The sequence below is a fragment of the Nitrosospira sp. Nsp11 genome, from assembly GCF_900142705.1.
Classification (GTDB): domain Bacteria; phylum Pseudomonadota; class Gammaproteobacteria; order Burkholderiales; family Nitrosomonadaceae; genus Nitrosospira.
In genome coordinates this window covers 57,672-115,342 of record NZ_FRBV01000007.1, presented here as the reverse complement: position 1 = coordinate 115,342, position 57,671 = coordinate 57,672, and the positions used below count along the sequence as shown (strand labels likewise).

52 protein-coding genes (2 of these 52 cut by a window edge) are annotated in these 57,671 nt (G+C 54.5%); 19 read left to right on the top strand and 33 right to left on the bottom strand.

What is annotated here, in order from left to right; genetic code table 11:
- The 3 genes in view from BUA28_RS09880 to BUA28_RS09870 are tightly spaced (at most 59 nt apart) and all read left to right on the top strand, a layout consistent with a single transcriptional unit that may run on beyond the window.
- Positions 1–13, top strand: the final stretch of a protein-coding gene (locus tag BUA28_RS09880) for a DEAD/DEAH box helicase (protein WP_072767943.1). The gene continues 2,708 nt to the left of window position 1, outside the view; only the last 13 of its 2,721 coding nucleotides appear in the window; the start codon falls outside the window, past its left edge; the stop codon is at positions 11–13.
- 16 nt (positions 14–29) lie between these two features.
- The gene (locus tag BUA28_RS09875) at positions 30–3,227 is read left to right on the top strand and encodes a sacsin N-terminal ATP-binding-like domain-containing protein (protein WP_072767942.1); all 3,198 of its coding nucleotides are present in this window, start codon (positions 30–32) and stop codon (positions 3,225–3,227) included.
- Positions 3,228–3,286: 59 nt separating this feature from the next.
- Positions 3,287–3,904, top strand: coding sequence for a hypothetical protein (locus BUA28_RS09870; RefSeq protein WP_072767941.1), 618 nt, complete (start codon positions 3,287–3,289; stop codon positions 3,902–3,904).
- Between the two features lie 72 nt (positions 3,905–3,976).
- On the opposite strand, the gene BUA28_RS15555 is transcribed toward BUA28_RS09870, so the two are convergent.
- Positions 3,977–4,237, bottom strand: a complete 261-nt coding sequence (locus BUA28_RS15555) for a hypothetical protein (protein ID WP_143148492.1) — start codon at positions 4,235–4,237, stop codon at positions 3,977–3,979.
- A 176-nt stretch (positions 4,238–4,413) separates the two neighbouring features.
- On the opposite strand from BUA28_RS15555, the gene BUA28_RS09865 reads away from it, so the two are divergent.
- The 3 genes from BUA28_RS09865 (at position 4,414) to BUA28_RS09855 (ending at position 5,936) form a co-directional block, all read left to right on the top strand.
- Entirely contained in the window at positions 4,414–4,689 is a 276-nt protein-coding gene (locus tag BUA28_RS09865) for a type II toxin-antitoxin system RelE/ParE family toxin (RefSeq protein ID WP_072767940.1), read from the top strand.
- A gap of 27 nt (positions 4,690–4,716) precedes the next feature.
- Positions 4,717–5,019 carry a HigA family addiction module antitoxin gene (locus BUA28_RS09860; protein WP_072767939.1) on the top strand — a complete coding sequence of 101 codons (303 nt, stop codon included), beginning with the start codon at positions 4,717–4,719 and terminating at the stop codon, positions 5,017–5,019.
- Between the two features lie 401 nt (positions 5,020–5,420).
- Positions 5,421–5,936: an antirestriction protein ArdA gene (locus tag BUA28_RS09855; protein WP_072767938.1), complete on the top strand. Its 516-nt coding sequence runs from the start codon at positions 5,421–5,423 to the stop codon at positions 5,934–5,936.
- A gap of 12 nt (positions 5,937–5,948) precedes the next feature.
- Here BUA28_RS09855 and BUA28_RS09850 read toward each other — a convergent pair whose 3' ends face one another.
- Both BUA28_RS09850 and BUA28_RS09845 read right to left on the bottom strand, forming a co-directional pair.
- On the bottom strand, positions 5,949–7,247 hold the full coding sequence (locus BUA28_RS09850; RefSeq protein WP_072767937.1) for a relaxase/mobilization nuclease domain-containing protein: 1,299 nt from the start codon (positions 7,245–7,247) through the stop codon (positions 5,949–5,951).
- On the bottom strand, positions 7,244–7,687 hold the full coding sequence (locus BUA28_RS09845; protein WP_256598294.1) for a MobC family plasmid mobilization relaxosome protein: 444 nt from the start codon (positions 7,685–7,687) through the stop codon (positions 7,244–7,246). Before BUA28_RS09845 ends, BUA28_RS09850 begins: the two co-directional genes overlap by 4 nt.
- Positions 7,688–8,194: 507 nt before the next feature.
- Here BUA28_RS09845 and BUA28_RS09840 point away from each other — a divergent pair.
- Complete coding sequence (locus BUA28_RS09840) at positions 8,195–9,145, top strand: HNH endonuclease (RefSeq protein WP_072767936.1); 951 nt, start codon at positions 8,195–8,197, stop codon at positions 9,143–9,145.
- Between the two features lie 162 nt (positions 9,146–9,307).
- On the opposite strand, the gene BUA28_RS09835 is transcribed toward BUA28_RS09840, so the two are convergent.
- Entirely contained in the window at positions 9,308–10,357 is a 1,050-nt protein-coding gene (locus BUA28_RS09835; RefSeq protein WP_072767935.1) for a bile acid:sodium symporter family protein, read from the bottom strand.
- Between the two features lie 209 nt (positions 10,358–10,566).
- Between BUA28_RS09835 and BUA28_RS09830 the strand changes: the two genes are divergently transcribed.
- Positions 10,567–11,976: an SLC13 family permease gene (locus BUA28_RS09830; protein WP_256598293.1), complete on the top strand. Its 1,410-nt coding sequence runs from the start codon at positions 10,567–10,569 to the stop codon at positions 11,974–11,976.
- Positions 11,977–12,858: 882 nt separating this feature from the next.
- Here the strand turns inward: BUA28_RS09830 and BUA28_RS09825 are convergent.
- Positions 12,859–13,038, bottom strand: a complete 180-nt coding sequence (locus BUA28_RS09825; RefSeq protein ID WP_072767934.1) for a hypothetical protein — start codon at positions 13,036–13,038, stop codon at positions 12,859–12,861.
- Between the two features lie 153 nt (positions 13,039–13,191).
- On the opposite strand from BUA28_RS09825, the gene BUA28_RS09820 reads away from it, so the two are divergent.
- Together BUA28_RS09820 and BUA28_RS09815 are read left to right on the top strand one after the other, a co-directional pair.
- Positions 13,192–16,374, top strand: coding sequence for an efflux RND transporter permease subunit (locus BUA28_RS09820; RefSeq protein WP_072767933.1), 3,183 nt, complete (start codon positions 13,192–13,194; stop codon positions 16,372–16,374).
- Positions 16,313–17,629: an efflux RND transporter periplasmic adaptor subunit gene (locus BUA28_RS09815; protein WP_083569955.1), complete on the top strand. Its 1,317-nt coding sequence runs from the start codon at positions 16,313–16,315 to the stop codon at positions 17,627–17,629. The genes BUA28_RS09820 and BUA28_RS09815 overlap by 62 nt, the downstream gene beginning before the upstream one ends.
- Before the next feature lie 106 nt (positions 17,630–17,735).
- Here BUA28_RS09815 and BUA28_RS09810 read toward each other — a convergent pair whose 3' ends face one another.
- Positions 17,736–18,527 (bottom strand): dienelactone hydrolase family protein, encoded by a 792-nt coding sequence (locus tag BUA28_RS09810; protein WP_072767931.1) that lies wholly within the window; start codon positions 18,525–18,527, stop codon positions 17,736–17,738.
- Between the two features lie 103 nt (positions 18,528–18,630).
- Between BUA28_RS09810 and BUA28_RS09805 the strand changes: the two genes are divergently transcribed.
- Complete coding sequence (locus tag BUA28_RS09805) at positions 18,631–19,599, top strand: acetyltransferase (RefSeq protein WP_072767930.1); 969 nt, start codon at positions 18,631–18,633, stop codon at positions 19,597–19,599.
- Between the two features lie 53 nt (positions 19,600–19,652).
- Complete coding sequence (locus tag BUA28_RS09800) at positions 19,653–21,314, top strand: bifunctional aminoglycoside phosphotransferase/ATP-binding protein (protein ID WP_083569954.1); 1,662 nt, start codon at positions 19,653–19,655, stop codon at positions 21,312–21,314.
- On the opposite strand, the gene BUA28_RS09795 is transcribed toward BUA28_RS09800, so the two are convergent.
- The 4 genes from BUA28_RS09795 to BUA28_RS09780 form a co-directional block, all read right to left on the bottom strand.
- Positions 21,309–22,685 carry a nicotinate phosphoribosyltransferase gene (locus tag BUA28_RS09795; RefSeq protein WP_072767929.1) on the bottom strand — a complete coding sequence of 459 codons (1,377 nt, stop codon included), beginning with the start codon at positions 22,683–22,685 and terminating at the stop codon, positions 21,309–21,311. The two genes, BUA28_RS09800 and BUA28_RS09795, sit on opposite strands and share 6 nt — an antisense overlap.
- Positions 22,682–23,266 (bottom strand): isochorismatase family protein, encoded by a 585-nt coding sequence (locus BUA28_RS09790; RefSeq protein WP_072767928.1) that lies wholly within the window; start codon positions 23,264–23,266, stop codon positions 22,682–22,684. Before BUA28_RS09790 ends, BUA28_RS09795 begins: the two co-directional genes overlap by 4 nt.
- A gap of 137 nt (positions 23,267–23,403) precedes the next feature.
- Entirely contained in the window at positions 23,404–23,970 is a 567-nt protein-coding gene (hpf, locus tag BUA28_RS09785) for a ribosome hibernation-promoting factor, HPF/YfiA family (protein ID WP_072767927.1), read from the bottom strand.
- Positions 23,971–24,076: 106 nt separating this feature from the next.
- Complete coding sequence (locus BUA28_RS09780) at positions 24,077–24,523, bottom strand: universal stress protein (RefSeq protein WP_072767926.1); 447 nt, start codon at positions 24,521–24,523, stop codon at positions 24,077–24,079.
- Positions 24,524–25,248: 725 nt separating this feature from the next.
- On the opposite strand from BUA28_RS09780, the gene BUA28_RS09775 reads away from it, so the two are divergent.
- The gene (locus tag BUA28_RS09775) at positions 25,249–25,749 is read left to right on the top strand and encodes a hypothetical protein (RefSeq protein WP_072767925.1); all 501 of its coding nucleotides are present in this window, start codon (positions 25,249–25,251) and stop codon (positions 25,747–25,749) included.
- Between the two features lie 40 nt (positions 25,750–25,789).
- Here the strand turns inward: BUA28_RS09775 and BUA28_RS09770 are convergent, their stop codons facing one another.
- From BUA28_RS09770 to BUA28_RS09745, 5 genes are all read right to left on the bottom strand, one after another.
- Positions 25,790–26,344, bottom strand: a complete 555-nt coding sequence (locus BUA28_RS09770; protein ID WP_072767924.1) for a YMGG-like glycine zipper-containing protein — start codon at positions 26,342–26,344, stop codon at positions 25,790–25,792.
- Positions 26,345–26,748: 404 nt separating this feature from the next.
- The gene (locus tag BUA28_RS09760) at positions 26,749–27,339 is read right to left on the bottom strand and encodes a hypothetical protein (RefSeq protein WP_072767922.1); all 591 of its coding nucleotides are present in this window, start codon (positions 27,337–27,339) and stop codon (positions 26,749–26,751) included.
- A 247-nt stretch (positions 27,340–27,586) separates the two neighbouring features.
- Complete coding sequence (locus BUA28_RS09755; RefSeq protein WP_072767963.1) at positions 27,587–27,997, bottom strand: hypothetical protein; 411 nt, start codon at positions 27,995–27,997, stop codon at positions 27,587–27,589.
- A 325-nt stretch (positions 27,998–28,322) separates the two neighbouring features.
- A complete protein-coding gene (nrtS, locus tag BUA28_RS16430; protein ID WP_072767921.1) occupies positions 28,323–28,550 on the bottom strand; it encodes a nitrate/nitrite transporter NrtS in 228 nt (75 codons plus the stop codon).
- A 156-nt stretch (positions 28,551–28,706) separates the two neighbouring features.
- Positions 28,707–29,975 carry an ADP-ribosylglycohydrolase family protein gene (locus BUA28_RS09745; RefSeq protein WP_256598292.1) on the bottom strand — a complete coding sequence of 423 codons (1,269 nt, stop codon included), beginning with the start codon at positions 29,973–29,975 and terminating at the stop codon, positions 28,707–28,709.
- Positions 29,976–30,172: 197 nt separating this feature from the next.
- Between BUA28_RS09745 and BUA28_RS09740 the strand changes: the two genes are divergently transcribed.
- The 4 genes from BUA28_RS09740 to BUA28_RS09725 all read left to right on the top strand — a co-directional run bounded on the left by BUA28_RS09740 (position 30,173) and on the right by BUA28_RS09725 (position 36,001).
- Positions 30,173–31,465, top strand: coding sequence for an MFS transporter (locus BUA28_RS09740; RefSeq protein WP_072767920.1), 1,293 nt, complete (start codon positions 30,173–30,175; stop codon positions 31,463–31,465).
- A 113-nt stretch (positions 31,466–31,578) separates the two neighbouring features.
- A complete protein-coding gene (locus BUA28_RS09735) occupies positions 31,579–32,283 on the top strand; it encodes an ABC transporter ATP-binding protein (protein WP_072767919.1) in 705 nt (234 codons plus the stop codon).
- Positions 32,271–34,838 carry an FtsX-like permease family protein gene (locus BUA28_RS09730; RefSeq protein WP_072767918.1) on the top strand — a complete coding sequence of 856 codons (2,568 nt, stop codon included), beginning with the start codon at positions 32,271–32,273 and terminating at the stop codon, positions 34,836–34,838. Before BUA28_RS09735 ends, BUA28_RS09730 begins: the two co-directional genes overlap by 13 nt.
- 83 nt (positions 34,839–34,921) lie before the next feature.
- The gene (locus BUA28_RS09725; protein WP_072767961.1) at positions 34,922–36,001 is read left to right on the top strand and encodes a lipocalin-like domain-containing protein; all 1,080 of its coding nucleotides are present in this window, start codon (positions 34,922–34,924) and stop codon (positions 35,999–36,001) included.
- 6 nt (positions 36,002–36,007) lie between these two features.
- Here BUA28_RS09725 and BUA28_RS09720 read toward each other — a convergent pair whose 3' ends face one another.
- The 14 genes from BUA28_RS09720 to djlA form a co-directional block, all read right to left on the bottom strand.
- The gene (locus tag BUA28_RS09720; RefSeq protein ID WP_072767917.1) at positions 36,008–37,483 is read right to left on the bottom strand and encodes an NADH-quinone oxidoreductase subunit N; all 1,476 of its coding nucleotides are present in this window, start codon (positions 37,481–37,483) and stop codon (positions 36,008–36,010) included.
- Complete coding sequence (nuoM, locus tag BUA28_RS09715) at positions 37,480–38,982, bottom strand: NADH-quinone oxidoreductase subunit M (RefSeq protein WP_072767916.1); 1,503 nt, start codon at positions 38,980–38,982, stop codon at positions 37,480–37,482. Before nuoM ends, BUA28_RS09720 begins: the two co-directional genes overlap by 4 nt.
- Positions 38,979–40,952: an NADH-quinone oxidoreductase subunit L gene (gene nuoL / locus BUA28_RS09710; RefSeq protein WP_072767915.1), complete on the bottom strand. Its 1,974-nt coding sequence runs from the start codon at positions 40,950–40,952 to the stop codon at positions 38,979–38,981. Before nuoL ends, nuoM begins: the two co-directional genes overlap by 4 nt.
- 1 nt (position 40,953) lies before the next feature.
- Entirely contained in the window at positions 40,954–41,280 is a 327-nt protein-coding gene (gene nuoK, locus BUA28_RS09705; protein ID WP_072767914.1) for an NADH-quinone oxidoreductase subunit NuoK, read from the bottom strand.
- Positions 41,267–41,797, bottom strand: coding sequence for an NADH-quinone oxidoreductase subunit J (gene nuoJ, locus BUA28_RS09700; RefSeq protein WP_072767913.1), 531 nt, complete (start codon positions 41,795–41,797; stop codon positions 41,267–41,269). The genes nuoK and nuoJ overlap by 14 nt, the downstream gene beginning before the upstream one ends.
- Positions 41,798–41,830: 33 nt before the next feature.
- On the bottom strand, positions 41,831–42,346 hold the full coding sequence (nuoI, locus tag BUA28_RS09695) for an NADH-quinone oxidoreductase subunit NuoI (protein WP_072767912.1): 516 nt from the start codon (positions 42,344–42,346) through the stop codon (positions 41,831–41,833).
- Positions 42,347–42,384: 38 nt separating this feature from the next.
- Entirely contained in the window at positions 42,385–43,341 is a 957-nt protein-coding gene (nuoH, locus tag BUA28_RS09690; RefSeq protein WP_072767911.1) for an NADH-quinone oxidoreductase subunit NuoH, read from the bottom strand.
- Positions 43,338–46,115, bottom strand: coding sequence for an NADH-quinone oxidoreductase subunit NuoG (gene nuoG, locus BUA28_RS09685; RefSeq protein WP_256598289.1), 2,778 nt, complete (start codon positions 46,113–46,115; stop codon positions 43,338–43,340). Before nuoG ends, nuoH begins: the two co-directional genes overlap by 4 nt.
- On the bottom strand, positions 46,103–47,377 hold the full coding sequence (nuoF, locus tag BUA28_RS09680) for an NADH-quinone oxidoreductase subunit NuoF (RefSeq protein WP_072767910.1): 1,275 nt from the start codon (positions 47,375–47,377) through the stop codon (positions 46,103–46,105). Before nuoF ends, nuoG begins: the two co-directional genes overlap by 13 nt.
- Entirely contained in the window at positions 47,355–47,885 is a 531-nt protein-coding gene (nuoE, locus tag BUA28_RS09675; RefSeq protein WP_072767909.1) for an NADH-quinone oxidoreductase subunit NuoE, read from the bottom strand. Before nuoE ends, nuoF begins: the two co-directional genes overlap by 23 nt.
- Positions 47,886–47,892: 7 nt before the next feature.
- On the bottom strand, positions 47,893–49,671 hold the full coding sequence (gene nuoC / locus BUA28_RS09670; RefSeq protein ID WP_178297999.1) for an NADH-quinone oxidoreductase subunit C/D: 1,779 nt from the start codon (positions 49,669–49,671) through the stop codon (positions 47,893–47,895).
- Between the two features lie 3 nt (positions 49,672–49,674).
- Positions 49,675–50,271 carry a NuoB/complex I 20 kDa subunit family protein gene (locus BUA28_RS09665; RefSeq protein WP_090960479.1) on the bottom strand — a complete coding sequence of 199 codons (597 nt, stop codon included), beginning with the start codon at positions 50,269–50,271 and terminating at the stop codon, positions 49,675–49,677.
- A gap of 107 nt (positions 50,272–50,378) precedes the next feature.
- The gene (gene ndhC / locus BUA28_RS09660) at positions 50,379–50,804 is read right to left on the bottom strand and encodes an NADH-quinone oxidoreductase subunit A (RefSeq protein ID WP_256598288.1); all 426 of its coding nucleotides are present in this window, start codon (positions 50,802–50,804) and stop codon (positions 50,379–50,381) included.
- Between the two features lie 335 nt (positions 50,805–51,139).
- Positions 51,140–51,913 carry a co-chaperone DjlA gene (gene djlA / locus BUA28_RS09655; RefSeq protein WP_072767957.1) on the bottom strand — a complete coding sequence of 258 codons (774 nt, stop codon included), beginning with the start codon at positions 51,911–51,913 and terminating at the stop codon, positions 51,140–51,142.
- A 145-nt stretch (positions 51,914–52,058) separates the two neighbouring features.
- On the opposite strand from djlA, the gene BUA28_RS09650 reads away from it, so the two are divergent.
- Entirely contained in the window at positions 52,059–52,793 is a 735-nt protein-coding gene (locus tag BUA28_RS09650) for a glutathione S-transferase family protein (RefSeq protein WP_072767956.1), read from the top strand.
- Positions 52,794–53,169: 376 nt separating this feature from the next.
- Here BUA28_RS09650 and BUA28_RS09645 read toward each other — a convergent pair whose 3' ends face one another.
- Genes BUA28_RS09645 through BUA28_RS09635 form a run of 3 tightly spaced genes read right to left on the bottom strand, consistent with a single transcriptional unit; the run spans position 53,170 to position 54,925 of the window.
- Positions 53,170–53,808, bottom strand: a complete 639-nt coding sequence (locus tag BUA28_RS09645) for a DUF799 domain-containing protein (protein ID WP_072767907.1) — start codon at positions 53,806–53,808, stop codon at positions 53,170–53,172.
- Positions 53,805–54,239 (bottom strand): DUF4810 domain-containing protein, encoded by a 435-nt coding sequence (locus BUA28_RS09640; RefSeq protein ID WP_218587257.1) that lies wholly within the window; start codon positions 54,237–54,239, stop codon positions 53,805–53,807. The genes BUA28_RS09645 and BUA28_RS09640 overlap by 4 nt, the downstream gene beginning before the upstream one ends.
- Positions 54,240–54,244: 5 nt before the next feature.
- Positions 54,245–54,925, bottom strand: coding sequence for a CsgG/HfaB family protein (locus BUA28_RS09635; protein WP_072767906.1), 681 nt, complete (start codon positions 54,923–54,925; stop codon positions 54,245–54,247).
- Positions 54,926–55,200: 275 nt separating this feature from the next.
- On the opposite strand from BUA28_RS09635, the gene ettA reads away from it, so the two are divergent.
- Positions 55,201–56,865: an energy-dependent translational throttle protein EttA gene (ettA, locus tag BUA28_RS09630; protein WP_072767905.1), complete on the top strand. Its 1,665-nt coding sequence runs from the start codon at positions 55,201–55,203 to the stop codon at positions 56,863–56,865.
- 403 nt (positions 56,866–57,268) lie between these two features.
- On the opposite strand, the gene BUA28_RS09625 is transcribed toward ettA, so the two are convergent.
- A protein-coding gene (locus BUA28_RS09625) for a methyltransferase (protein ID WP_072767954.1) crosses the window boundary here: on the bottom strand, positions 57,269–57,671 show its 3' portion. It continues 635 nt past the right edge of the window; only the last 403 of its 1,038 coding nucleotides appear in the window; its start codon lies off the right edge, out of view; the stop codon is at positions 57,269–57,271.

The following is a 57,671-nucleotide window of genomic DNA, read 5'->3' as shown; positions in this document are numbered from 1 at the left end:
CGCAACATCGTAGTGCTAGGAACCTCCGCATGGAAAGCAGCACAGGCAAGGACGATGATTTTTTCAGGAAGCTGATCGAAAAGCGCCGCACGCTTATCGACGCTCTTGATGCGAACAAGGGTGAGGTTAATCTCGACATATTCGAAGACTTCTACCCGGACAAGGCTCATTTCGTTTACGAGCTATTGCAGAATGCAGAGGATGCTGGCGCAATTGAAGTCGCGTTTACGCTCAGCGCGGACCGTCTCATTTGCGAACATGATGGACAGCGCAAGTTCACCGAGGCCGACGTATCGGCGATTACGGGAATTCACAACAGCACGAAGAGCCAAGACAAGGACTCCGACAAGATTGGCAAGTTCGGCGTGGGATTCAAGTCCGTCTTTGTCTATACGCAGTCGCCAACCGTTCGTTCCGGTGACTTTTCCTTCCGCATCGTAAAGCTGATCCTCCCGGAAGAAATTATGCATGACACTTCCCTTGGCGAGCGAACACGTTTCGAGTTTCCGTTCGACAATCCGAAGAAGCTGCCAACGGAAGCTTTTGAGGAAATTGCAACAGGTTTCCGAGACCTTGACGAGACGACACTGCTTTTCCTTTCCAATCTTCAAGCAATCAGATGGACCATTGAAGCAGGTAGCGCAGGTGAAGTGCTCCGGCACGAGCACTCAGAGTTTCACTTTGAGGTTCTGAAGCAGGAAGGTCAGAAAACAACATCAAGCTCGCATTTCCTCAAGTTCGACATGCCTGTACCTGAGCTCGACAAGCAGCGTGTCGCAGTAGCTTTCCCGTTAGACTTTCTGGCCGGTGTACGGCAATTCGATGTGAAAAAATCCCTCGCCGAACAAATGAAGATCGTTCCTGCGACTCCGGGCCGTGTCGCCGTATTCTTCACGGCGGCTAAAGAATCGTCGGGTCTTTTCTTTCATCTGCACGGCCCCTTCGTGCCGGAGCTGAGCCGCGCTAGTCTCAAGGAGACGCCAGCAAACGACCCATTGTTTAATCAACTTGCTGTGCTCGCCGCACAATCGCTGCACAGGATTCGTGATATTGACCTTCTGACGCCTGATTTTCTGGCCGTTCTTCCAGTCCAGCAGGATCAAATTCCGCCGCGCTACCAAAGCATTCGTAGCGCCATCGTTGAAGAAATGAAATCCAGTACACTGACTCCAACGCATAGGCGAGGTCATGCAAAAGCTGATCGTCTCATCCAAGCAAAGGCTTCGCTTAAAGAGCTGTTGTCGGACGACGATATTGAGTACCTCGTCGATTACGATGACGAAGCGCCACTATGGGCAATCGGCGCGACACAGAAGAACAGTCGAATCGACAGTTTTCTCGATGGACTAGACCTCCGCGATTGGGCTATTGATGAGTTCATTGAAGTACTGAAACTCAATGCGTCTACAGTGCAGTGCTATGTGAATAGGCCGCCGTACATTGTTAAAGAGCCAGACCAGAAGTTTATCGAGTGGCTTGGGGGAAAGTCTGTTGAGTGGATGCAGCAACTCTACGCGCTACTACACGACGAACTTGTCGAATCCGGGTCTGCCTCGAAACTCAAGAATCTTAAGATCGTCCGCCTTCACGATGGTGCGCTTGGTGTTGCTAGCCAAGTCTATTTTCCAGCCGACACCAGCAGGGATCGTGGCCTGCCGACGGTGGATGTTGCGATCTACACCTCCGGCAAGAGCAAGATGCAGCAAGGCAAGGCGAAGAGATTTCTGCTGGAACTAGGCGTGCGAGAGGTCGGGGAAGCCGAAGAGGTAGAGATCATTCTGAACACCCGCTATACGAAAGAAGCGGCGGTCCCGGATGACAAGACCTACTTGGACGACTTGCAGCGTTTCGTGATTCTCACCGAAGAGCAGCCCGACAAGAAATCTTTATTCAAAGATTTCTACATATTTCAAAGACGGGATTCCGATTGGTGCACGCCCGAAAGCATCTATCTCGACGGTCCTTACAAGGAGACAGATCTTTCAGCCTATTTCGGCGCGTTGGGAGAGGATGCAAGTTGCGAGGCTCTGCATGAGCGATACAATGATTGCGGTATTACGCCGGAACGCTTGGGGAAATTTGCCGAAGCCGTTGGCGCGACTGCAAGGCTGCTGATTTTACGCACCAAGTGCAGTCAGAACCCGGAGTGGATTTATCTCAGGGCAGCACCGGGTGAAAGAGATACGTCGCCGATGAACAAGGACTACTACGTCCCACATCTTAGAAAGCTTCTTCAATCGCCAAACGTTGCTCTTTCTCGCCTTGTTTGGAGGACAGTGGTAGCGCTCCCAAAATTCTCTGAATATTATCAAGCTATGTTCAGGCACAACGTTTCGTCCGGTGCGCACTATGCCGATTCATGTCTTGTTCACGACTTGCGTAGTGAAAGCTGGGTTCCGCAAATCGATGGCTCATTCGTCGCACCACAAAATGCGCTGCGCGAGATGCTGCCGGATGGTTTCCCGTTCGACCTCGCATATGCGGGACTTAAAGCAATCAAGTTTGGCGACGCCGCGGTTCAGGCGTCAGCAGAGATTCGTGAGAAGGATGACGTTGCTAAGGCAGCAGGCTTTGCTGATAGTGAAGCACTCAACCGGGCACAGCGCTTTGCAGCGCTTCCAGCGGAAGAGCAGGAGCTAATCCTTCTGAAGCACATCAAAGCTGTGCAACTGACCGCAGTACCAGATCGTGACCCAGCCAATCCCGCCCGACGTGCGCAGAATATTACTAAACAAGCCATGGAAGCGCCTGACAAGGAAAGCGAAATTCGCAGCCGTTCAGTGTCGATTGGAAGAGAAGATGTAAAGGAGGAAGCGGCAGAATATTTGCGACGACACTACAGAAATCCGCAAGGCGAGATGACTTGCCAGATATGCAAGGGGCCGCTGCCATTTAAGCTCGACGACGGAAGTGACTTTTTCGAGCGCGTTGAATTCCTGCCAGAACTCCGCAAGCGGCACAGCCAGAACTATCTGGCGCTCTGCCCGAATCACGCCGCGATGTACCGCCATGCGAATGCCTCTAAGGAAGAAGTGCGCGAGCGGTTCCAAGAACTGACAGGCAATGAGATGGAAATCGTTCTTGGACAAAAAGAGCTGACGATCTACTTCAGCAAGATTCATGTGATCGACATGAAAGCTGTCTTGGTTGCGGAGGGCGGACAGAGAACATCAGGCTCAATTCGCGGGATGGAGTCGGGTGAGCATTTTGGGGAAGAAAGTGCATGATGCCAAGGCATGAATTCTGGAGGCAGTCTTAAGAATCGCTAGTAAAAAGGAAGGTAACCATGTCGGAAGAGTTCGATCTCTTGAAAATGGAAAGCTCAAAGATTCTGGCATTCACACCCGGAAATCATAGGGATGCATTCTTCATTCAGGAAATGCTTCGCTTTCACTCGATTGCAGGAACGATTGAGCACAGCTTTCAGAATGTTAAGACCAGTGTCGATGAACGGATACTGACCCACATTTTGATGCGGTCTTTGCTCGAAAATTTCTTTCGCATTCTCTATATTTTTGACTCGTCCACCTTGTCGCATACGAAATTTGATGTCTGTGTGAATGGATTCAAGATTGAGTACGCAAAGCTCCACAGAGACCCGATACTTCCGCACAAGAGTCAATTGGAGCCAGCAGACCCTTCTTGGCCCTCACTGGAAAAGCCAATGGACCTCAACAGCATGCTCGCCACCGTGATGAATAGTTACGGCGTGCGGTTGAACTATATTTATTTTGTGTATCGAGTTTCTAGTTTCGATACACATGGGAATAGTTTAGAAGCCTTCTTCGATGCCTCGTTCAGAAAGAAGCCCTGCAACTTTCCGGTTTTGGATATAGAGAAAGTTACCCAAATAATCGCCGATGAGTACCTGCGCATCTGGAACAACGGCAATCTTCCCCCATAACGTGCCGCGCACATCAGAGACATTTGCTGACATTGGCATCATTGACCCATAGCAATTCAGATTTCTGATTGGTCAGCGACTGCGATCAGGACCACGATCTCGGCGTGGCCGTTTTGGCGGCCTGCTTTGCTGGCCATCTTTCTGACGGAATTTCTCTTCCGTACTGGACTGCCCCCGCTCCTGCACCCGCATGTAGTCGGCAACGTAGTAGTGGAGATGTTCGACGTGTTTTAGCGTGTGCGGCTCTGACGCGCTTGGCGAGTGTGTAGTAGCTCTGACGTTCATCAATGTGGCTTCGATCAGCGAGTCTTTCTCGCGACGGTCGCGACGCATGCCGTCGAGAGTTCGCGTTCGTTCTCGTGCGCTTGTTTACCGTACCGGCCAGTTATCCACATGATCGAGCATGGGAAGCTGGGCGCGGAAGTTTAGCCATTATCCCTTTATTTTAGGTACTTTACCCAATAATATTGACGGTTGACGTAACACGTCAATATGTGATAAGGTTAAGAATGATAAAGAGTTTTAAATGCCGGAAAACAGAGCGCCTCTTTGAAGGCCAGCATGTTGCAGCGTTTTCCGGCTTTAAACGTCAAGCGGAGAAGCGCCTTAGATTACTTGATGCTGCCGATACGCTTGAAGCGCTGGCTGCTTTACCCAGTAATCGCTTTGAGCGCTTGTCCGGTGACAGGGCAGGACAATACAGCATTCGCGTTAATCAACAATGGCGTGTGTGCTTTACGTGGGATGAAGGTGCGAATGATGTGGAAATCGTGGATTATCACTAAGTTTTATAGAGAGAAAGGTAACAGCATATGACAAGAGAAGCTATTCACCCCGGCGAATTTCTTGCTGATGAATTGGAAGAAATTGCTATGACGCGAACAGAGCTTGCGCGGCAGATTGATGTGCCCGCAAACCGTATCTCGCAGCTTATTCGTGGCAAACGTGACTTGACAGCGGATACAGCTCTACGGTTGGGACGGTTCTTCGGCACCGGCCCGGAGCTATGGTTGAACCTGCAAAAAACCTATGAGCTTGATAAGGCGAGAACAGAACTGGGTATAAAAATTCAGAAAATCAATCCGTGGAAACCCCACGAAGAAATACGTATTTGATACCCCGGTGCTGTTCTTAAGTGGAACAGTTCTCTTTTGTGATTTTTATATATTAAAAGGGGAAAGCCTTCCCCCTGCTGCAACCGCAGCGTAGCTGCGTTTTCCGACACCCCCATCTACGGGGATACCCGTAACGCCCCTCATATCGTGAACCGGTTTCCGGTTCACCCTTATTTTTACTTCCCCCGCTGGGAGTAAATTAATTTAACACAGAACCTGCTTCCACCAAGTCATCCCCCAATCTTCCGCACGCCGTTTTACGGCGTTTGTGCAGACCGGGTGGTTCCCCCTGACTTGGCTCCATCAGAACCTGTGTTTTCGCTCGTGTCACTCGCTTTTCTCTGGGGTTTTCCAACCCCAGCGGGGGTTGTTTTTTAACCTTTGATAAAGCGAGAAAAGCCATGAGTAGTGAAATCAGAATTTACGTAGCCGATTTAGCTGCCTATAACGCCGGATATTTACATGGTGTGTGGATTGATGCCTGCGATGATGTCAGTGATATCTGGAAGCAGATCAAAACTATGCTCACTGCAAGTCCCGTTGAAGATTCAGAGGAGCACGCGATCCATGATTATGAAGGGTTTGGCGGTTATGCGCTAAGCGAGTATGCAGGCATTGAAACCGTCCATGAGATTGCTTGCTTCATTGCCGAATATCCGGATTTTGGAGGTGAACTTCTGAGCAATTTTGGCGGTGAGTTGGAGGAAGCCAAAACAGCCGCTGAGGATAATTATTGCGGCTGCTACCAATCGCTTGCAGATTATGCGCAGGAACTGACAGAGGAAACGACGCAGATTCCTGAAAACCTGACTTACTACATCGACTATGAACGCATGGGCCGGGATATGGAGATGAGCGGCGATATTTTCACAATCGAAACCGGCTTTAAAACGGTGCATGTATTCTGGAGCCGTTAATGCTTCCCATCGCTAGCGCGTCCATTCCGGGCCGCGCTGGCGAGGCTGCGGGCGGTCCCGATTTTGTTCGTGGCGTTGTGTCTCAAGCTGTTCAAGGCGCTGTTCGCGCATCGCTTGATATTGCGATCTATCGTGTTCCAGTTCATCCAGCCGATAAGATTTAAGCGCGTCTAGCCGCTCGATGCGTGCTTGCAGGGCACGGCGGGTTTCTAGCTGCGCAAAAATCAGCGCATCGCGTTCCTGTTGCTGGCGCATTTGGATCTGCCATGCCTCTTGTTCATTACGTTCTTCGATTTGCTTGCGTCTTCCCGTGAGACGGTCAAACAGGCCGCGCATGCCTTTATTGAAGTTGCTCCGCCATTCCCGTTGTTTGGTCTGCCAGAAGGATTGCTGGGTTTCGATTAATTTTTGCCGTTCAGCCTGATACTGGCGGACTAATGTTTGCCGTTTTTCTTCCAGCTCAGCCCGGCGGGTTGTAAACACCGTCATTTGCTCATGAGAGAGCGTTTCCAGCCGAGCCGTCATATCTTTGGCAATCTGGCTTCTTGCTTCTTCGACCGATGGTAGATTTTTTTCATCGGTAAGACGGGTGCGTACTTCCTTGGTTTTGATTCCAACCCATTTGGACACGGCAAACACTTCGCCTCGATGATCCAGCGCGACGAAGCCGCGCCGGTCGCCTCGGGCGAGGAGATACCCTCGTTCTTTCAGCGTATGGGCAAAAGTATTCTGTGTTTTACTGAAGGACCAGCATTCCTGAAATACCGCTTTAATCTGTTTCGGATCTTTGCCAATCCGCTTGGCCTGTTGCCATTCCGCTAGTGTAAAGTTACGCGGATCGCGTTCATGAGATTGCCTCAGTCCTGCGGGCATGGTCCAGCCGTGTTCCAGAAACAATTCACGGGACAAGTCGATTAATCTTCGTTTGGAGAAAGAAAGCTGTACCGCTTTCATTTCATCCAGCTTGATTCGTGACCACACCGCATGGCAATGCCTGCGCCCGTTTTTCTCATGAAAGACGATGGCGCGGGGCTGGTCGTTCAGCCCGAGCTTTTCCTCGGCCCGATTAATAGCCTGTTTGAATGTTTCGGTCGAAACATTCTCATGCTTGGGCGGATTGAGGCTTAGGGAAAATAAAAACTGTTTGCAGCGCGTGGCGCGGCTGATCGCGTAGGCTTCATTGAGCGCAGCCATGAGGTTGTGAGAGGCAAACCCGCGCACCTCATGGACTTCGACATGCTCATTCTCTTGTTTGAGCAAATGTTGGGCCAGATCCTTGGCCCCGCCGCGCTGGTTGCCGATAAGGATCATTCATCTTCCACGGGCGCTACACCCAGCGCTGTGATTAATAGCGTGCGTATGGCTTGGATTTCCGCGCATGCCTGTACAATCTCACGTTCGGTTTCGGGTGTTACATCCAGCGTTCCTATATTGGCCGCTTTGGCGAGCTGGTTGATATTGGAGGCCAGCCGCGAGCGACCGAATTCGCCCAATACCAGAGCCAGCAAGGCGGTATCAGGGGTAGGTTTTTTGACTTTACGGCGTTTCTCAGTCTGTTCCCCGAGAATGCGATTACGTATATACGACCCCAGCGGTTGGTTACCCGCCAGTTCATCCAGCCGTTTACGTTCCTCGACGGTAAGCCGCAGGGAAAACGGAGGCGTATAGCGCCGTTTAGATTTCTTTGGGGAAGGTCGGGCAGCAGCCGAGAATGCCTGAGCTGCCGATTGAAGATCGCTGAAGCCGCTCATGGTGACGGCTCCTGATAATACGAGACATTACTCTTGAGATAGTCGTTCCATTCCTCTAGAATTTCCAGAACGCGGTTCGAAGTTTCGCACTCCGTCTCCGCCACTTCAAGAAAAAGACGGTAAATGGTATAAAGGCTCCACGCTGGATTGAGCCGCTGTTCTCAATCCGGTAGCTCTAAAGTTATCGTCCTGCCTTGGAGCCAACCGCCAATGTCAATAGCGATCTGTTCATTGGATATGCACGGCACAGCATATTCCTAAACTATCGCCACACGCAAACCAATCAATCCAAGTATACGATGTTGAGTATCGCCGCGTTTTTTCTGGACCTTCCCTTCTCCTGCCAGAACGCCGCATCCGCAAAAGAGCGACAGTACTTTCGAGCCTCGTGATACTGCCTGACGCACTTATGCGCGGATAGCTGTCGAACGGGCGTTTCGCAAATTACGGACTCTTCGCGGTCGAAAAACGCCTCGAAGTCATTCAGACACTACAGCATTTATTTGCATGACAAAAGCGGTTCTCACCACCAAAGTTTCCCCGGTCTATGATGACCTTCCCGAGGTTCGGTATCATTTCCCAAAAACCTACCTAGCGCAGCTAAGCAAGTCGGTCGGCGACTGGATCATCTACTACGAACCGCGACGTTCGACCAGCCATTTATCGAGCAGAGGCGGCAGACAAGTCTACTTCGCCACCGCGCGAGTCGAGCGCATCACTGCAGATCCAGTTCGCACTGACCACTATTACGCGGAGGTCTCGAACTACTTACAATTCCTCCATCCAGTGCCCTTCAAAGAGGGACCGCTCTACTATGAACGGAGTTTAGAGAAGTCTGATGGTTCGACCAATAAGGGCGCCTTCGGTCGCGCTGTCCGAAATCTGAAGGATAGCGAATTCGACCTCATCTGGCAGGCGGGTTTTGTGCGCGATATTGATCTCGAAGAGCAGGTCCGATTGGAATCTGATGTGCCAGAAGAGCCGTTACACACAATTGGAGGTATTCGCCAACGGCGATCACAATACCTCCTTGATGTTCCGATAGAACAGGATCGCCGCGTCATCCAGCAGCTTGTATCAAGGCCATTTCGAGATAGGGCGTTCTCGGCAGCGGTGAAGGAAGCATACCGTGATACATGCGCTGTAACTGGGCTCAAGATCATCAATGGCGGAGGCCGCTCAGAAGTACAAGCCGCGCATATCCAACCCGTGCAACATCGGGGACCGGACAGTGTTCGTAACGGAATTGCCCTTTCTGGAACCATCCACTGGATGTTCGACCGCGGCCTGATTTCGCTAGATGATGATTACAACGTGCTTCTAGCGGCGGATCACATTCCTGATACCGTCGAACGACTATTGGGCGGCAATCGCAAACTGCTGCTTCCCGAACGCCCGGATATGTATCCGCACAACAGATTTCTCAACTATCACCGTCTGGAAATCTTTAAGGGTTAGATAAGATTTTTCGCCAGTTACGTGTGCGATCAAGATTTACGTGTGCGATCAAGATTTGCTCCGATCAGATTCCCAGCTTGTTCGAAAATCACGAAAATTGACGATAGTAATCGAAAACCCTCAATGCCCTGTTTCAATTCAATAAAATTCCGGCTGACCAACTCAAGCGTCCGGGTCATTCGATCTCCTGCTCATGATTTCTTGCACGATCCCCGCTGCGATGTGTTGCACCAGGTTGTAGAAAATAATCGGCACCATTATATTTGGGTATGAAGACAAGGCTAAGGATGCCAGTACCAAGCCGGTTCCGTTATTGTTCATCCCCAGCCCGAACATGAGCGAAACGCGCTCAGCCTGGTCCAGCTTGAAAAAACGGCTCATGCCATACCCTGCGGCAAACAGCGTGCAGCATAGCCCTGCAGTAATGGCCAATGTGATCGCAAGGAAGTCGTAATCACCCTCAGCCATGGCCTGCGGCAGAGATACTGAAGCATTGGAGTAATTCAACAGCAATAAAACGATGCTATTGATGAATTTCAGATAAGGCAGGCCGCTGGTTTGCCAATCCTCGTCAACTATCAAGCGCACCGCGATGCCCAGCAACGACGGAAACACCACCCAAAGACCCAGAAAGGTTCCCGAGCCATACTCTGCCAGACCGTGCAATACTGCCTCGTATTCCTCCGAAGCCATTTCGCCAAATACGTGAAATGCTACCGGCGTGACGACAGGGCTCAAAATCGTGGAAAAAAAGACCAGACCCAGGCTCAGGGCCAGATTACCATTGGCGTTTTGCGCCCATGCGGTTGACGATCCGGCGATCGGCATGGCTGCCACCAATGCCAGACCCACGAGAATATACTGAACTTCTATTGGTTCATACCAGAGCCGCATCGCTATCGTTATGCCAAAAACATATACGACGGGAATAGCCAGGTTTGCTGCCAACCCGGCCAGTAACACGTATTGTTTCTGCAAAATGTTTTTCAAATGAGATATCTTCAGCCCCAGGCCGGCGTTGAACATCAGCGTGGCGAGCATGATCATCAGCAACGAAATATTTGTTTTCTGCTGAAAGATGGTGATCTCGCCGAAAGAAACACTCCTGATCCATAGTCCCGCTTCAGGCAAAAACACGGCGATGATGTAGGCGGCAATCAGGAACCAGAGCAGATGGCGATGGAGAAAGTGGGATATGGAGAGCAGGATCATCGGGCTGTTTCGGACGTCAGCAAAAGTACACCCCGCAAATTCTCATCCTATCTTCGGGCATTAGGCGGATTTACGCGCTGTCAGCTCGGTCTTTGCGTTGTAGTAGGCAGTAGCTACGCATAAGGTCTAGCAGAAAATATCCAGCAAAATACGTGCCACTAATCAATCAACTGATTAATAAGTGAGGGGCGGGTCATGCTATCAGTAATGTGCCCGCTTTAGAGGCAATTGAAGTTCACCGAAAGGAAAAGTTCAATCTCAAGGCTCCCGCCGCAGCAAAGCCGAATCAAGCCAATCCGGAAACTTGGACAAGCCAATATGTGATGATCCTGTTCAACCCAGGCCGTACTGATCACGAAAAACAGAAATCCAGGCCCCGGTATTTCGGTAAATCGCCTGTCCTTCAGCAGGACCGCTTTCTATACACGAGAAGGGACAACCAGCGGGAGGGCGCATGCCTCACGCTTATCTTTAAAAAAGAACAGACAAAAGTGGACGAAAAAGCTATCTCCATCCCCTCACCGCTGCAAGCGCTCCTCAAGGATTATTTTTTATGGGTACTTCTTGGGCTTCTTGTCTTGCTGACCGTAGCGGAACCCGGGCAACTCACCACCTACCCCACGCTGGTGGATTGGCCGACCATCGCCGCACTGACCGGCCTGCTGGTACTCACCAAGGGGGTAGAGCTCTCGGGCTACCTGCATCATCTTGGCAAGCGCCTGATCTTGCGGATGCCTACCGATCGGGCCGTGGCTATCCTTCTTGTGCTGATAGCAGCCATGCTGTCGACCTTGCTAACCAACGATGTCGCGCTCTTCATTGTCGTTCCGCTGACCGTAGGCCTGCGGACAGTGAGTACCGTACCGGTAACGCGACTTATCGTCTTTGAGGCACTTGCAGTAAATGCGGGGTCCGCGCTTACGCCCATTGGAAATCCACAGAATCTGTTTCTCTCGCAACTCTCGCAGTTGTCGTTTTATGAATACACTGGGGCGATGCTGCCGCTCGCCTTGATTTTGCTTGGTCTCCTCCTTCTCCTTACCTTCTTTACATTCACCGGCCGCAGCATCGTCAGCAGAGACGACACCGATCTGCTCCCGCTGAATAAGAGGCTGCTGTATCTGTCTCTGGCATTGTATCTTCCATTTCTGGTATGTATTGACTCGCATCAGGCAGAAGCAGCGATAGTCCTGGTGCTTGTAATCTTCCTGGTTATCCAGCGCCAAGTGCTCGCGCGGGTCGATTGGACACTAATTCTGGTATTCATACTCATGTTTGTTGATATGCGATTGATCGCGCGAGATCCAATAGTCAACTCAGCTATCGAGCAGATAGGGCTAAGCGATCCTCAGCGAATTTATTTCGCAGGCATCATCATTTCACAGCTCATCAGCAATGTGCCAACCGCGATTCTGCTGGCCGAGTATTCGGATGACTGGAGGCTGATAGCTTATGCCGTGAATGTTGGCGGCTTTGGCTTTATATTGGGTTCACTTGCCAATATCATTGCACTTCGCATGGCCCATGATGGAAGAGCATGGCTGATGTTTCACGCGTTCTCTCTACCCGTTCTATTAATGGCCAGTGGACTCGTCTACCTGTGGCTGTTCGTCTTTTAGAGCCTTGCTCACTTCGGACAGAACCGCATCAAGAGGTTGCTGCAAACCTGCCCAAGCGCGCATTCGGATTCGTTTACGCCGGGTACAAGCCGTCAACTCTGGTGACTGCGAACCAGTGGGTGAAGGATGCAAAATTCATCAGATTTTGGCTTGGAACCCCGGTCTACGAGAACAAAAGTGTTTTCACCATTTTGCCGGCTCTGAAACTCGCCTTAAACGTCCGGCTATTCCAAGACCCGGGCCATTACGGTAATGACGGGTGTATCGTTATCTCCAATATTTAAGGGTACCGGCTCGCGCAGGAATAAAAGCTTGCCATCTTTTTCCCGAGTCACGACCTCTCAAAGTACCTGCGACAAATTGTCGCGCGACAATTTGTCACATTCCTATAGTGGTAAAAATGGATTATCCTGTCGACAGATATTCTTCTTGACGCTGAAAACTGCCACGGTGTAACAAGAGTATCTGTAATTGTGTTTTATCCGTAGGCGCAAGTAATCCCGTAGTCGGTTTTAACGTATTACCTTCCTTTACATTTTGGGTTCGTCGCACCTCCCCGCAGTGTTACGAACCCTTTTCTTTTTCAGGTCGAGCTTACCCCGTTACTGTTCATTGAACCCGCGTACTTTCGGGTCTACCTTTTACTGTGTTCTTAAACATTATCTTTTGACAATTCTTGCGGATGAAATAGAGTTTTTTCTACCGTTCACTGTGGATAACCTATTTTATCGATAGCTAAATGCGATTAATGATAGCCACGCCGCTATGCGCTGCTGCAGGCCTCATGTCCGGCGTTAGCAACTCGGCCGACCTTGCATGCCTAACCCTGAAAAACTGGTTATACTCTTGAACTGAAACCATCTATTTATTATGAGTAACCTATCATTTCCCAATCAAGCGGTAGCGACGGCCAAACGAGGCGCCCCAGGCCGTAGCGGCTGTTATGATTGATACCTGCTCTACAATGATGCCCATGAAAGTAACGCGGCGATAAGCAGTAAGCAGCGCATTTTGCCTCGTCGTATTCAGCAGTTCCGGGCGCCCGCTTTGACGGGCTTCCAATCACGGGAATCTGCCGCTCGCATTTTCGCATTAGTATTGCTTATGCCATTGCCACCGTCGCGCCCTTGCTGGCAAACTTGAGGGTTCATTCAGAGTTCGTTGGCAAAAGCGCATATTTGACGTGCCACACCCAATTTCATTTCGCTATGTCGCATGATTGAGATCGTCCGCGTTGCCTTGCGGCGCCCGTATACCTTCATTGTACTAGCGATCCTTCTCCTGATTATCGGTCCGCTGGTAGCCCTTCGCACGCCAACCGACATCTTCCCGGATATCCGCATTCCGGTAATTGCGGTGGTGTGGCAATACACCGGCCTGCCGCCGGATGAGATGGCCGGGCGCATTACCACCCTGTTCCAGCGCTCGTTGACAACCACCGTCAACGACATCGAGCACATCGAAGCGAACTCATATGTAGGCTCAGGCGTCATCAAGATATTCTTTCAGCCGGGCGTGGATATAGCGACGGCCAATGCCCAGGTCACGGCCATCGCTCAGACCGTCGTGAGGCAGATGCCGCTAGGTACGATGCCACCGCTGATCCTCAACTACAATGCCTCGACAGTGCCGATCCTGCAGCTCGCGTTATCTGGAAAAGGCATGTCGGAGCAGTCGCTGTCCGATCTCGCCCTTAACACGGTTCGCACACGCCTGGTCACCGTGCCGGGCGCCGCGATTCCCTATCCATACGGCGGCAAGACGCGGCAGATACAGATTGACATGGATCCCTCAGCGCTTCAGGCGCGCGGGTTGTCCGCGCAAGACCTGGGCAATGCACTTGCCACACAGAATCTGATCACCCCGATCGGTACGCAGAAAATAGACTTATTCGAATATACGTTGCAGTTGAACAATACGGCAACCTTGGTGGATGACCTGGGCGACCTGCCGATCAAGACTGTCAACGGCGCAACGGTTTATATTCGGGATGTAGCCAATGTGCGTGATGGCAATGCGCCGCAGACCAATATCGTACACGTTGACGGCGCGCGCTCGGTGGTGATGTCGGTTCTGAAGAATGGCGTGACTTCTACCCTCTCTATCGTCGCCGGCATCAAGGCCAAGCTTGCTGAGATCAAACCATCTCTACCGGAAAATCTCGAGGTCGAGCCACTTAACGACCAATCGTTGTTCGTGCGAGCAGCAATCAAGGGCGTTGCGTTAGAGGGAACCATTGCAGCGGTGCTGACAAGTATCATGATATTGCTATTTCTCGGCAGCTGGCGCTCGACCCTGATTGTTGCGGTGTCGATTCCGCTGTCGGTTCTCGGTTCGATCATCTGTCTCGCGGCACTCGGCGAAACACTCAATATCATGACGCTGGGCGGCCTCGCGCTCGCGGTCGGCATCCTCGTCGATGATGCCACAGTAACAATCGAGAGCATCAACCTGCATCTTGAGGAGGGTAAGGATGTCGAGACCGCGATCATGGATGGTGCAACGCAAATCGCGACCCCGGCATTTGTTGCGCTACTGTGCATCTCTATCGTTTTCATCCCGATGTTCCTCCTTGAAGGCGTCGCACGCTTCCTGTTCGTACCCATGGCGTTGGCGGTCATTTTTGCGATAGCATGGTCGTTCATCCTGTCGCGTACGCTGGTGCCGACGATGTCGAAGTACCTGCTGCATCCGCATGCGCCGCGCGATGAGGGGGAAAAACCGTCGCATAATTCCCTGGTGCGTTTCCAACGCCGCTTCGAAGCCGGATTCGAGCGCCTGCGCGCGAGCTATCGGGAATACCTGAAGCTTGCGCTCGCCCATCGGCGCGTATTCGTTATCGGTTTTCTTGCGTTCGTACTCGCCTCATTTTTGCTGCTGCCATTCCTCGGCCGCAATTTCTTTCCTGCAGTCGATAGCGGCCAGATCCTGATGCATGCGCGCACGCAGGTGGGCACACGCGTGGAAGAGAGCGCGAACCAGTTCGCGGAGATCCGGAAAGCAATCCAGAAAATCATTCCACCGCACGAGATCGGCGTCCTGGTTGACAACATCGGGCTTCCGCCCAGCAGCATCAACCTGACCTACAACAATACGGGAGTGATGGGAACCCAGGATGGCGACATCCAGATCGCGCTGAAAGAAGGCCATCAGCCAACTGCCGACTATGTGCGTAAATTGCGTGAGGAACTTCCACGCCAATTTCCCGGTGTAACATTCTCATTTCCCCCGGCCGACATCGTCAGCCAAATTTTGAATTTTGGTTCGCCAGCCCCGATCGAGCTACAAATCCGTGGTAATGATCTGGATGCGAATTTCGATTACGCCAACTTGCTGCTGCACAGGATGCGTATGATCAGTGGCATTGCCGACGTGCGCATTCAACAGTCGCGAAGCCGGCCGATTTTTGATATCGATGTCGATCGCACACGCGCGCAGCAGGTCGGCATCACCATGCAGAATGTTACAAGCGCCCTGGTCGCCAACCTGGCGGGCAGCAGCCAGGTGGCGCCGACTTTCTGGCTGAATCCGCAGAATGGCGTACAGTATCCAATCGTAATACAGACGCCGCAGTACCGGCTCGATACACTCGCCGCGCTTGCCAACCTGCCGGTAGGCGGCAGTGCCGGCAATCCACAGGTGCTCGGCGCGCTTGCCAATTTCACGCGCACCAGCGGCAACGCGCTGGTCACCCAATACGACATCCAGCCTATGGTGCAGATCTTTGCAACTACGCAGGGACGTGATCTCGGCGCGGTCGCGGTCGAACTTCGCCGCATTCTTGACGATACCGTGAGTCAGGTGCCGAAAGCATCGACCGTCAGACTGCTCGGTCAGGTACGCACGATGGAAAGCGCGTTCTCGGGCCTGCTGTTTGGCTTGCTCGGTGCAATTGTGCTTATATACCTGCTGATTGTCGTAAACTTCCAGTCCTGGACAGATCCGTTCGTCATCATCACCGCTTTGCCGGCCGCGCTTGCCGGCATCGTCTGGATGCTATTCGTGACATTCACACCGATCTCGGTGCCGGCTTTGACCGGCGCAATCATGTGCATGGGCGTCGCAACCTCAAACAGCGTGCTCATGATCAGCTTCGCGCGCGAGCGCCTCGACGCGATCGGTGACGCGACCGCAGCCGCGCTTGACGCCGGGTTCGTGCGTTCACGGCCCGTATTGATGACGGCATTGGCGATGGTCATCGGCATGGTGCCGATGGCACTGGGCCTGGGCGAGGGCGGCGAGCAGAATGCACCGCTGGGGCGCGCGGTCATTGGCGGCCTGATCTTCGCAACTATCGCAACACTGATCTTCGTTCCCGTGGTTTTCAGTATCGTACATGAAAAGCACGGCAAAGGATCCGCCCCAAGCCCCGCCGCTGGAGAACTTCGTGCCACCTGAAACGCCCGTTGAGGAAGCTTCCCCCCGCAAGGTCCGCCTCGCCGTCATCGTCGCAGCGATCTTCGTTACGATCATCGTCATCACCGGCCTCGTCATGCGGAAATCCGACGACAAGCAGCTTCGCGAGTGGACCGACGACCAAGCGATCCCAACCGTTGCCCTCATCAAGCCCGGCAAGCGCGGCAACGTCGCGACCCTCGATCTACCCGGTCGTCTGGAGGCCTTTTCGAGCGCGTCGCTTTATGCCCGCGTCAGCGGCTATCTGAAGAGCTGGAAAGTCGACATCGGCAAACCGGTCAAGGCGGGTCAACTGCTTGCCGAGATCGAGACCCCGGACCTCGACCAGCAGTTGCTGCAGGCGAAAGCCGATCTCGCCAGCGCAGAGGCCACCGCGGCACTCGCTGAAATTACGGCAAAACGCTGGCAATCGCTGCTGGATTCCAGGTATGTATCGAACCAGGCAGTCGACGAAAAAAATGGCGATTTCAGGACCAAGCAGGCACTGGCGGAATCCGCTCGGGCGAATGTCCACCGCTTGAAGACCTTGAAGAATTTTGGACGTATCGTCGCACCGTTCGATGGCATCATCACCGCTCGCGGAACCGATATCGGCGCGCTGATCAATGGGGGTAGCGGCAGTGGCATCGGCCCTGCCGCTGGCAATGGTATCGGCATGGGCCCGGGCAGCACCGGCGGCACGGGCCAGGAACTCTTCCAGATATCGAATACGAGGAGACTGCGAGTCTATGTCAACGTCCCGCAGACCTATGTACCAAGTATCCACCCCGATACCCAGGCAAAAATCACGGTGCCGGAACGTCCAGGGCAGACCTATATTGCGACGGTGGCGTCGTCGGCTCAGGCGGTCGATATTGCATCAGGCTCTACACTGATGCAGATCCTGGTCGATAACGAGAAAGGCGAATTGCTGCCAGGCGCGTTCGCGAACGTAAGTTTCGATCTGCCCGGCAACGTTGCGGTGCTGAGCGTGCCAGCCAGCGCCCTGATGTTCGACAGGGCAGGACTGCGTGTTGCCACCGTCGGCCCAGACAATAAGGTTGTGCTGAAGCCAGTCACTATCATGCGCGATCTCGGCAAGATCATCGAACTGGGTTCAGGCCTTGCTCCCGACGATAACGTCATTGAAAGCCCGCCCGACGGTATTGCCGATGGTGATACCGTCCGCATCGCCCAACCCGCGAAAAAACCGGATGGCGCGGCGAATACGAGTGGCAGCGGCAAGGGTCTCTACTAAAACTGAACTGGAGAACCCGTTGCCGCACCCAGCATCGTGCGGTGAACTCCGCCTCGACTTACCCTCGCATTTCGCGATAAAGTCGCGTGCCACGCCCTGTCGAATATCATTCCTGCTTGAAGATGCCGGCAAGAAAATTTTCAGTTTCGCTCCACGATGCCTTGTCCGCCTTTGCATCATAAGCAAGCGGAAGGTTGAACTTGCGCCCGTACTCGTCAGCAGCAGGGTTGGTGAAACTGTGCTTGGCGCCGGCGAAAGTCACCACCTTGTAATCTGCCCCCGCTTTTTCCATTTCCTGCCTGAAGGCCGCCACTTGCTCCGCCGGAATCATGGGATCGTCGGTACCGGTAAAAGAAATGATCCGTGCCTTGACTTCACCCGGTTGCGCGGGATGCGCTGTCGCCAGATTGCCATGGAAGCTGACCACGCCTTTCAAATCCTCGCCCAGGCGAGCCATCTGCAACACCACGCTCCCGCCGAAACAGTAGCCCAGCGCGGCGATATTTTTCGCATCCACGTTTTTTTGTTGCCGCAGGTATTCCATTGCAGCTTCAAAACGTGTTTTTGCCAGCGGCAGATTCTTCGCCAATTCACCCGCGAACTTGCCAGCGTCATCCGGATGATGAGCCTGCTTGCCCTCGCCATACATATCCAGCGCCAGCGCGGTATAGCCTGATTGCGCCAGCATTCGCGCCCGCTTGCGCGCGTAATTGTCCAGCCCCCACCATTCATGCACTACCAACACGCCGGGACGCTTGCCCTGAATCGCGTCGTCGTAAGCAATGTAACCCTTCAATAACGTGCCATTGGCACTGTAAGTCACCTCCTTACCCTGCACTTCAGCCTGCGCTATTGAAGTCATGAATAACAATATAGCGGTTAATATGATATTTTTCATGGTGAATGATCGTCTGAACGGTTAATCAAAATTTCACGCTGTCAGGAGTGTAGCTGAGAGTACTATCGATAAATCAAAAAGCGCCCACATTCCGAGAAATGATATGAACTACGATGTATTCAATGGCGACGCCGACGGATTATGCGCACTGCATCAGCTTCGGCTGGCGAATCCTGTAAAAGCGGAATTGATAACAGGAGTCAAGCGCGATATCAAGCTGCTTGACAGGGTGCAGGCCGTTGCCGGCGACCAGGTAACCGTACTCGACATTTCGCTGGATAGCAACCGTGCGCGGCTCATGCAGTTATTGGAAGCGGCGGTGCATGTCGAGTATTTCGATCATCACTATGCCGGCGAAATACCACGCCACATCAATCTGGTTTCCCATATTGATGTATCCGCGGATGTATGCACCAGTATTCTAGTCGATCGATCCCTGGAAGGGCGTTACCGCCTTTGGGCTGTCGTCGCCGCCTTTGGCGATAATCTCAGGCAAAGCGCGCTCGTGCTTGCGAGGTCGGCAGGACTTGCCGAATCACAAATAGAACAGCTGGCACGCCTGGGAAAATATCTGAATTACAATGGCTACGGCGATAGCCTGGATGACTTGCATTTTCATCCGGTCAAACTTTATGAAGAAATGAAACCGTATCCTGATCCATTCGATTTTATTGACGGGTCAGCTGCCTTCAATCTGCTCGCCGCGGGATTTCGCAATGATATGGGCATGATAGGCACGTTGCTTCCATTGTCGGAGGGTGCCCGCTACGCTGCTTATTTGTTGCCCGATGCACCTTGGGCAAGACGCGTGGCAGGCGTCTTTGCAAACAGACTGGCCAACGATGACCCGTCTCGCGCGCATGCGGTAATTACACCAACCCGCTGCGGGGATTATTCGGTCAGTGTGCGTGCGCCGATAGCAAAACCAGAGGGCGCGGACACGCTTTGCATGAAGTTTGAGACAGGGGGGGGGCGTAAGGCAGCGGCAGGCATCAACCGTCTGCCAACAGACGCACTTGATCGATTTCTCGTGATTTTCGCGGAGCAGTTCAAGGGATCAAGCCCTGCATAGGCTCTTGGCATAGCCTGGATCGTCTGGTTTCTTTTTTAGCCGAAAATGGCATCATGACCGATACGTTCAAACAACCGCAACCGCCCTCCAAGGCTTTGTCCACCAATGAGCGTGTCCAAAGCAACCTGGTCAACGCCTTGCTGGACCCCCGCCGTTATCCTCATGCCGCGAAGACTGTTCGACTGACCGAGACTCACATTTCGTGGGTGCTGTTGGCGGGAAGATATGCCTATAAGATAAAAAAACCAGTCGACCTGGGTTTTGTGAATTTTACCAGCCTGGCCTTACGCCGCTATTACTGTGAAGAAGAAATTCGACTTAACCGCCGTCTCGCGCCGCAGCTATATCTCGATGTTGTCCCCATCGGAGGAACGCCGAAAACGCCTGAGTTCAATGCGCTGCCAGCTTTAGAATATGCTGTGCGGATGCGGCGCTTTGCTTCCTCCAAACAATTGGATCAACTGGTGTCGCGTGGCAAAATCTTGCCACGCGACATGGATAGTCTCGCCGCAACAATCGCGCATTTTCACAGTGGCCTGCCTGCGGCCGAAGCGGGATCGGAATTCGGTTCGGCCGCTGTCATATATTCGACGGTATCGAAAATTTTCGAGCAATTACAAGCTTTGCTGAAAGGTAGCAAGGACGAGGCTGGCTTGATCGCTTTGCGCCGGGCGGGCGAGGCTGAATATGCCAGATGTATGGATCGATTCGAGCAGCGCCATGCACAAGGCTTTATTCGCGAATGTCATGGCGATCTGCACCTCGGCAATATCGCACTTATCGATCAACAGCCCATTCCCTTCGACGGCATCGAATTCGATCCGGCACTGCGCTGGATCGATGTGATGAGTGAAGTCGCCTTTACCATGATGGACTTGTTGCACTGCCAGCGGCCTGATCTAGCCTACCGTTTCTTGAATGCCTATCTGGAAGCCACCGGGGATTATAGCGGCGTATCCGTGCTGCGTTACTATATCTACTACCGTGCCGCAGTGCGCGCTATGGTCAATGCCATCCGCGCCGGGCAGGCAAGCCTGTCCCAAAGCGCCAGAGTGAAGGCATCAGCAAGCTGTCGCAGTTTTCTTGCTCTGGCTGCGAAGCGCCTCGCCAAGCGCTGCCCTGCACTCATCATCACCCATGGCTTGCCGGGGTCGGGCAAGACGACCTTTGCACAGGAAGCACTCGAACGGTTCCAGGCAATACGCATCCGCTCCGATGTGGAGCGCAAGCGTTTATTCGGATTGCCGCCGCTGGCGGACAGCCGCTCGCATACAGGCGACATATACGGCGCGGACGCGACACGGCGCACCTATGCACGCCTCCAAGAACTGGTACGGGAACTGCTTACTGAAGGTGCTTCGGTAGTCGTGGACGCGGCCTTCCTCAAACAACATGAGCGTGAGCATTTTCGCCAGCTCGCACATGAGCTTGGGGCTCCGTTTGCCATCGCGTCTTTGCAGGCCGACGAAGCCACCTTGCGCGCGCGCATCACTCAGCGGCAGAGCGACTCAAACGATGCCTCCGAAGCGAATCTCGCCGTGTTGGAATCATTGCAGGAAAAACAGGAAGTGCTATCGCCGCAGGAGCGGCTCCATGCGGTAGAGTTTTTCAATGAGGGCGATAGTTCTGCAACCGAGTCGGAGGCATGGAAAAAATTGGCCCGATTGCTAAAAGCTCACCCGCAGGGCGTAGCGCCTGAACTCGTCAGATCATGACGCCTGGCCTTCACAGGCAGATCCGCCTGAAGTCTTATCCAGCCGCCTCGCTAATGCTTGCAGCGAGACGGAAATTTCCACCGGGTAAGCCGAAACCACCTCAAGAGTCGTCATTGGCTTCGGAAGGCGGGCATAGTTCTCCATTGTCCGCCGGCGTATCTCATCCAGCGGGGTACTTTCGTTAATACGCCTGCCGGCCTGCATTACGGGCATGATAAGCGGCTCTCCGTCATGAGAATCATTTTCCGCCAGCGCGACAATATCGCCCGCCATGGAGCCGTCAGCGCTATTATATCTACGATAAACCTGCTTTCGGCCCGGCCAGGTGGCCTTCCCTTCCGAGCGCTTGCGCCGCGCCTTACCGGCATATTCCTGGAGCTTGTACGCGCAGTCCAGCGAAGGCGCATCGTTGGACACATCGAGCGCAGTCCCTATACCAAAACCATCTATTGGCGCACCGGGCGATGTATCGGAAGACAACAGCGCGCGCAACCGGTATTCATCCAGATTTCCGCTGGCAAAAATGGTCGCCTCTTCCAATCCGCCCTCGTTCAGTATTTCACGCACCTGCCGGGCATGGACCGCAAGATCGCCGCTATCGAGCCGCACACCCTTGACATGGATACCACACGCTCGAAGTTTGCGGGCCAGGGCAACCACCTTGGCTGCGGCGGCCTCCGTGTCATAGGTATCGATCAACAGAATCACGTTGTCCGGATGGCAACGTGCAAATTGCTCGAAAGCGGTTGCTTCGTCCTCATGTGCCTGAATGTAGGAATGAGCCTGGGTACCAAACAGCGGGATTCCATACACTGCCCCGGCTAACACCGTGGCAGTACCGGAAAATCCTGCCAGATAGCTCGCCCGCGCGGCGAGCAGCGCCGCCTCCGCCCCGTGTGCACGGCGCATGCCAAAATCCACCAGCAACTTGTCCGGCGCAACCAGCACGGAGCGGGCTGCCTTGGAGGCGATCAACGTTTCGAAATGCATCAGATTCATGATGCGCGATTCGACCAACTGAGCTTGCGGCAGCGTAGCGGTAATCCGGAGGATAGGCTCATCCGGAAAAAAAAGGCTTCCTTCCGGCATGGCGTGAACATCGCCGTTAAAACGAAATTGCTCGAGGTAGGCGATAAGAGAAGGTGCAAAACGTGGAGCAAGCCAGGCCAGCTCTTCCGGCGAGAATCTTATGTTTTCGAGAAAATAAAGCGCCTGTTCCAGCCCGGCCGCAACCAGGAAATTCCGCCCCGGGGGGAGCTTGCGTACGAAGAGCTCAAATACCGCGGTTTCCTCCATGTGCTGCTCGAGGTAGCTCTGCAACATCATAAGCTGATAATGGTCAGTCAAAAGAGGACTGGAAAGGGGATTCACGCCGAAATCGCTTCAAAATGGATGGGAACAGCGCCAAGATGCTCCATTTCTTCAAGCGCATGCTGGCCGTCATCCGAGCTTGAATTGATCGCACGAACTGCGTCCGTGAGGATGAAGGTCGCATAGCCAAGCTGCAGGGCATCTTTTACGGTATTGAGCACACAATACTCCGTAGCGAGCCCCCCGATAAATACGCGCCCGATGCCGGACGACCTCAGTAAAGCATTGAGGGGGGTATCGGCAAAGCCTGAATACGCGTCCTTTTCTCTGGTAGTCGCCTTCGAAATGATGTGTATATCGCAGGGGAATTCAAGGCTGGCGGGAAATGCCGCGCCTGGGCTTGCTTCGATGCAGTGAGGCGGCCACCGCCCTCCCTGTTCGATAAAGGAGCAGTGGTCCGGCGGATGCCAATCGCGGGTGGCGAAAATAGCCAGTCCATATGCATGAAAAAGCGCTATGTAACGATTGAGTATCGGAATGATTTCGTTCCCGGCAGGCACGGCGAGGCTGCCGCCAGGAAGAAAATCGTTCTGCACGTCCACGAAAATCAGCGCGTCTCCAGCAGCCAGTTTGGCTTTCACGCGCCCTACCCCGGTCCGCGCAGATAACGGCTCATTTTCAAGCTCATTTTCAAGTCAGCGCCTTACCTTTTCGAATAATTCTGCAAGCGGCCGGATTCCCTATTGTTATTCATGATTTACAGTTTGCCGGTCATTTCTTACTCTTCCTCTTCCTCGCCTTCTTCGGCATGGCGCTTACCCGTGCTCACCCGTTTCGCCTGAAAGCCCTCACTGCCGATATCCTCCAGGAACTGCACCTCACTGCCTGCCGCCAGTTGATCAAAATTGACGTTAGCGAGGTTTTCGCGATGAAAGTATAGTTCCTGCCCGTCGGGCGTCTCGATGAAACCATAATCTTCCTCTGCTATCAGACGCACTACTTTGCCGCGCAGCACAGGCGCGTGCGCCTTGATGTCTCCCCGCTGGCGGCGGCCGTAGTCTTCAAGCTGGCGTTTAGCGGCGCCAAATGCATCCCGCAGCGCAATATACACATCCTCATCTGCCTCTCGCGTCACCACAAGCTCTTTGCCCGGCACGGTAATATCGAGACGCACATCGAACGCGCGGCCTTGATGTTTGTGTTTGTGCGGAACCTCGATTACTACGCGGCATGAAATGATATTCGAATAAAACGTCTCGAGCTTTTCCGCTTTTTGCCGGATATGGCTTTCCAGCGCTTCAGAATGGGGAACATCGCGTGTCGTGATTTGTAGTTGGAATTTCATGGCTATGTCCTCTCGATGATTCATATTGTGCAGCCCCCCAGAGTAAACGGGACGGCATGGCGTCATAATGAGCTGGGATGATATTAGCATTTTACCCGGATCTGATCTATGCGCCGCGAATCAGTAACACGGGTGTATGGGCGGTGCGCACTACCCCTTCGGCAACGCTGCCAAACAAAACGCGGCTGAAGCCGGAGCGGCCGTGGGTCCCGATGACGATCAAGTCGGCTGGCCAGCGTGTGGCTTCCGCCACGAGGATGCTGGCGATGCGCTCGCCACCGGCCTCGAGCAGCTTTACCTCAGCTGCCATGCCTGCTTGCCGCGCCAACGTTTGTGCTTGTGCCAGTATTTTTTTGCCAATGCTCGTTTCTATTTCTTTCATCTCGTCGTAATTGATATAGCTGTTTGCGTCCATAAGATGAATGTCGGCCACCACGTGCACCAGCCTCAAGTGCACACTTTGCTCTTGGTGTTGGGCAAGCCGGGCGGCTTCCTGTATTGCAAGGTTGGAGGTTGTACTACCGTCAACTGGAACCAGAATATTTCGATACATTGCTATCCTCGGAAACATCATTCTTTGGCACGCTCAGCAACCGCTTCTGGACCGGTAAATGCCGATATTCACATGTGTTCAAATGCTTTGGAAATTGGGCTGGCAAGACCTGATCCTCCTTTAGTAAATTCTTGATCTGCCGTATTTACCCCTACTCAAAACGAATCTCCTATTAATAGCTATAGGAGAACCCGCAAGACCTGTCAAGTGCAAATCAAACGTACTGTGCCGACACTGACCCTGCTATACGCCCCTCGATGTACCGGATTTATCGAGCAAGCGCAAGAAAACTCCTCTCCGCGATAGTCTACCAATATGTTCAATGAGGTTGAACCGTAAAAAATATTCGTATGCTGCGCCAAAATGCCGACATCACCGCGATTTTCGAAAAAATCGCCAATCTTTGCAGGATCGAGATAACAAATACATTAGCATATACCTTTACGTCGAACTACCGTTTAGCCATGAACTTCCGGATGAGATGGCGGCAAAACGATCAGCAGCTTCAACTTCAAGTGTAAAAGCACATGGCCGGACATTGACTTTTTTGTCATGCGACCTAAACTGAGGAACATAAGATCTTCCAACGTGACATCTTCCATTGCACGACCAAGGTCTGACGCAGCAGTTGGAGAAGGTAAATACCGGCCAAACTCCACTTTTTTTTAAAGCAGGTCAAGCCTTCATGCACAGCCATTCGAGCATTCCGTATTGGGAAAAACGCCATGATTCAAAATTCGATTGATATTGCCACTTACGTCAGCCCCAATCTGTCGGCGCTTATCGAGAGCCAGGTCAACGATCCGGATGCCGAGCAACCTGCAACACTCGCTTCGGTGCGCGCCTTTATCGCCGGTTTGTTGCCCGCGTCGTTGAACGAAGCGGAGCGGCTGCACCATGTTGATATCGACGCGTCGCTGCTTGACGAACTCGACTTACTGATCGAGGAATTCGGGGGCGATGCACTCGCTATCGACTTTTCCCGTAACACCGCCAGCGAGCCGCTTTCGCGGGTGATTGACGCTGTGATGAACGATGAGAATCGGGAGAATCCGCCTACGCTGGAAACGATAAGAGAAGCTATCGCCTCGGGCCTGCCGGCCAGGCTGGTCGGGGATGGCGTCCTGGAGGACGATGAAGACGACACCTTGCTTTCGGAGATTGAATCGCTGATCAGGCGCTATGGCGCTGACTCGCTGGCAGAGGACTTTTTACGTTACGAATAACTGCTAATAGCTGCCATTAGCAACAGAGCCCACCAGCGCTTCATTGCAGGGGTGGAGGTGGAGGATTACCCGGAGGCGGTGGAGGGGGAGAACGGCGTGAATCGCCTGAGCGGGGTGGCGCACTTATACTCTGACGAGGACTGCTCATGGAAGCGTTGTCCATGATCTGGCCGGCTATCGGGACGCGATTACCTTTGGCGTACATGCATTGTATATAACCCATATCGTAGCGTTGCTGATTAATATATCCTGATTCGCTGGCGGTGCTGCTTCCCACCAACCCCCCGCCCAACAAGCCGCTACCCGCGCCAATCGCGGCGCCGGTTCCGCCACCCAAAGCCGCGCCAGCCGCCGCACCAAGCCCTGTGCCAACGGCGGCGCTTCCTACCCCGCTGGAAACGGAGGCTTGATTCGGCGTTACACCGCCAACTTGCTCACTGGCATATTGTTTACAGTAGAAGTCGTCATTTCGAAACTGATCGAAGGTTTTACCCGACCCTGGCAGAACCATTATGCTGGGACCCGACGGTATGCTCACGCACGCCCCCAGCGAGAATAACAACAGCAAAGCGGACCTTCTGAGCATGTTATACATAACGGCGTTCCTTTCAACCTAAATCCGGTAGTTGGACGGGGAGAAGTATACGGTTTTTGGGGTGCAGGGCAAGGCGCAACGACGCGTAATACGATCGCGCAGGGCGGAGCAGTGCCTTCCGCAGGAAGGTGCGACCCCGAAGCGGGATGCGGGCGCCCCTTTGCGTGTGGACCGCGATCGCGGCATCCCCTGCGCTGCCCGATCCCCGCTGCGCGGAGCCCCTCGGGCGGCGCTTCGGGGCGCCGTTCCATTCCAAGAAGTTGCAACGCAGCCATGTGCCGCAAAAACCGTGCAATTCACCTCGTAGCGCTCTCACCCGGAAGGTGAGCGTCAAATAATACGAAATATCGTTATTAATCATAATACTGATCTATCAAATGAGCGGTCAACTATCGGATTTAGGTTCATTGATCAGGCGGTCGAGGCGCGACCTGCAGCCAACCCTCGGTGCACTCTTTAACCTCGGGATAATAACCCTCCGGGTTCTCGCAGTAATACCAGTAATTGGATTGTAATACGGGCGCCGACGTGGGCGGCACGGTATCGGGACGCTGTATATACACTAGCGGCGCCGGGGGCACGACAGTTGCAGGTAGAGATGTGTAGTAGGGTGGGTAATAATAAGGCGGACCCCAGCCATAACCGTAATAACCCAGACCATAGCCCAAGCCCAACCCCAAGCCATACCCGCCAAAACCGTATCCATATCCGCGATAACCATGGCCCCAGTAACCGCGGTGATGACCTCCCCAGTGCATTCCATCGCGATGCGTTCCCATCCGGGGGACACCTCCATCTCCCCCTCCCCTGAAACCTGGGCCTCCGTGGCCTCCCCCAAAGTGCCCCCCTCCGAAGTGGCCACCTCCAACGTTTCCGCCTCCAACACGTCCACCTCCCATTTGCCCCCCACCGACGCCGCCGCGCGCCCATGCCAACTCGCAGGGAATCGAACCCAGCAAGATGACGACAAGACAGACTGATTGGACCTTTTTCATGGAATCCTCGTCACTGGCTGAAGATTACCCTTAAAAATTGTGCTGGCCGGTTAATTTTATAAGCGCTCAGACCCTAAGTTCCCTCAAGGCGTACGCTACCCCTTCGATTTTCCCAATTCATACTTTCAATTCATGTAACGCTTATTAGACCGAATCAGTGCCTTACGAGTTTCCACTGCCGATCTCCAATCCTCGCTTCGCGAGGCGCCTCCAATCATGGAGAACCTGGAAGCGATCGAGTGGATCGCTACCGCAACCAGAATCCACTGACGTTCCCGTCCTTTATGGCAGTGCTGACAAGGACATCGTCACTGGCATCCTTGAACTCCAGCTTCCATAAGTAGACCGTGAAACCCTGCTGATTCAGCTGGGTCAGAAATTTGGCGGTATAGCCTTGCTTGAGGCGGGAGCCGAGAGATTTGCTTATGTTATCGAATATTTCTTCTGTTATGCCCGCTTTGAATACTGGGTCCCCGGAGGATACAAAAGCTGCCAATGAATTGGATTGGATAGCCGAAAGCATGTTTTCCATCGTCCTCTCAACGGGCACCGGAGCTTGGGCCAGCGCAACGGACGGCGCGAATCCGAAGAGCAGCATCCCGGAAAAAACAAGACGGCTCATAGCAGGAAACAATGATCCGAAAAGAAGCAGTCTCATAAGGTCCCTCACAGCATAAGGTTGATAGATGCCGCTTTTGGCGCGAGTTTCAAATTGATTGCTTAACGTGAGCAACTGATAAACGAATACTGCCTCAATCTTTATAGGTTATAGACTTTGGGATAACAAGCCGCTTTCCATTGCGGAGAACAAACGTAGGGTATCGCTCCCGCCGGAACTACGTGCATGGCAAACCTTGCAGCGCCAGGACTGATCGCATGTCCTCGCGTGTTGCCTCGACTCAACCGCGAACCTGGATTGAGTCGCTTCAGGTCATCACCACCCGCACTAAAGTATTGCCGCTTTAATCTCGCGAAGCAAACCGCTAGCTTGTCTTCTTCATACCTTGTCCATGGCAACTCACCAGGAACGGAACCACGGGAGTGATACAGGCCGAAATCCATCGCCCGACCGTCATCGGTTCTCCCAAAAGCAATGGAATGCCCTGATTTATCGCGATAAGACACGACCCCACCACAACGGTGACCCAATAGGCCACGAACCTTGTATTTCGATCGCCAATAGAATATTTAATCGCACGCAAGTGCCGCATTATGGTTTCCTCTCCCACCAGGTTTACTCATCTGAATTGCTGGCAAAACTTGTCTTTCTGCCCACGAAATTATTTTCACTGAAAATCGCCAGGCCGACAATATCCAGGAACCCGAGACAAACTACAAACGAAATTAAAGAACGTCTGGAATACCGGTCAGATAGCGTTTCCCCGCAGCGCGACATCTACGAAGGCATCAATCTCGACCTTCAATTCGTCGTGAGCAAGCAATTTGTTTATGAGATGCTCTGGCAGGTCGTCATTGGCCGCGCCGGCGATCATCCCCATGATCATGCCTCTGTGGACGCTGTCCCCGCCAGCGTTCGCGTTGGCCAAAAGAGAGTCCTCCACCGCAAGATCATGTTTCATGATGAGATACAGAAGCAGCGGAAGACCGTGTTCCGGATAGCAAGCGGTTGCAAGAACATGACGTATCACTTCACGCTCGGTATACTGCCGGACGAATTGGACGACTTCATAAGGAGCGTCGTCCAGTCTCACATGAAGCTGCCACATCTCATCTTTTGGGATGTTGCCGGGGCCATTATGCTTGCGGTAAGCCGCGAAAAGCGCCTCGCCGGTTATATGCGGCATGCGTATCGGCTTGGCGTGCGCAGAAATGGCCTCGATCGGATCGGCACCGTTTACCAGTGAATTCAAAAGCGGAACAAAGATACCCAGCGCACTCGCTGCATTTTCGGAACGGTGGGTGAGACACTGATGTTCCATGGCGAACCCAAGCCCTTGATAAGCGCTCTCGACCAGCATCGCGAGAACCATGGGACGTAAAACGCCGCCGTGGGAGCCGATAGACCATATGTTGCGTTGCAGTTCCGCACAGGCATGAGGCGGAAAACCCCGGGAATAATTTTCGAACCATCGCCGGATATAGATTTCGGTATAGGGATCGCGGTTTTTCCCCGGTGTAGTGAGATGCTTTATAAACCCTTCAAGAAAATCCTGTGGATCATAGCGGCCCAGGCGTATTACCGAACGCATGAGCACGCGGACCAGGTGGGCAGCCAGCGTATTCTCCCCTGCCGCCAAACCGTGATGATAGTGGAAGCGGTCTTCTAGCCGGGGAACGGGGTTGCCGTGCTCGCTCTCCTGTTCCGAAGACTGGATAGTCGGCTCACTATAACTGGTTTCATAGAAACGGACGTGTTCGTGAAGAATGTCATAGGAACGACCCAGGCGATTTGCGGTTTCAACATCCGGCGAGTATGTCATCCCAACCATGAAGCTTTCAGGATGAGGATGAGGCGCTGCCTCATATTTTCTGATACCACCGTCGAAATATTGCTGGATGTTACTCAGGCTGTAAAACCAATGCGCGGGCATTGCCAGCGCATCGCCGATAAAAAGCCCCCAAAGCGCGTTCCGGATGCGTCTTTCCCGCATTTGGGACGTATTGGCAAATTTCATGAGATTGAACCCCGATGGTCTGCAATGACTGCACAGATTTCCTGGCAAATTGAGCCGAACGCTGGCGCCTGCCCTATGCCAATATTATGTAGCCATCCACCAACCAGGACAACGCCGCTCTACCGAAAACTATCGGATATTCACCATGCTCGTGATATATATCTTGCTGGTATTTCGCCATTGAGCCTGTAGCTGAAATGGATTCACCCATTCTCACCCGTATTTTATGGGTTCGCGGCCTGCGGGCCTTCGGCGACGGATACGTCAGTCTGCTGCTGCCGGTCTATTTGATCGAGCTGGGCATGAACCCGTTTGAGGTTGGCACCATCACGACCGCCACCCTGATCGGCTCCGGCATCGTGACATTATTGGCCGGTTTCCAGGCCTATCGCTTCACCTATAAGACGTTGTTGCTGGCGGCGACTGCGCTGATGGCCGCAACCGGCTTCAGCTTTGCGGCTATCACTGAATTCTGGCCCTTGCTGCTGGTGGCTTTCGTAGGGACATTGAACCCTTCCAGCGGCGACGTAAGCCTGTTTTTACCGCTTGAGCATGCGGTTCTCTCTCGGTTTGTTGGCGACCGCCAGCGCACCGCCGTTTTCGTGCGATATAGCATGGTCGGCGCCCTTGTGGCAGCCGCCGGGGCGTTGGCTGCCGGACTACCTGACTTTGCAGCGGCCTCAATCCAAATCGATGCCAGAGACGCATTGCAAGCCATGTTTGTGTTGTACGGCATAATAGGATTGTTGTGCGCGGCAATTTATGCAACCCTGCCGGAAGAAACGGGGTCTACCGAGACGGGAGCCGTAAACAAGACCCGCTCCGCTCCATTAAAGAAATCCAGAAAAATCGTCTATACTCTCGCTGCGCTATTCAGCCTGGATGCATTCGGCGGTGGCTTCGTGGTGCAGGCTATGCTCGCGTTATGGTTGTTCCAGAAGTTTCAGCTTTCCATTTCAATGGCGGGCACTATTTTTTTCTGGACCGGGATATTCTCCGCGCTCTCCTATCTTGCGGCGATTCGCATTGCCAACCGGTTTGGATTGATAAATACGATGGTATTTACGCATCTGCCGGCGAATGTACTGTTGATTCTCATTCCATTCATGCCGACATTGGGTTGGGCAATTGCACTATTGCTTATACGGAGCGGTCTTTCGCAAATGGATGTGCCGGCGCGAAGCTCATATGTCATGGCGATCGTGCCCCCCGCGGAACGCGCGGCGGCAGCGAGTATGACTTCGGTCCCGCGCAGCCTGGCATCCGCCGCGGGTCCTTTTCTCGCCGGGTATCTACTGAGCATATCATCCTTCGGCTGGTCGCTGGTTATCGCAGGCGGGCTGAAAATTATCTATGACTTGCTATTGCTCCGGATGTTTAGAACCGTGAAGCCACCGGAGGAAGGGCATTTGAACGGCCAAAGCAATCTCCGAGTAAATTCTGCGACGAACGCTCAACCGGTAGCTCAGCTTGGGCCCGACCAGCAATAACGGGACTTATCCGGAGCCGGAGGTTCCTTAAACACGAACGCGGTTACAATAGGGACTTTCTTCCCCATGAACAGTCTCATGCAATTTCTATTTCCTGGTAGTTAGAGTCCATCATGCTGGAACTGCGCCATATCGGAAAAGCCTATGCGAGCGGACGGCGAGTGTTAGCCGATCTATCCTATATTCTCGACGCTGGCGAGTATGTTGCGATCATGGGCGAATCCGGGGTCGGTAAATCCACACTGTTGAATCTGATCGCTGGTTTGGATGCCCCGGACTCGGGTGAGGTACTGATTGACGGCATGGCCATGTCATCATTGGACGACGATGCCGCAACGCGGCTGCGACGCAAGGAATTCGGCTTCATTTTTCAGGCTTTTCACATCCTGCCGCATTTGACGCTGAGCCAGAACGTCGCCCTGCCCTTGCTGTTGAACGGTATCCAGGCTGAAGAGGCCACGGAACGAACCGAGCAAATGCTGTTCGCTGTTGGTTTAAGCGGAAGAGGAGACCACTTCTCGCGCCAACTGTCGGGCGGCGAGTTGCAGCGCGTTGCAATCGCCCGGGCGCTGGTCCACCGCCCGAAGCTGATCCTGGCAGATGAACCCACGGGCAACCTCGACCCGGATACGGCACACGACATCCTCACGCTAATGCGCGCCGAAATCAAAGCGAATGGCGCCTCCGGCATTATTGTTACCCACTCGCACGCAGCGGCGGCAACCGCAGACCGCGTGCTGGTGCTGACAAAAGATGGATTGCATCCATTAAACCCGGAAAGTTCGGCAGCTTCACGCCAAAGCAGATGGCGAAGCTGACGCATAGCGGCGCGCTGTCCCGCTGGTTGTTGTGGGGCGAATGGCGGGCCCACCGGTCGCAAGCCGTAGTTGCCGTCATCGCAATCGCGATAGGGGTGGCGCTTGGGTTTGCGATACATCTGATCAACGCTGCCGCCTTCAATGAATTTTCGGCCGCCGCCAGAAGTATTTCCGGTCAATCCGACCTTCAGGTGCGCGGCGCACAAGCCACCTTCGACGAATCACTTTTCCCGGTTCTGGCGGAACGTGATGGTGTCGAACTTGCCAATCCGGTGTTGGAGCTTGATGTCGCCATTCCCGGCAATCGCGACGAAAACAAGGGCGCCACCCTGAAAATTCTCGGGCTGGATATTTTTCGCGCCTCGATCATGACGCCGGACCTGATCGGCATCCCGGCTGAAGACAAGCTCTTCGATATCCTGGCGGATGACGCCATCTTCCTGTCTCCTGCTGCAATGGAATGGCTGGACGTAAAATTAGGCGACCCGCTGCAATTACGCGTCGGAACCCAAGCTATCACGCTACGGGTTGCCGGCGGTTTGACGCGAGCTCGCGCAGGGCAACGCATCGGCGTGATGGATATCGGCGCGGCGCAATGGCGCTTCCAGCGTATCGGCCAATTATCGCGCATCGAATTGAAACTGGTGCGAGGTATGGGTCATGCCGCATTCAAGGCAGCGCTTGAACAGGAACTGAAACTGCGCGGACAATTTCTGGTCACGGAACCTGCAGATCAGGAAACCCGCGTTGCCAACATGTCGCGCGCTTATCGTGTCAACCTGAACATGCTCGCCATGGTGGCGCTGTTCACCGGCACATTCCTGGTATTTTCGACGCAGGCGCTTTCGGTCGTACGGCGGCGCCATCAATTCGCTTTGTTGCGTGTGCTCGGACTAACAAGGCGGCAACTGTTGGGTCAAATTCTGCTTGAGGGTGGCGCCCTTGGCATCGTTGGTTCGCTGTTGGGCCTCGCCCTGGGTTACGTAGCGGCCGCTACCGCGTTGCACGTTTTTGGCGGAGACCTGGGGAGCGGATTTTTTTCAGGAGTGAAACCGAGCGTGCATTTTGACCCGGTGGTAGCGACGTTCCTTTTTTTCCTGGGGCTAAGCACCACCTTGCTGGGTAGTGCCGCGCCCGCCTGGGAAGCAGCAACCGCCAAACCGGCGCCGGCGCTGAAATCCGGTAGCGAAGATGCCGCGCTCTCGAAACTGGCCACGTCCTGGCCTGCCCTGGTATGTCTGGTGTTGGCGGGGGTGCTCACGCAGTTGCCCCCAATTTTTGAATTGCCGATCTTTGGCTATCTTGCGGTGGTGCTGTTGCTGATAGGCGGTATTGCGCTCATGCCGCGTCTCTCAGCATTGATCTTCTCCGCCGTATTTTCCGCGATAAGCAAACGCACATCCCGAGCCATGCCGTTATTGGCGCTGGCCCGGTTAGCCAACGCCCCCAACCAGGCCTCTATCGCACTGGGCGGCGTCCTGGCCAGCTTTACGCTGATGGTATCAATGGCAATCATGGTCGCCAGTTTTCGCGTTTCGGTCGACGATTGGTTGAAACATATCCTGCCAGCCCAGTTATACGTAAAGACGGCAACCAGCGGAGATACGCGTGGCCTTACTCCAGGTGAAAAGGAAGCGCTCGCGGCCCTGCCCGGTATCTCTCGTGCGGACTTTTTCCGCTCGTCCCAACTGACGCTCGATCCACGCCGCCCCAGCATCGCGCTGATGGCTCGCCCCATCGACGCGGCCGATCCGGGCAATACTCTGCCGATAACCGGCGAGGCAATCGCGCCTGCCCTGCTTCCGAAGGACGCGATACCGATCTGGGTATCCGAAGCAATGGTTGATCTATACGGCTATACGCCAGGCACACGGGTAACGTTGCCAATAGCAACACCTTCTCCCGTTTTCGTCGTTGCCGGGGTATGGCGCGATTATGGGCGGCAATTCGGCGCGATACAGATGCGGCTGGCGGATTACCAGGCGCTGTCGGGGGACAACAAAGTAAATGATGCTGCGCTTTGGCTGCAAGAGGGCGTTACACCTGAGCAGGCGATTGCATCGATGAAACGCCTGCCGTTCGGCGATGCGCTGGAATTCTCCGAACCCGGCGAAATATACGCCTCCAGCCTGAACTTTTTCGACCGAAGCTTTGCGGTGACCTACCTGCTGGAAATGGTTGCGATCGTCATAGGCCTCCTCGGAGTGGCAGCAAGTTTTTCGGCGCAAGCCTTAGCACGCGGCAAGGAATTCGGCATGCTGCGCCACATCGGCGCGACCCGCCGCCAGATCCTGTCGATGCTGGCGGTAGAAGGCGGCCTGGTCACCGTGCTTGGCATTGTGCTTGGCTTCGCGCTTGGCGGTTGCATCAGCCTGATTCTCGTCTTCATTGTCAACCCTCAATCATTCCACTGGACGATGGAGTTGAGCCTGCCATGGAGAGGATTGCTGGCCGTAGCCTTCGTATTAACGGCATCGGCCGCTTTGACCGCGCTGCTATCGGGCCGCCATGCGGTATCGGGTAACGCAATACGTGCAGTTAGGGAGGATTGGTGATGGAAATTTTGAAATGCGGTTCTGCCCATACCGGTTCTTCTCCCAAGCGGGGATGCGGGCTCCTCGGCATTGCGAGAAGGGCGATGCGGCTACTGAGCCTGGCTGTTACGTTATTGATTGCCGGGTTCCTGGCGACACGCGCCTCCGCTGAGCCGCCCAGGTTTTCCCCGGTTGTCCCGGGTGTGCCCCTCGTCTTTCCGCAGGATTTTGGCGCCCATCCCGACTTCCGCAACGAGTGGTGGTATGTCACAGGCTGGCTGGAAACGCCGGATAAAAAACCGCTTGGCTTCCAGATAACGTTTTTCCGCGTGGCGACAGAGCACAACCGTGCCAATCCGAGCCGCTTTGCTCCCAAACAGCTCATCATCGCACACGCGGCGTTATCGGATCCTGCGGTAGGCAAACTGTTGCACGACCAGAAAAGCGCGCGCGAGGGTCTGGGCCTGGCTTATACCAAAGAAGGCGATACGGATGTGAAGCTGGACGATTGGTATATGCTGCGCGAGGAAAACGGCCGCTACCAGACCACCATAAAAGCGCGCGACTTCATGCTGCGCTTCTCGCTGACACCCACGCAAAAGCCAATGCTGCAGGATGACGGCGGCTTTTCACACAAAGGGCCGCTACCGGAACAAGCCAGTTATTACTATAGTGAACCGCAGCTGCAAGTGACGGGAACCGTCACCCACCATGACAAGGAGATTGCTGTCAACGGTATTGCCTGGCTCGACCATGAGTGGTCCACCGCCTACCTCGATCCAAGTGCCGAGGGGTGGGACTGGGTAGGCGCCAACCTCGATGATGGTTCTTCCCTGATGGCATTTCTGATTCGCGGAAAAGACGGCCGTAAAGTATGGGCATATGCGGGAATCCGCGATGCTTCCGGCCGCTTTACGCGGTTCGAGCCGGACCAGGTAAGCTTTCAGCCGCAGCGTACCTGGCGCTCCCCTCATACCGACGCCGTTTATCCGGTAGAAATGCGAATTCAAACCGGCTCGACCGTATGGCTGCTTACGCCGCTGCAAGACGACCAGGAACTCGATTCGCGGCAATCGACGGGAGCAGTTTATTGGGAAGGCGCGGTCAGGATCAGCCGCGACGGCAAGCCCGCGGGCCGCGGCTATTTTGAAATGACCGGGTATGTGGAATCGTTGAAGCTATGAATATGATCAGGCCAGATGAACGGCCGTTGTTTCAAGCATACGGATGAGCGGATCTGGATAAACGCCCAGCCATATCAGAAGTAATGCGAGCACCGCGAGTGTAAAACTTTCCGCCAGCGAAGCCTTCACCTTGGGCGCGGCCATTTGCCCGGTTACTGCCTCGGAGCCATGTGCACACATGACTGCGATGATGCGCAAGTAATAATACAGCCCCATCGCGCTGCCGACGGCCAAGACAATGACGAGCAACCACAAGGATGCGCCGACTGCGGCTATAAGCACGTAGAACTTGCCAATGAACCCCATCGTCAATGGAATGCCCGCAAGTGACAGCAGCATGGCGGTAAACACGCCCGCAAGCCAGGGCCTGCGCCAGAACAAGCCGGCATATTCGTTGAGCATATCGCTGTCCTGTTCCGGCGTGCCCCTGGACAATACGGTAACAACACCAAAAGCGCCGAGCATGGTGACGAAATAGGCTGCGAGGTAATAGGCTACTGCTTCGACCGCCATCGCGCCGAACGCCAGAAACCCGACCAGCAGATACCCAAGCTGCGCGATAGACGAATAGGCAAGAATTCGCTTGATGTTGTCCTGGCGCAATGCAAGCAGGTTGCCTGCCAGTATCGTAACGACCGCGATCAGGCTCAGCGCCATGACGACAGATTGCGACTGGTGCGCGTCCGCCACGACGAAATAACGTAGCAGCATCGCAAGCATGGCGCCTTTCGAAACCGTTGCAATGAATGCGGATATCGGTGCGGGCGCACCTTCATACACATCTGGCGTCCACATATGAAAGGGTACCAGCGCGAGCTTGAATCCGGCGCCAACCAGGATCAGCGAGAGGCCGGCAAGTCCATAAGCGTCGAGCCCTCGCTCAAAGACGGCAGGCAGGGCGCCGATCTGCGCGAACTGCATCGTACCCAGTTGGGCATAGATCAACGCCATGCCGAACAGCAGGAATGCCGAGGAAAAGCCTGCCAGAATCAGGTATTTAATTCCTGCTTCGAGGGGCCGCTCCGTGAATCGCGGATAGGCGATCAATGCAAACAGTGAAATGCTGAGCAGTTCCAGGCCCAGCAGAAACGAGGCAAAGTGGCTGCTCGCGACGAGAACCCCGCCACCGAGGGCAGCCAGCAGCAGCAGGATGTAAAGCGCCTCATGCCGGCTTTCGTCACCGCCGAAGTAGCGGTAACACAACACCACGACGACAAAGGTCGCGGCTACGATAAGCCCGATAAAAAACAGCGCATAGTGATCCAGTACCAGCAGAGCCGTGACCTGAGGAGACCCGGCGCCCTGAGACAGAAACAATGATGCAAATGACAGAACCAGCCCGGCGAGCGTCAACATCATGACCGGTCGAGGATGACGATAAAAGGCTGCCGCCAGCATCACCACTACCGCGGACCCGGCAAGGAGGATGAGCGGGGACAGGACCATGAGGTTGGAGTGTAGCGCGAAGGGTGGCGTGTTCATTCCGCATTCCCCTCCCGGTGGGCGACAGCAATCGCGGGCGGACGATTTGCGATGCTCGGTGCAGCGTCGAGCACCGGCTGCGGGTACAGCCCCAGCCATAAGGTAATGGCCGCCATTGAATATAGGGTAGCCATTTCCCGGCCTGATAGATCATGTAGTTGCCAACCCTGCGTATTCTCGCCATGAAAAATTTTCTGCACCAGCGCAAGCGCATACACGACACTGGTGACAAATGCGACGGCTGCGACGGACGCCAGCACGCTGTTGACGCGGGATAATCCCATCAGTACCAGGAATTCCCCGACGAAATTACCCATTCCCGGCAGCCCAAGCGCGGCAATGGCAAAAAACAATCCCATTGCCGCCAGGCGCGGCATGATGCCCCACACGCCTCCAAAGCGATGCATATCGCGGGTATGCGTCCGTTCCTGCAAAATGCCAGCAATTACAAATAGTGCTCCCGTACTGACGCCGTGTGCGATCATTTGCATCACGGCCCCCCCAAGCGACCAAGGATTCCAGGCGAATATCCCGACCACCGCAAAGCCCAGGTGACTCACGCTGGTGTAGGCCACGAGGCGCTTGAAATCTGTCTGGGCGAACGCCAGGAAAGCCCCATAGAGAATTCCGATTGCTCCCAACGCCATTGCCACCGGGGCAAAATACCCCGCCGCTTGGGGAAATAGCGGAACAACGAAGCGCAATAGCCCGTAGGCTCCCGTTTTCAGCAGCACCCCTGCAAGAATCACGCTTCCTGCTGTCGGCGCCTCGGTATGTGCGTCCGGCAGCCACGTGTGAAAGGGCACGATGGGCGTCTTGACTGCGAACGCAATGAAAAAGCCGAGCATGATCCACAGCTCGGTGGAGGGAGACATGGCTGTATTCAACAGCTCGAAATAATCGAATGTCAGGACTCCCGTGCTGCGGTAGTGGACGAATACCAGCGCAAGAATCGCCACCAGCATGAACAGACCGCTCCCCTCGGTGAAAATGAAGAACTTGATCGATGCATACTGCCGCTTCTCATGGCCCCAGATCGCAATCATGAAATACATCGGCACCAGCATCAGCTCCCAGAAGAAGAAAAACAGAAACAGGTCCAGCGCAAGGAATACGCCGACCGCCCCTGCCAAAGTCCATAGCAGGTTTAAGTAAAAGAACCCGGCACGCTCCTGGATTTCTGTCCAGGAACATGCCACCGACACCACCCCCAGAAAAGCGGTCAGCACGACCAGGATGAGGCTTATTCCATCCATGGCCAGATGAAAGCTCACTCCGAAACGCGGAATCCACTCCGCCCTGAGCTCGGCAAGCCACCCTCCGTGAGCGGGAAGAGCCATAGCGCTGGCAGACTGCAGCCAAAGCCATATCGTCAATAGGAGCTCGATGCCCACCGTTGTCAGCGCAACCCATTTCGCAGAGCCTGGGCGCCAGCGTTCAACCACCCATGACAGCATACCGCCGGCCACCAGGATGAAAATTAATGTCGAGAGAATCATGCGAATATCCCGATGAATATAATACTGATCGATCCGGCGGCAATCGCCGCCGCATAGCGGCGTACCTGTCCGCTTTGCGTTGCACTCAAGGCGCGATAGAGAAATAGACAAAGCTCGGCCAGGCCGCTGTAGATATAGTCGATCACGTCGTGCCGATCGACCTTCTGGAGCCACCTCAGTGTGAATGAAATCGCCATTTTGTAGATATTGTCGACCACGTCGTTCCGATCGGCGTACGCAAGCCAGATATAGGGCCGGACGAACAGGAACTCATAAAACCGGTCGAAACCCCAGCCAAAATGCCAGAACTTCCGTATTCTTGCCAATTCCGGGATCAGCATCAGTCCATGGAGAAAGGCGGGATATCTCAAAAACAACAGGTACGCCAGCGCGATGCTGCCAAGAGAGGCAGCAATTGCGAGCAGTTCCAGAACGGTTTCGTCATTTTTACCGTCATGAACGACCTGAGCCGGCGGCAAGGCATGCTGAACAAAATCGGAAAACAGAGTTAAATGGCCGAGAAAAGGTGGCGTTTCAATCCATCCGCCGACTATGGAGAATGCGGCAAGAACTATAAGCGGTATAGTTATGCGCAGCCCTGGCCGTCTGGTATCGGGAGGCGCCGCAGCCCTCGCTTCACCAAAAAAGACGAGAAACACCACACGAAAGATGTAGAGGCCGGTCAATATTGCACCTCCGCATCCCGCAGCCCATAACCATGGATTCCCTCCTTGTGACGACCAGGTCTGCCAAAGAATCAGGTCCTTGCTGTAGAAGCCCGCAGTAACGAGGGGCAGCGCCGCGAGCGATGCGCTGCCAATCAGAAAAGTCCAGAATGCAACGGGAAGTTTTTTCCTCAGCCCACCCATTCGGAAAATATCATGTTCCTCGTGCAGGGTCATAATGACCACACCTGCGCTCAGGAACAGCAGAGCCTTGAAGAAGGCGTGAGTCATCAGGTGAAAGATGGCTGCCGACCAAGCGCCCACTCCAAGCGCGAGGAACATATAGCCGATCTGGCTGATGGTCGAATACGCGAGCACGCGCTTGATGTCTTTTTGAGCAAGTGCACTGAACCCTGCCAGCAACAGGGTAAGAGCGCCTATTACTGCTACCGCCAGTTGTACGGGTGGCGCAAGCGAAAAGAGCACATGCGTGCGGGCGATCAGGTAGACGCCTGCCGTTACCATCGTCGCAGCATGCATCAGCGCGCTCACCGGCGTGGGGCCGGCCATTGCGTCAGGCAGCCAAATCTGTAGCGGGAGCTGGGCAGATTTGCCCACCGCACCGCCAAGCAGAAGCCCTGCAGCGAGAATAGCGAGTTCCGACCCCTCCGGCCACTGCTGCGTCACACGCTGCATCAACGACTGGATGTCAAGGGTTCCCAGATGAGTGAACAGCAGAAAAACGCCGAGCGCCATAGCGGTATCGCCGACCCGCGTGACGATGAATGCCTTCCGCGCAGCACGCCCGTTGCCAGAATCCCGATACCAGAATCCGATCAGCAGATAGCTGCAAAGCCCGACCCCTTCCCAGCCAAGGTAAAGAAACAGCAGATTGTCGGCAAGAACCAGGATGCACATCGAGCCGACAAAGAGATTCATGTAGGCGAAAAAGCGCGCATAGCCGTCATCGCCACTCATGAATTCCGTCGAATAGAGGTGGATCAGGAAACTGATGACGGTCACGACCAGGATCATTACCAGTGATAACGCGTCGAGGTAAAAGCCGATCCCTGGCGAGAAACCGGCCACAGCAATCCAGGTCCATGCTTCCTGCCTGAAGACAAAACCCGGCGGTGGCGCAGCGATGAAATCTATCCCGATCAGGATGGCGATGAGTGCCGACAGAGCCACCGAGCTCGTCCCAATTACCGCAATACTTCGACGCCCCAGATATTTTCCGCTGAGCGCCAGCACCAGGAAACCGGCCAGAGGCAGCGTGGGAATAAGCCAGAGCAGGGACAGCATGTTATCCCCGCATCTTGCTCACCGCGTCGGCATCCAGGGTCTGGAAGCGGCGATGGAGCAACAGCAGCAGTGCGAGGCCGACCGAGACTTCCACCGCTGCCACTGCGAGGATGAAGATGAGCATCACCTGGCCATCGGCCTGCTCCCACCGCGCACCGGCAACCACGAAGGCAAGCCCGGCCGCATTAAGCATGATTTCGATCGACATCAGGATGAAAATCAGATTGCGCCGGACCAGGATGCCGATTAGCCCGAGCGCGAACAGGACCGCCGCAAGCACCAGCCCGTGGTGCATGGGTATCGCGGCAACCGCCTCAGCCGTTCTCATGGCGCTCATCTTCATCCCAGCCATGATGGACATCCTCGTGCCGGCCCAGGTGGCACGCGCCCACCAGTCCTGCAAGCAGCAGCAGCGACGCAAGCTCGACACCAAGAAGATAGGGTCCGAAGAGAGCAATGCCAACCTCTTTCGCAGTCACCGCGACGGCGCCGGCGGCCGTACCGCCTTGCGCGAAGATATATCCCAGTTCGGCCAGCAGAAGCGAGGCCAGAACGGCGGGACCCGCCCAGATGCCCGGAGTCAGCCAGTCCTGCTCTCGCGCGGCGGCGGCTTTGCCAAGGTTAAGCATCATCATCACGAACACGAACAGCACCATGATTGCGCCTGCATAGATAATGACTTCCAGCGCTGCCGCAAAGGGTGCTCCCAGCACGTAGAACACGATTGCCACCGCGAGCAGCGATACGATCAGGTAGAGCAGCGCATGCACCGCGTTCAAGCCCGTGATGACCATCAGCGTGGCCGCTACGGCGATGGCGCCGGAAAGATAAAATGTGAACTCCATGCTGCCTCCGTACTTTCAGTTCTGGTTGGAAATTCAAGGCAACAAGCGATGCAGATCCACGGGCGGCGCCTCGTCCTGTGCATCGCCTTTGTCCTTGCCCTTGATCGCAAGGCCCGCCACCCGGTAGAAGTTATAGCCGGGGTATTTTCCAGTGCCGTCGATCAACAGATCCTCTTTTTCGTACACCAGGTTTTTCCGGTCGTATTCGCCCATTTCGAAATCCGGGGTAAGCTGGATAGCATCGGTGGGACACGCTTCCTCGCAGTAGCCGCAGAAAATGCAGCGTGAAAAATTGATGCGGAAAAATGACGGGTAACGACGGCCATATTCATCTTCCGTTGCCTGGAGTGCGATGCAATCCACCGGACATGCCGCGGCGCAGAGATAGCACGCCACACAGCGTTCTTCTCCGTCAGGGTCGCGGCTCAGGATGATGCGCCCGCGCCAGCGCGGCGGAATAACAGGTTTCTCGTCTGGATACTGAATCGTTACCCGGCGCCGGAACATGTGCAGAAAGATCGTCCACATCGTTTTCAGAGAATTCCACATGTCATTTTTCTCCTCAAGTCACAGTCCACCCGGCATTCTCATGATTTCCATGCCAATACGATCGCCCCCGTGACCAGCAGATTGACCAGGGTTAGGGGCAGCATCACTTTCCAGGCATAAGCCATCAGTTGATCGTAGCGGGGCCGCGGCAACGACGCGCGCAAAAGAATGAAGAAACCAATGACAATGAAGGTTTTAAGCAGAAACCACATCAATGGAGGTAATAGCGGCCCCAGCCAGCCGCCAAAGAACAGTGTCACCATCATCGCCGAAATGAGAATGACGCCGACGTATTCGCCGATAAAAAACAGCCCGAACTTCATGCTGGAGTATTCGGTGTGGAAACCGGCAACCAACTCGTTCTCCGCCTCTGGGAGATCGAAAGGCAGCCGGCGCGCTTCGGCAATGCCGGCAACGGTAAAGGTTATGAACCCGAGGATCTGCGGAATGCAAAACCACAGGTCTTCCTGCGCCGCGACAATATCGCGCAGATTGAACGAGCCGGCCAGCATGACCACGCCCATCAGCGAGAGGCCCATGAAGACCTCGTAGCTCAGCATCTGTGCTGCTGCCCGGAACCCGCCCAGCAGTGAGTATTTGTTATTCGAGGCCCATCCACCGAGAACAATGCTGTAAACCCCCAGCGAGGACATGGCGAGGAAAAATAACAAGCCAATGTTCAGATCGACTACGCCGATGCCCGGCGCAACGGGCACCACGGCGAACGCAAGCAGCGTGGTGACGGCGATGATTACCGGCGCCAGCACGAACAGGGCTTTTTCAGAAAACGGCGGAACCCAGTCTTCCTTGCTGAGGAGCTTGATCGCATCGGCAGCGATCTGCAGCAAACCGAACGGACCCACCCGGTTCGGCCCATAGCGGTCCTGCCAGACGCCGAGCAAACGGCGCTCGATCCAGGACAACAGCGCCGCGAAACTGAACACAACGGCCAGAATCAGTATCACGTTCGACCAGGCGAGCGCCAGTTCGCTCATGATGGAGTCTCCTGCCCCACCCCTGTTACCTTGCCCCAAGCCGGTACCGCGATTCCCGCCAATACCGGCAAACCGACAGGCAGGCCAGCCGAGCCGCGCTGCAACCCGGGCTCCAACCGTACTGGCAGCCTATACTTCTGGCCGGGATTCCGTTGTAACTGCAGTTGCGAGTCATCCCCGGTGGCAAGGCCGAGCTCCGCCGCGTCGTCTGGATTGAGCGCAAGATATGGCTTTGCCGCAAGTTCTGCGAGCGCAGGCGCGAGCGCGCTCAACTCCTCTGTACCGAAGATATGACGAAGCGGCACGACCAGCCATTCGCCCGCGCGCCGCTCGAATGCTGACGGTATGTTGGTAAAGTACCCGACTTTTCCGGCCGGTAGCGGCTCGATCAGACGCACACCCGGATCCCCGCCGGTGAGCGCCCCCCCAACCTCGTCCTGAAATTTGTTGAGTGCCTGTACCGAGTTCCAGCCCGGGGCCCAAAAACGCGGATTGAGCGCGGGAGGAGGATGATTCGGATATCCTTCCATCGAGAATGAGAGTGGCGCATCCGGATCTTCGGGTGGCTCGGGTTCATGCACGTCGATGTTCGCCAGCATGGCGGTTCGCCCGCTGTAACGGTGTGGCTGGCGGGGGACCTTCTGGCCGCCAATACGAAAATTTGCCGTCGGCGCAGCTCGCAAAATAGGTTGTAATCCTGGAATTGAAGCAGCGCAGGCGGCAGTAACCTGGTCCAGGTTCAGCCAGGGATCGTCTTTATCAGCCCCGGCTGCCGTTATGAGGTCTTGCGCCCAACGCCAGCTTTCCTGAATATCGCCCTGGGGGACAAACACCTGAAAGAAGCGCTGCGCCCGGCCTTCATTATTCACCAGTGTGCCGTCTGTCTCGGCAAAAGTTCCGGCTGGCAGCACCACGTCCGCTCTCGCGCTGGTCGCATGGCTGATGTGGTCAATAACGACAACGTTCCTTGCTGCCGCGAGGAACCGATCTACTGCTGCAGCGTCAGCGCGGTGGTAAAGATCATTTTCCAGGATAATAACGGTGTCGGCCGCGATCCCTGTATAGGCAGCGGTGCCGAGCACTGTCTCGAACGCCAATTCGAGATGGGCTCCGCCTATCATGGCCGCACCCAGGCTGTTGCATTCAGGAACCGCGAAGCAAAGCTCCGCCGCATGCCCCGTATTGCACAGCGCCCACGCCACACTGGCTGCCGCTTCGATGACAGCCACATTAGCGCAGCCCATGCCGGAAACGACGAGAGGGCGCCCTGCGGCCTTTAGCGCTTTTGCGATCGTATCGGCCAGCGTCCGCATCGTATCTGGTAAGTCCGATACCGGAGGAGCCCTGGGATCGATCGCATGCGCCACCGCAAACCCGAGCCGGGCCAAATCGTCGGGAACCCCGCGAAACATCTCGGTAGCAACATCGTCGAGCTTGGTGTCGGCAATGGCGGCGATAAATAGCGGCCCCTGCTCCTGCTGCACCGCTGCGCGCACCGCATGGTCGTTCCAATGGGGAATGTGCATCTTCTCGGCCATTTTCTGCGGCTGGCGACGAATCGACTGGCGTAGCGCAAGCGCCAGCAGGGGAGCGGTATTGGTTACATCTTCGCCCAGCACCAGAACGGCGTCAGCAAGCTCCACCTCGTGCAATGATGGCGAACGCGCCGGGCCCTGCCCCAGAATATCCAGCATGGAAGCGAGCAGACGACCATCCTGTTCGGAAACGCCGGCATAAAACCGTTCGGGCCCAACCAGCGTGCGTAACGCAAAATTGGCTTCGATCGAGGCGCGCGGAGACCCGATGCCAATTATTCTGGTTCCATTAGCCAGTAATTCGGCCAAAAACTGCACTGCTTCGCCTTTGCTGATAGGCTGCAATGGTTCGCTTCGGTTGTTGCGCAAGGCCGGTCGCCTGATGCGCCGCTCGCTGTTGACAAAGTCGTACCCATAACGCCCGCGGTCACAGAGAAAATAGCCGTTGACCGCGCCGTTGAAACGATTGTGAATTCGACGCAATGTGCCGTAGCGCTCGCCGGGGATCGTGTTGCAGCCCAGTCCGCAGTGCACGCATACGGAAGGCGCTGTCTGAAAATCCCACTTGCGCGTGTAATGCTGCTTCAGGGACTTGTCGGTAAAAACACCGGTAGGACACACCTCCACCAGATTCCCGCTGAACTCACTTTCGAGAGTCCCGTCCTGGTGGCGTCCAAAGTAAACCTCGTTGCGCAGCACCAGCGCATCGAAATCGCGCCCGCCGGCATAGTCGCGGTAGAAGCGTGTGCAGCGGTAGCACTGGATGCAGCGGTTCATCTCGTGGTTAACGAGAGGACCGAGGTTCTGGTTGTGAAATGTACGCTTCCGGCCGCGATAACGGCGATAAGTATGCCCCGTCATAACCGTCATGTCCTGCAGATGGCATTCGCCGCCCTCATCGCAAACCGGGCAGTCGTGCGGATGATTGATCATCAGCCATTCGATTATGCTTGCGCGGAATTCCCGCGCCTCGGGATCCTCGATCGAGATGCGGGCACCGTCTGTGGCTGGCGTCATGCAGGCCATGACAATCTTGCCGTGCTTGTCCTCTTCGTTCTTGAACTGCTTGATCGCGCACTGGCGACAGGCGCCTACCGAGCCTAATGCGGGGTGCCAGCAAAAATACGGGAGGTTGAACCCCAGCGAAAGACATTGTTGCAGCAGATTTTCTCCCTCTTTCACCGGGTAAGGTCGATTGTCGATATGGATCGTCGCCATCTTCACCTTTAGGATCTCCAAGGGCAGCGCTTCTCGCGGATGTGCCGGTCGAAATCGTCGCGGAAATACTTGAGGCCGCTTTGCAATGGTTCCGCGGCGCCTGGCGCCAGTGCGCAAAACGTGTGCCCCGGGCTCAGCAGGCGCGCATGAGATTGAAGCCGTTCCAGGTCCGAGGCTTCCCCTTTGCCATCTTCCAGGCCTTTCAGTATCTGTTCCACCCACGACAGCCCAGACCAGCAAGGCGTGCACCAGCCGCACGATTCCTGCGCAAAGAAATGTTCCAGATTGTGCAACATGCCAACAGGGCAGGTCCTGTCGTCGAGGATAATCATGGTGCCAGTGCCAAGGCGACTACCCGCCGCCTGCATCGAGTCAAAATCCATCGCCACATCAAGGTGGTCGGCGATCATGAAATCCGTCGATGCCCCGCCCGGCAGCAGACCGCGGAAGCGGTATCCATTGCGCATCCCCCCAGCGTGTTCTTCCAGGATTTCGCGGATGGGCGTACCCATCGGCAATTCCCACAGTCCTGGCTTCTTCACTCTTCCGCTCACGCCATAGAGCTTGGTGCCGCCATCGCCGCTACGGCTCAGGTTTTTGAACCATGCGGCACCCTTGTTCACGATATGCGGCACGCAGCATAACGTTTCGACATTGTTGACGACGGTGGGCTTACCCCATAAGCCGCTTACCTGGGGATAGGGAGGCTTGGCCCGTGGATTGGCACGCTTGCCCTCGAGTGCGTTAAGCAGCGCGGTCTCTTCACCGCACATGTAGCGCCCCGCGCTGACGTGGAGGTGAAGCTCCAGGCTGTACGACGAACCGGCGATATTCCTGCCCAGATACCCCCGGTGGTACGCTTCGGCGATTGCCTGCTCCAGCCGCTGAGCCGCGAGTTTGTATGCCCAGCGCAAGAAAATGTAGCCGACATCGGCCTGGACGGCATATGCGCTTACGATCATGCCTTCTATCAACTGGTGCGGGTCGCCTTCAAGCAACAGGCGGTCCTTGAACGTACCGGGTTCCATCTCGTCCGCGTTGCAGATGAAGTATTTGGGATGGGGAGCGTCGTCCCCCATCGGCACGAAACTCCATTTCTGCGCCGTGGGAAAACCAGCGCCGCCGCGTCCGCGCAGGTTTGCCTCTTTCACTGCCGCGGTCACGTCGCCAGGTGCCATACGCAGCGCTTTGCGCAGCGCCGCGTAGCCTCCTGCCTTTTCATACTGCGCGAGATCGGGCGGCGCTTTTTCCGGTGCAATGCTACGGGTCAGCGGTGTTTCCATCAGCGGGCCCTCTTTTTTCCTTTTTTTCTTCCCTTATTTCTTCCATACGGTATTTCGCGAGAATTTCATCCAGCCTGTCAGGGTCCAGGTCCTGATAATGCGTACTGTCTATCATCATCGCCGGCGCGTGGTCGCAGGCGCCGAGGCATACATTCGGCAGCAACGTGAAGCAGCCATCGGCGGTAGTCTCGCCCAGCCCGATACCCAACCGTGCCCGAAAATGTTCACGCAGCCGGTCGTAACCCATAATCCAGCAACTCACGCTGTCGCACAGCAAGATCACGTGCCTGCCCACCGGTTTCCGAAAAATCATGTTGTAGAAAGTTGCCACACCCTCCAATTCCGCCGCCGCCATTTGCAGCGCCTCAGCCACGTCCGCAATGCCTTCGTCCGACACCCACCCACGGTGCTCCTGTACGATCTTGAGTGCTTCGATACACAGCGCCCGCGTCGTCGGGTAGTGCTGCGACTGCGCCTCTATTTCCTGTTTTTCCTCTTCACTTAGCATCTGCGCCTCAACGGTCCACGTCGGCCATGACAAAATCAATGCTACCCAGAATGGCGATCAGATCGGAAATCATCAGCCCGCGACTGATCAGGGGAATCATTTGCAGGTGCGGAAAAGAAGGTGTGCGGATGCGCACGCGGTAGGCCATGGTGCTGCCGTCGCTGATCAGGTAATAGCCATTGTTGCCTTTGGTCGCCTCAATGCCGACGAATGCTTCGCCCGGCGGGATGACCGGCCCCCAACTCACGCCCAGAAAATGATTGATGAGAGTCTCGATGTCATGCAGGGTATACTTCTTGAGCGGCGGCGTAGTCAACGGATGATCCGCCTTGTAAGGCCCCGCCGGCATATGGTTGAGGCACTGCTCGATGATGCGCAGGCTCTGGCGAATCTCCTCGGCGCGCACCACGCAGCGGTCATAGCAATCGCCGTGTTGCCCCGTGGGTATATCGAAATCGAACTGCTCGTAGCCCGAGTAAGGCCGCTCCTTGCGAAAATCCCATGCAAAACCGCAGGCACGCAGACCCGGCCCCGTCACGCCCCACTCAATCGCCTCATCCACTGTATACGTACCGATACCGCGGCTGCGTGCCTTGAGGATGCGATTGCCCAGCGCGATCTTGTCATACTCGTCGAGTCGGGGGGGGAGATAATCGAGGAAGTCGCGCACCAGCCGGTCCCACCCATCAGGCAGATCCTGCGCCACGCCGCCAATGCGATACCAACTCGGGTGCATGCGGCCTCCGCAAATAGCCTCGACGATATCGAATACCCGCTCCCGGTCGGTGAACATGAAAAATACAGGCGATAACGCGCCCAGATCCTGGGCATAAGTCCCATAGAACACAAGATGGCTTGCGATGCGGAAAAATTCAGCCATCATCACGCGTATTACCTTTACGCGCTCGGGCACTTCGATGCCCGCCAGTTTTTCTACCGCCAGCACGTAAGGGAGGTTGTTGATCACCCCTCCCAGATAGTCCACGCGGTCGGTATAGGGGATGTAGGTGTGCCAGGACTGACGCTCACCCATTTTTTCCGCGCCGCGATGATGAAAGCCTATATCGGGCACGGCGTCGATGATTTCTTCCCCATCGAGTTGCAATACGATGCGAAAGACGCCGTGCACCGATGGGTGGTTCGGTCCCAGGTTGAGAAACATGAAATCGGTGCTTTCATGTGCACGCCGCATTCCCCACTCTTCCGGATGGAAGCGTAGCATCTCCTGCTCGGCATCCCCCTTATCCTGCGGTAACCGGAAAGGCTCCATTTCCGTGGCGCGAGCGGGATGGTCCTTAAGTAGCGCGTGGCCTTTCCACCAGGGGGGCAACAGGATACGGCGCAGGTGTGGATGCCCCGTGAAAACGATGCCGAACATGTCCCATATCTCTCGCTCATACCAGTTCGCTGCAGGCCAAATGCCGGTGATGGTGGGCACCAGCAAATCGTCGGCAGAAAGCGCGAGCTTGAGACGGATGTCCGCGTTGCGCTCGAACGACAGCAAGTGATAAATTACAGTGAAATCACTCGGCGGCTGATCGCCCCGGTGAACACGGGTGCGCTCGTCGATGGCGGTAAGGTCATACAGCATGCGATAAGGACGCTGCGCCTCCAGTTTCAGGTAGCGCAAAACATCGCACACGCTGTTCCTCGCTACCCACTGTGTCGGTATGCCATCGCAGGTTTCCTGCGTGGCCCCGATTGCCGCGCCAAAGCGATCCTTCAATTCCGCAAGAATATCGGGAACGTTCTGTTCCAGGACAACGCTGGATGAAGTCTCGCTCAAGGTTCAAACCTCGTCGGGACTACGCAGTACGGTCTCGCGCATTCTCCGGGCTCTGTTGATATCCCGCTGCGATAACCGGTCCGACCGCTCGACCCCTTGCGGGCCGATGACCCAGCTCAGCGGACGCCTTTCCTTGCCAATCGCGTCCTGGAGCAGATTCAAGCCCTGCATGAATGCATCCGGACGAGGCGGACATCCTGGAACATAAATATCCACCGGGATGAACGCATCCACCCCCTGTACCACGCTGTAGATATCGTACATGCCCCCGGAGTTGGCGCAGGAGCCCATCGAGATCACCCAGCGCGGTTCCAGCATTTGGTCATAAAGCCGCTGGATCACTGGGGCCATCTTCATGAATACGGTGCCAGAGATGACGATCAAGTCCGCCTGACGAGGTGAGGCGCGGATCACTTCGGCGCCGAACCGCGCAATGTCATACTTGCTGGTGAAGCTCGTGGCCATTTCCACGTAACAACACGAGAGACCGAAGTTGTAAGGCCAGACGGAATTTTTTCGACCCCACGCAATGAGGTCTTGCAGCCGCGCCAGCAATACACTGCGTTGCCCGTCTTCTTCAATACCATGATTACTGCGCATAACCGACTTGTGGTGTGGCGGCTCAGTTGGCTCAGTTGACTCAGCGGGCTCGCGGGACTCGATTGGCTCGATTGGCCCAGTTGGCTCGGCTGCCCTGGTTGCCTTGCTCAGTGACCATCGCATCGTTCGATCCCTCTCTTCCCATTGGAACGATGTCCGCTGGAACTCCAGTCCAGCGCGCCCAGCATCCATAAATAAGCCAGTGCTGCGCCCAGAACACCAACGAAGATAACCACCTCGATATACCCAGCCCAGCCCAGTTCGCGAAAAGCGACCGCCCAGGCAAAGAGGAACACAGCTTCCACGTCGAAGATCACAAAGAACATTGCGATCAGATAAAACTTGGCAGACAGCCGCAATCGCGCAAAACCAACGGTGACAACACCGGACTCGAACGGCTCATCCGCCACCCTGGCCTGGTGACGTTCACCAATGACATAAGAAAGCAACAGGATTACGCCCATCAGCGCGATGACGAGAAGGAAGTAGGCTACCAGAGGCCAAACCTCAGTCAATTGTGCAGGCGTATTCAAGGATCAGGCTCCTTGGACTTCCGTCCTCAGTCGATCCCGGCGAAACTCCAGGATGCGGAACCTTAGTCTGGTTCATCTCGTAGATGTGTTCTGTACGATAGCCAACAAACGAATCAGGCACGTCGTTTGCTCAGTCAGCCGTTGGAAGGATGATTGAGCAAACGTGGACAAGCTTCGGCGTGGATTTATTTAGCGGTTCAAGGCGAGGATGCCCCGAGAATACATAATCGGGATCAGTCCGGGAGGAGCTGGCGGGGAAATTTCTTCCCCACTTGCATTGGCGAAAGCAAAACCGTATTGCGAAGGAAAATATGAGAAATTCTGGACAAAGGCGACTACATATTGCGGCTCTTTTTAATCAAGTCATAAGCGGTCTGTACTTCCTGAGTTTGTGCGGTAGCCACAGCAATCATATCTTCCGGGACCCCCTGTCCCATTAATTTGTCCGGGTGATACTGGCTTATCAGCTTCCGATAGGCCCGCTTTATTTCCTGGTCGCTGCTTTCCTTCTTTACACCTAATGCTTTATAAGCCTCATCCAGCGCGTTGGCCGAAGGTACGCGCCCTCCCGCGAAGTGTGACTGGTTTAAGACCATCTCCAGCAATCGTGAAAACGCAAGCTGATCGTACCCCAGGCGAAGCGCAATACCTTTTAACAAACTTTCCTCAGCCGCATCCATTCGCCCGTCGGACAGCGCCATGACGATAAGGTAAACCAGCAGCATCTGCTTCAGGCTATGGGTGTGTCCGCAAACAGCGATAAATTCGTTCAGCTTCGGCTCAAAATCGAAATCGGACGCCGCTCCCTGCCTGAACAAGGCAATTGCGCGCTCACGGTGTTCGGACGACATGTGCAACTTTTGCATGAAATCTTCAACATGAGTGATTTCATCTTGCGAAATATGGCCGTCCGCTTTGGCAAGCTTCCCCATCAGCAAAAAAACAGCTTCGATAAAAACCGACTGCCGATGAGCATTCGTAAACGGATTAACCGCACCCGAGCCGTAAGCTATGTAACGGTCGACGATACCTCCGACGATATAGCCAAGCACTGCGCCGAAAATGCCGAAGAAGTGATAGCCTAGCAAAACCCCAATTATTTTGAACAACATGAAATTCCTGCCATTATTGGAAAAAATTGACTATGGATCAGTTTACCGAAGCCTTGCTCAGTTCGCAGAAATATATCCGCCAGGAAGCGGCGGAAGTTTTTGATAATTCACCTCGATGCACGAAGCAAACAAGGAGATAACCATGATTGAATTGCACTCGAGCCCAACGCCAAACGGCCAGAAGGTGATGATCATGCTTGAGGAGATGGAAGCCGAATGGAAGCATGTCGACGTGAATATCAGCGTCGGTGAACAGTTCGAGCCCGAACACCTGAAGCTCAGCCCCAACAACAAGATTCCTGCCATCGTGGATACGGACGGGCCTGGGGGTGGCCCCTACACAATGATGGAATCGGGCGCTATTCTTGTTTATCTCGCCGAGAAATCCGGAAGATTCATGCCAAAGGATGCGCGTAAGCACTATGACACATTGCAATGGCTGTTTTTCCAGGTAGCACATATCGGGCCCATGTTCGGCCAGGCTAATCACTTCAATGGCCAGGCCAAGGATAACCACTACGCCCGGGATCGCTACAACAACGAATCGCTACGTCTGTACCGCGTACTGGAAAACCGATTGAGCAAATATCAATGGCTCGCTTCCGACGAATATACTATCGCCGATATCGCCACTTATCCGTGGTGCAAAGGGCATAAAGATCGCGGCATCGACAGCATTGCTTTTCCCAATTTCATGCGCTGGTTCGACGCCGTGCAGGCACGCCCGGCCGTGCGGCGCAATAATGAAATGACAACCAAAATTCGCGAGCGCATGGAAAAGGCGGCAGAGAGCCGCCCACATATCAATATTTATGATACGAAGGATAATGCCGAGCGCCTCACTCAGGCTACGTTGCCAAGGAACGGCGGCAAGTAGGGGAATACTTGCGCTTGTATTTTGTATGAGTGGACCTCAGCCGATCTTCAAGGAAGAGATCACAGCAGAGAATATGACAGAAAAATATTTATCGGCAAAATTTTTCCTTGCTATAGCAATATGGCAGTTCTTGATATTAATATTAATGTTAATGTCATACACGAAAGCCTGGAAAATCTGAAGCGAGGCTGCATAGCTGTATGCATCTCAGCGAAAAGAATATCAACAACGATAATTGGGGGAGCGCCGACACCCTCACTATCCAGGATAGTATTGCGCCGCCTCGTCTGGGCTATCTTGCGCTCAAGCACCCGAAATAGCGCTTCTTTCAGCCCTGAAACTATAAGCAACCAATGACATGCTAACTGCACTGACGTTAAAACTTGTCCTGATCCCTGCCATAATCAGCGTTATAAGGCCCAGCGGGCAAACCACGAGGGGGTATGAATGCCTGGTTATTTGCCTGTCTAGCCAGCGGAAGATAATCGGCAAGCATAGCTGTTATCGCGGCACTTACCGCCATGCTTATCAGGTCGCCTCCCCCGGAACTTTGGGCAACCTGTTGTTTTGAACGCCATAGAACAGTACCCGTTTTAGTATCCTTCAACTCGTAATCCATCTCCACAACGACCGTCGAGGCGAGAACGATATATTTGCTGCTCCAATCCTTGATAGTAATAAACAGTGCCGCGTCTGCCCCGAATAATTCAAACAAGCGTTGCGTATCCAGTTGGTGGATATGCCCGGCTTCAGCCAGCCCGAAATCCCGTAATACCAGATCAGTCAGATATACCGGAAAAACGTAATAGCCTCGTTCTGCCAACGGCCTTGTAATGGTAGAGACAAAAACGGATGGTGCGCTGATTTCCGTCGTCTCGTTAAGTACCGGCACAATCACTATCGAACGTGGTTTATATGTGTGGAAGGCCGATAGATCAATTTTCTCTGGCTGCACGGCACAACCGGAAAGCAGGTTCAAAGCGACACACGCAGCAATAGCCAGAATTGACTTCATGGCTGAGTTCCGTGAATTATGGCTGCCTGTGGCTGATGCTTTTCAGCAGAATCAGATTCCTTTTGCTTGATGCGCTCAATCAGTTTGGTCATAAAGGCGTCAGATTCCGGAAAAATGCGTTTTTCTTTTTCAAAATAGGCAATCGCTCCTTCACGATCACCCCGTTTGAACAATAAAAAGCCGTAGTCCGCATACGCGCCGGGGGGAATTCTTAAATTTTCCTGCTCGGCCTTAGTGATGGTTTCGAGCAAATAAGCATCGGCTTGTGGATGGTTTTGGCTGACATAGCGGTCATGTAGCCCATCCTCAAACCGACCCCAATGGTAGATGGATGGCGCGCCACAACCTGTGAGGCCCATTGCGACGACCAGAACCAAAAACCTGGAATAGATCCGTTCAGGATCACTCAGGGAATAGTGATCGTTTTTCATATTTTTTACTGCCCCATCGCGCGGCGTGCATCCAGGGTTTGCGCCACGCTGTTAATCATATTGACGATTGCGGCATCAATCGCTTTTCCTTCCAGAGTTGAATCAAAACCCGTCGCACCACCAAAGCCGAAGGTGCTGCTGGACGACAAATCCGCTTCTCCCGAGCCTTCCTGTGTATAGAACAGTTGGCCCGTCTTGGGATCCACCAGCCTCAATACAACACGTGCCCGCGCTCGTTGAGTTTTTTGCTTGCCCACCAACCATGTATTTCCAGTGGTATCTCGCCCTAACTCGGCAACCGAACCAAGAATCAAGGCATCGACCCCTTTCAGATTTTGCTTGAACTGCTCTTTGCTGATGCCCATCAGGTCAGCTTCCGCAGCCAGCTTGCCAATGTCCTGTCGCTCGACCACGTTGAAACGTTGCGTTGCCATCAGGTGCCGGGCCAGCAGATCAGATGCCTGCTTTCCGATACGGTCACCGGAAGCATCAGTAAAAAGACCACTACCGTAAATTGATTCATTGGTGAAACGCGCGATACCGACAGTCATGCGTTCGGCGGCGGGCAAAGGCCGTGCGGCCACCCTCGGCCCAGGGTCTTTAACGCCTTCTTGTACTGTGCGGGTAGGGCTTGCACAGGCACTCAACATCAATACTGCGCATACAATCGATAATCTTGTATTCATGTGGCCTCGTCTGAATTTACGTAAACGGGATCAGTAACCAACAATCGGAATCTGTTTAAGGGTCGAGATATTAACTCATACTCAGCAGTTTGAAAATTGGAGGTTTCAGGAATTTTTTTCTTCTTATCGCCTGTTGGCGTTTGCGGCATTATCAAGGGAATATTTCAGACCTTACCCGGAAGGGAGAACGGTCTGCATAACTGGGTTTATGTCATTCTTTTGTCTGTCGGTTCTCCATGCGTTAAACTCAAGCATTTTGCTGATCTGATATTTTTATGGCTCAATACGTACTCACCATGAATCGAGTGGGCAAAATTGTCCCGCCCCGGCGCGCGATTCTCAAAGATATATCCATCAGTTTCTTTCCCGGCGCAAAGATAGGGTTGCTTGGCCTGAACGGTTCCGGTAAATCAACCGTACTGAAAATCATGGCAGGCCTGGACAAGGACATCGAAGGCGAGGTAACGGCGATGCCCAACCTCAATATCGGCTATCTTCCGCAGGAACCGCAACTCAACCCCGTGCAGACTGTGCGCGACGCTGTACAGGAGGGACTGGGCGAAGTGTTCGGTGCGCAGCAGAAGCTGGAAGAGGTCTATGCGGCTTATGCCGAGCCGGACGCAGACTTCGATGCGCTGGCGTCCGAACAGGTCCGGCTGGAGGCCATCCTGGCCGTCAGCGGCGGAGATGGAAGTCAACAGATGGAAATCGCCGCCGATGCGCTGCGCCTGCCGGAATGGGACGCCATTATCGGAAATCTTTCCGGCGGCGAGAAACGCAGGGTAGCCTTGTGCAAACTTTTACTATCCAAGCCCGACATGTTGCTATTGGACGAGCCCACAAATCACCTGGATGCCGAATCAGTGGAATGGCTGGAGCAGTTCCTTACCCGGTTTCCCGGCACTGTCGTGGCAGTCACGCATGACCGCTACTTCCTCGATAACGCCGCGGAGTGGATACTGGAACTGGACCGTGGCCATGGTATCCCCTGGAAGGGCAACTACAGCTCGTGGCTGGAGCAGAAAGAAAACCGTCTGAAGCAGGAGGAATCGACCGAGTCTGCTCGTCAGAAAGCGCTGAAAAAAGAACTTGAGTGGGTCAGGCAGAATCCCAAAGGGCGTCAGTCGAAATCCAAGGCCCGTATTGCCCGCTTCGATGAGCTTAACTCCCAGGAATACCAGAAACGCAACGAAACACAGGAGATATTCATTCCCGTTGCGGACAGGCTCGGTAATGAAGTCATCGAGTTAAAGGGAGTATCCAAAGCTTATGGAGACAGGCTGCTGATCGACAACCTGAGCTTTAAAGTGCCGCCGGGAGCCATTGTCGGGATTATCGGACCCAACGGGGCGGGGAAATCCACCTTGTTTCGCATGATTACGGGAAGGGAACAGCCGGACTCGGGAGAATTAACGATTGGCACAACCGTCAAGATCGCGCATGTGGATCAATCGCGTGACGCCCTCGAAAGCGGCAAAACCGTATTCGATACCATTTCAGACGGCCATGATATCCTCACCGTCGGCAGGTATGAAACGCCTGCTCGCGCCTATCTGGGGCGTTTCAATTTCAAAGGGGCGGACCAGCAGAAGAACGTCGGCAATCTTTCAGGCGGCGAGCGTGGCAGGCTCCATTTGGCAAAAACGCTCATCTCGGGTGGCAACGTCCTGTTACTGGATGAGCCTTCCAATGATCTGGACGTGGAAACGCTGCGAGCATTGGAAGATGCATTGCTGGAGTTTGCGGGGTGTGTGCTGGTCATCTCGCACGATCGCTGGTTTCTCGACCGTATTGCAACCCACATCCTGTCGTTCGAAGGCAATTCGCAGGTTGCATTCTTCAGCGGCAATTACCAGGAATACGAAGCCGACAAGCGGAAGCGCCTTGGCGAAGAAGGCGCAAAACCTAAACGGATCAGGTACAAGCCGATTAATCGGTAATGAATTATGGTGAGTTCATTTGAGCATGGAAATCTCTATGGGGTAAAGGAAAGTGGAGGAGACTGCAAACGGAGGCGATCAGGACGTAAGTCTGGAACAGATCAGGACTGCATTGCATTACAAGCAATATGGCAAGGATCAGCAACCGGCCGAACGGCGCCTTTTGCCGGGCAGAGGAAGCTGCCCGTCTCAAATGCGTTAGGTTATGCGTCATCCGAAGCCCGCTCCTCCTTGGGATTCTCCGCGAAATAAGGAAAAAAGAGACGCTTTTTCCCGGAAAACCCATAGTTGGAGTGACTTGCATTTGGAAATGGTCCGACCAGCATTATTTTCAAATGCAGATGGGTGCGGATACCGGCATATGAGCCGGAGGAACGAGTGATTATTCTGGGAAAGTTATATTTTAAGGCTTGAGACCAGTAACTATACTATAGTAGCCAAAGGCTGGGCGCACCTCGATATCACTGAATCCTGCATCGCTCAACATGGCTGACAACTCCGTGGAGGAGTAAGATTTTCCCTCGGTCCACCCCATCATGAGCATGCTAAATGCAGCCGCAGCGAAAGGACCGGATTTGTCCTCGTTATAGAGCATTCCATGGATGATGATGCGTCCTCCGGGCGGGAGAGCATTGAAACTCTTCGCGGTAAGAAAGCTGCACTTCTCAGGTGGCCAGTCATTATAAACGGTGGAGTAAAAGTGAAGATCGGCTATTGGCATTTCATCACGCCACATGTCTCCTTCACATGTCCTGATGCGATCTTGCAGGCCATGCTGGGCAATGAATTCTTTTGCAATCTCGCAT

What these genes read in the sequence shown, in the direction of transcription:
- nrtS (WP_072767921.1), bottom strand. Translation starts at nt 28,550, where the DNA reads ATGCGGCACTTGCGTGCGATTAAATATTCTATTGGCGATCGAAATACA.
- BUA28_RS09815 (WP_083569955.1), top strand. Translation starts at nt 16,313, where the DNA reads ATGAAAAGCACGGCAAAGGATCCGCCCCAAGCCCCGCCGCTGGAGAAC.
- BUA28_RS09805 (WP_072767930.1), top strand. Translation starts at nt 18,631, where the DNA reads ATGAACTACGATGTATTCAATGGCGACGCCGACGGATTATGCGCACTG.
- BUA28_RS09645 (WP_072767907.1), bottom strand. Translation starts at nt 53,808, where the DNA reads ATGAAGTCAATTCTGGCTATTGCTGCGTGTGTCGCTTTGAACCTGCTT.
- BUA28_RS09640 (WP_218587257.1), bottom strand. Translation starts at nt 54,239, where the DNA reads ATGAAAAACGATCACTATTCCCTGAGTGATCCTGAACGGATCTATTCC.
- BUA28_RS09780 (WP_072767926.1), bottom strand. Translation starts at nt 24,523, where the DNA reads ATGTATCGAAATATTCTGGTTCCAGTTGACGGTAGTACAACCTCCAAC.
- BUA28_RS09865 (WP_072767940.1), top strand. Translation starts at nt 4,414, where the DNA reads ATGATAAAGAGTTTTAAATGCCGGAAAACAGAGCGCCTCTTTGAAGGC.
- BUA28_RS09745 (WP_256598292.1), bottom strand. Translation starts at nt 29,975, where the DNA reads ATGAAATTTGCCAATACGTCCCAAATGCGGGAAAGACGCATCCGGAAC.
- BUA28_RS09845 (WP_256598294.1), bottom strand. Translation starts at nt 7,687, where the DNA reads ATGAGCGGCTTCAGCGATCTTCAATCGGCAGCTCAGGCATTCTCGGCT.
- BUA28_RS09860 (WP_072767939.1), top strand. Translation starts at nt 4,717, where the DNA reads ATGACAAGAGAAGCTATTCACCCCGGCGAATTTCTTGCTGATGAATTG.
- BUA28_RS09775 (WP_072767925.1), top strand. Translation starts at nt 25,249, where the DNA reads ATGATTCAAAATTCGATTGATATTGCCACTTACGTCAGCCCCAATCTG.
- BUA28_RS15555 (WP_143148492.1), bottom strand. Translation starts at nt 4,237, where the DNA reads ATGCGTCGCGACCGTCGCGAGAAAGACTCGCTGATCGAAGCCACATTG.
- BUA28_RS09855 (WP_072767938.1), top strand. Translation starts at nt 5,421, where the DNA reads ATGAGTAGTGAAATCAGAATTTACGTAGCCGATTTAGCTGCCTATAAC.
- hpf (WP_072767927.1), bottom strand. Translation starts at nt 23,970, where the DNA reads ATGAAATTCCAACTACAAATCACGACACGCGATGTTCCCCATTCTGAA.
- BUA28_RS09725 (WP_072767961.1), top strand. Translation starts at nt 34,922, where the DNA reads ATGCGGCTACTGAGCCTGGCTGTTACGTTATTGATTGCCGGGTTCCTG.
- BUA28_RS09665 (WP_090960479.1), bottom strand. Translation starts at nt 50,271, where the DNA reads ATGCGCAGTAATCATGGTATTGAAGAAGACGGGCAACGCAGTGTATTG.
- nuoH (WP_072767911.1), bottom strand. Translation starts at nt 43,341, where the DNA reads ATGAGCGAACTGGCGCTCGCCTGGTCGAACGTGATACTGATTCTGGCC.
- nuoL (WP_072767915.1), bottom strand. Translation starts at nt 40,952, where the DNA reads ATGCTGTCCCTGCTCTGGCTTATTCCCACGCTGCCTCTGGCCGGTTTC.
- BUA28_RS09875 (WP_072767942.1), top strand. Translation starts at nt 30, where the DNA reads ATGGAAAGCAGCACAGGCAAGGACGATGATTTTTTCAGGAAGCTGATC.
- nuoE (WP_072767909.1), bottom strand. Translation starts at nt 47,885, where the DNA reads ATGCTAAGTGAAGAGGAAAAACAGGAAATAGAGGCGCAGTCGCAGCAC.
- BUA28_RS09735 (WP_072767919.1), top strand. Translation starts at nt 31,579, where the DNA reads ATGCTGGAACTGCGCCATATCGGAAAAGCCTATGCGAGCGGACGGCGA.
- BUA28_RS09840 (WP_072767936.1), top strand. Translation starts at nt 8,195, where the DNA reads ATGACAAAAGCGGTTCTCACCACCAAAGTTTCCCCGGTCTATGATGAC.
- ettA (WP_072767905.1), top strand. Translation starts at nt 55,201, where the DNA reads ATGGCTCAATACGTACTCACCATGAATCGAGTGGGCAAAATTGTCCCG.
- BUA28_RS09820 (WP_072767933.1), top strand. Translation starts at nt 13,192, where the DNA reads ATGATTGAGATCGTCCGCGTTGCCTTGCGGCGCCCGTATACCTTCATT.
- BUA28_RS09635 (WP_072767906.1), bottom strand. Translation starts at nt 54,925, where the DNA reads ATGAATACAAGATTATCGATTGTATGCGCAGTATTGATGTTGAGTGCC.
- BUA28_RS09740 (WP_072767920.1), top strand. Translation starts at nt 30,173, where the DNA reads ATGGATTCACCCATTCTCACCCGTATTTTATGGGTTCGCGGCCTGCGG.
- nuoI (WP_072767912.1), bottom strand. Translation starts at nt 42,346, where the DNA reads ATGTGGAATTCTCTGAAAACGATGTGGACGATCTTTCTGCACATGTTC.
- BUA28_RS09730 (WP_072767918.1), top strand. Translation starts at nt 32,271, where the DNA reads ATGGCGAAGCTGACGCATAGCGGCGCGCTGTCCCGCTGGTTGTTGTGG.
- nuoF (WP_072767910.1), bottom strand. Translation starts at nt 47,377, where the DNA reads ATGGAAACACCGCTGACCCGTAGCATTGCACCGGAAAAAGCGCCGCCC.
- BUA28_RS09720 (WP_072767917.1), bottom strand. Translation starts at nt 37,483, where the DNA reads ATGAACACGCCACCCTTCGCGCTACACTCCAACCTCATGGTCCTGTCC.
- BUA28_RS09850 (WP_072767937.1), bottom strand. Translation starts at nt 7,247, where the DNA reads ATGATCCTTATCGGCAACCAGCGCGGCGGGGCCAAGGATCTGGCCCAA.
- BUA28_RS09870 (WP_072767941.1), top strand. Translation starts at nt 3,287, where the DNA reads ATGTCGGAAGAGTTCGATCTCTTGAAAATGGAAAGCTCAAAGATTCTG.
- BUA28_RS09800 (WP_083569954.1), top strand. Translation starts at nt 19,653, where the DNA reads ATGACCGATACGTTCAAACAACCGCAACCGCCCTCCAAGGCTTTGTCC.
- BUA28_RS09810 (WP_072767931.1), bottom strand. Translation starts at nt 18,527, where the DNA reads ATGAAAAATATCATATTAACCGCTATATTGTTATTCATGACTTCAATA.
- nuoJ (WP_072767913.1), bottom strand. Translation starts at nt 41,797, where the DNA reads ATGGAGTTCACATTTTATCTTTCCGGCGCCATCGCCGTAGCGGCCACG.
- BUA28_RS09650 (WP_072767956.1), top strand. Translation starts at nt 52,059, where the DNA reads ATGATTGAATTGCACTCGAGCCCAACGCCAAACGGCCAGAAGGTGATG.
- BUA28_RS09835 (WP_072767935.1), bottom strand. Translation starts at nt 10,357, where the DNA reads ATGATCCTGCTCTCCATATCCCACTTTCTCCATCGCCATCTGCTCTGG.
- BUA28_RS09760 (WP_072767922.1), bottom strand. Translation starts at nt 27,339, where the DNA reads ATGAAAAAGGTCCAATCAGTCTGTCTTGTCGTCATCTTGCTGGGTTCG.
- nuoK (WP_072767914.1), bottom strand. Translation starts at nt 41,280, where the DNA reads ATGAGAACGGCTGAGGCGGTTGCCGCGATACCCATGCACCACGGGCTG.
- BUA28_RS09770 (WP_072767924.1), bottom strand. Translation starts at nt 26,344, where the DNA reads ATGTATAACATGCTCAGAAGGTCCGCTTTGCTGTTGTTATTCTCGCTG.
- BUA28_RS09755 (WP_072767963.1), bottom strand. Translation starts at nt 27,997, where the DNA reads ATGAGACTGCTTCTTTTCGGATCATTGTTTCCTGCTATGAGCCGTCTT.
- nuoM (WP_072767916.1), bottom strand. Translation starts at nt 38,982, where the DNA reads ATGATTCTCTCGACATTAATTTTCATCCTGGTGGCCGGCGGTATGCTG.